Source organism: Streptosporangium sp. NPDC049248 (genome assembly GCF_040678965.1).
Classification (GTDB): domain Bacteria; phylum Actinomycetota; class Actinomycetes; order Streptosporangiales; family Streptosporangiaceae; genus Streptosporangium; species Streptosporangium fukuiense.
Map to the genome: position 1 here is coordinate 1 of NZ_JBFAQY010000007.1, position 56,065 is coordinate 56,065.

Genomic DNA, 56,065 nt, shown 5'->3' on the forward strand with positions numbered 1-56,065 from the left:
AGCGGGTTCCGCGCCCCCGCCCGACCGCGCCTCCGTTCATCCCGGCCTGTCACAGGCCGGGGCTCCTCGCCTTCTCGTCGGGCCCGGTCAGCGCACGATCTTGGTCTTGACCTTCTTCACGAAGTACCAGCCCTTGGTGCCCAGACGCTCCAGCTCGTCCCGGGAGAGGTTCTCTGCGCCGGTCTGGAGGTCGTAGGTGTCCACGCCCAGGATGGCCTCGGCGGTCCGCCCCGACTTCTTGCCGAGCTTCACCGTGATCGTGATGACCTGGAAGTCATCGATATCAAGGGCGTAGGGGGTGAAGCACCAGAAACCGTCTTCGTAGTTGCCGCATTCCGTGCCCTTGGGCGCGGAGACCGCGGTGGCCTTGGAACCCTTGGGCAGCAGGCCGCCCATGTAGAAGGCGTCGGCCTCGTAGGGACCCTTGTTGACGGCCTTGATCCGGTAAGTGATCTTTCCGCCGGCCTTCGCCTTCTTCGGCGCGGAAACCGTGACCGCGAAGGAGGAGAACGGTTCGGCCGCGGACTTGACCGTCGCCGCGGGCGCCTGCGTGGAGGCGGCCGAGGCGGGAGCGGCGAGCAGCATGCCACCGGCCAGCGGGGCGACCAGAGCAAGGGCGACGATCCTGGAGATCGGGTGGCGCATCAAACGTCTCCCAGCTGAAGGGTTGGGGGACGCCTGGAACGTCCCATAAAGTTCCAGCGTTTTATCACACATATAGATGTGAGGAGAAATCAATATTCAATTATGTATTTAGTGGAACGCCTGGCGTGATGTCGGGTTGAGCGGGGCACGAAGCGCGTGGTGACCGCGCCTCCCGGCCCGCCTGGCGGGAGCCGGGCCCGGGTACGACCTGAGCCCGGGAAGGACCGGGACCCCGCGCCGGGTGGAGATCCGGGTTCCGTGCGGAACCCGAATCGCGAAGAAGTCCCTTTTCTGGAAATCCAGAAAAGGGACTTCAGGGTATAAAACGGGTCGAATCCATCCGCGCGTGCCGCGTCCTTGACCTCAGGGGACGGTGACACGCGCGGAACGATCGGCCGGCTAGCGGAGCACCCGGGTCTTCACCCGCACGTACTTGACGTCGCTGCCGACGTCGATGCCGTGGATGTCGAAGGTGCCGAGCCCACCCGCGGGGACGTCGATCGAGGCCGAGCCGAAATTGGCGGTCGCGGTGCCCCTGGCGCTGTTCCTCAACCAGACCCTGACCTTGATGGTGGCCGTCTTCCCGGGGTTCAGGGTGTCGAGCAGGCAGCCCACCTCGCGGCCGGAGATCTCGCAGTACGACCCGGCGGGCTTGCGGATGATGCGGACCTTGGAGACCTGCGAGGGAAGGTAGCCGCCGATGTAGGCGATGTCGGTGTACCACTTGCCCACGTTCTTGGTCGTGAGCGTGTAGACGTACGAGTCACCCGCCCAGGCCCTGCGAGGGTAGGTGACGGTCAGCTTCAGCGGCGCGAGCGGCTTGTCGGCCTGGACCGCCCCCTGCGGGGCGGTGATCCGGGGAGCCGCGGCGTTAGCGGTTCCAGGGGTGAGCAGCATGCCTCCCGCCAGGGCGATGGCGGCGAAGGCGGTCAGGTGCCGGCGCATTTCTTTACTCCACTCGGAATTCGGTGATCCCCCGTTGGGTACTGCGATCAGCATGCGGGAGCCCACTTGTGGATTCCTTGTGACTGACTGGCCGACCGAACGGTGAGCGGTCGGACGACGCCTCGGGGTCTCCGCCGAGGCCCGGTCCTCGCCTCTCTCACCCGGTCCCGCGGCGCCGCGTCCTCGACGGGACGGCCGGTTCGGAACCGTTGAGCAGTTCGGTCAGCGCGGGATTGTCGATGTCCGCGCCGAGCAGCCGAGCGGACGCCGGTTGCAGCGGAGTGCCGCTTCACCTTGATGACCGGCATTGGTCCCCTCCGTTCGTATGGTGTGCCGGCCCGCCCGGCGTGTCCATGCCCTGAACCATCCGGTACGTGGGTGTGAGCGAGCGTGTGACGGATCGAGCCGTGCCCGCTCCCTCGCACGCCGCCGCCGAACGGTGGCTCCGAGCTCTCATCGGGCCGGGTCTAGAGTCGTTCCGTGAGTTCCGAGAGTTCCGAGAGTGAGGACCTGGACGCCGTGCTGCACGCGGTGAGCTCGGCCGTCCTCGCGGTGACCAGGCATCTGTCGGTCCGGGAGGTGCTCGGCGTCATCGTGCGGTCGGCGGGGCGGCTGCTGGACGCCCGCTACGCCGCGCTGGGGGTGCCCGACGACCAGGGGGCGTTCGCCGAGTTCGTCGCCGAGGGCATCTCCGACGAGGAGTGGGACGCGATCGGGCCCACGCCCCGCCAGCACGGCATGCTCGGCGCCATGCTGCGCGAGGGCGTGTCGGTCAGGCTTCCCGACATCCGCAGGGACCCCCGGTTCGAATCCTGGCCCCGTGCCCACCCGGTGCTCAAGGACTTCCTCGGCGTGCCGATCCTCGACGGGGACGAGGTGCTCGGCATCATCTTCCTGTCCAACAAGCGGGCCCCGGGCGGCTTCACCGAGGCCGACCAGCGGCTGCTCACCATGTTCGCCGCGCACGCCGCGCTCGCCCTCACCAACGCCCGCCTGTACGAGCGGAGCCGGGAGCTCACGCTGGTGGAGGAGCGCACCCGGATGGCCAGGGAACTGCACGACGCGGTGACCCAGAAGCTGTTCTCGCTGCGCCTCACCGCGCGGGCCGCGGCGTCGCTGGTCGCCGGCGACCCCGTACGGGCGGTGCGGGAGCTCGACCGGGTGGAACGGCTGGCGGGAGAGGCGCTGGCCGAACTGCGGGCGGTGATCGTCGAGCTCCGGCCGGCCGAACTCGACCGGCACGGCCTGGCCGAGACGCTCCGCAAGCACGTCCGCCTGCTCGACCGGCTCCACCCGGCCTCGTTCTCGTTCGAGGAGGCTCCGGTGTGCGACCTCGAACCCGAGATCGAGGCGGTCGTGCTGCGGGTGGCCCAGGAGGCGCTGCACAACGCCTCCAGGCATTCGAAGGCGCGTGCCGTCGGCGTACGGCTGGGTTGCGAGGGCGGGCGCGTGTTTCTGGAGGTGAGCGACGACGGGACGGGATTCGAGGTGGCCGCCGCCGTGGGACGGGGGCTGGGCATCGCCTCGATGGGCGATCGGGCGGAGGCCGTCGGCGGCAACGTGCAGGTGAGGTCGGAGCCGGGGTGCGGCACGCTCGTCCGGATGGAGGTGCCGGCGTGATCCGCGTCCTGATCGCCGACGACCATCCGGTCGTCCGGCAGGGGCTGCGTACCTTCCTGGACCTCCAGGGGGACCTCGACGTGGTCGGCGAGGCCGCCGACGGCGCCGAGGCGGTCGCCCTGGTGGAGACCCTCGCCCCGGACGTGCTGCTGCTCGACCTGAAGATGCCGGTCCTCGACGGGCTCGGCGCGCTGCTCCTGCTGGGGGAGCGCGGACTGTCGCCGCGGGTGCTCGTGCTGACCTCGGTCAGCGACCGGGAGGACGTGGCCCCGGCGATCCGGGCGGGCGCGGCGGGCTTTCTGTACAAGGACATCGAACCGGCGGCGCTCGTGCACGCGATCCGGGCGGTGCACGGCGGCCAGGTGCTGCTCGCCCCCGAGGCCGCGGAGGCGATGCTCTCCCTCTCCGGGCCCTTTCCGGCCACGCCGGAGGACAGGCGGGTGGCGTCGTTGACCGAACGGGAGCGCGAGGTGCTCGCGCTGATCGCGTCGGGCCGTTCCAACCGGGAGATCGCCAGACGGCTCACCGTGGCGGAGAAGACCGTGAAGACCCACGTCTCCAACGTGCTGATGAAGCTGGGCGTGCAGGACAGGACCCAGGCCGCCCTCTACGCGGTGCGGAACGGCCTGGCCTGACCGGCTGCGAGGTCAGGTGTCCTTCTTCTCCTCACGCCGTCCCGGCGGCGGGGGCGGTGGCGGGGGAGGCGGCGGCGGTGGCGGTGTGTACTTTCCGCCCCCACTGCGCTTGGGTTTGGGCGGTGTGGGGTGGACGATCTTGGTTTTCACCGTCTTGAGGTAGTACCAGTGGGGGAAGGCCAGCCGCTTCCACTCGTCGCGGCTGAGGTCCGCGCCTCCGGTCGGGACGTTCCAGGTGTCGGCGCCGAGCTTGGCGACCGCGGTGCCCCTGGTCCGCTTGTTGAGCTTGACCCAGATGCGCACTGTCTCCGAGTCGCCCTTGCCGAGGATCCACGGCGTCACGCACCAGAAGCCGTCGGTGTAGAAGTCGCAGTCGGTGCCTTTCGGGCCCTTGTAGTAGACGGTCTTGCTGATGCCTTTCGGCAGGAGGGTCCCGCCTACGTAGAAGTAGTCGGCCTTCTGCGGTCCCCGATTGGTGATTTTGATCGTATACATGAACTCTTGGCCGCTTCTGACCCGTTTTGGGGCTTTAATCGAGACCTTGAAAGCGGACCAGGGCCTGTCCAGACTCGCCGCCGACGGGGCCGCGGCCGAGACGTCCGTCCAGGTCGCCGCCAGGGCCCTGGGGGAAGCCGGGAACTGCGTGTTCGCGGTGGCGGCCGAGGCGCTGGGGGCGATCGCGAGCGGAGTGATGAGGCTGAGACCTAGGAGCGTGCCGAAGCTTCGGCGCATGGGCGTCTCCGCACGAGCTAGGGGTGACCGTGGTCACCATTTGTTTCGAAGATTATGACTTAAGAAGGACACGCCGGAAGCGTGAATGATCTACCTGAAAATTAGTTATTTGCGTATCTTTGGTGACTCGGGGGTGGCGGCGGTTCTCAGGCTGGACGGCGGGGAGGCTCAGGTGCCGGATACGAACCCGTTGCGCAGGGAGGACCCGGAGTCACTGGGCGACTACCGGCTGCTCGGCCGCCTCGGCGAGGGGGCGCAGGGGGTGGTCTACGCGGGCCGGGGGCCCGACGGGGGGATGGTGGCGATCAAGCTGCTCCACCCCAGGCTGAGTGACACCGGCATGGACGGCGACCGGTTCCTCCGCGAGGTCTCCGCCGCCCGCCGGGTGGCGCCGTTCTGCACCGCCCAGGTGCTGGGCGCCCACATGGACGGTGACCGCCCCTACATCGTGAGCGAGCTGGTGGAGGGGGTCTCCCTGCAGCGGGTCGTGCAGGCCGAGGGCCCCCGCGGCGGCAACGTGCTCCACCGGCTCGCGGTCGGCACCGTGACCGCGCTGGCCGCCATCCACCGGGCGGGCATCGTGCACCGCGATTTCAAGCCCAGCAACGTGCTGCTCGGTCCCGACGGACCCCGCGTGATCGACTTCGGCATCGCCAGGGCCCTCGACTCGGCGATGACCGTGACGAGCGGAGTGGTCGGCACCCCCGCCTACATGTCGCCGGAACAGGTGTCCGGGCACCGGGTCGAGCCCTCCTCCGACATGTTCAGCTGGGCGTTGACGATGGTGTTCGCCGCGACCGGGCGGCCCGCGTTCGGCCAGGACAGCGTGCCCGCGGTCATCTACAGGGTGATGAACGAGGACCCCGACCTGTCCGAACTCCCCGACACCCTGCGGCCGATCGTCACCTCGTGCCTCAGCAAGCAGGCCGAGGAACGGCCCAGCGCCTCCGAGGTGCTGTTCGCGCTTCTGGACACCCAGTCGGAGGAGGCATCCGCTCCCGAGCCTCCACAACCTCCACCCGCCGCCTCGCCCGCGCCTTCGCCGCCCGCTCCCGAGACGTTGTGGGTGCGGCCGTCAGGGGCGGATCAGGGGGAGTCCGGCGCGGCCCGCGGCCACGCTCCGGGCGGCAGGGCGGGCACCTCCCCGGCCGCTCCTCCGCCCGCGGCCGTCCCCTTCGCCTCCCCGGCGGGACCCGCGCGCTACCCGGGCAACCTGACGCCCGTCGGCCGGCAGGCCGCGTCCCCGCAGGGGGCGTACCCCCCGCCACCGCCGCGGCACCCGGACCTTTTCGGTGAACCGGTACCCGCAGCGCCCGGCGAGCACGGGACGCGGCGCAGACGGGCCGCCCTCGTCGCCGGGGTGCTCGTGGGAGCCCTGGCCCTGGCCACCGCCGTGCTGGTGGCGGTGCCGAGCATGCGGAGCGACACCACGGCGAGCTCCCCGGGTCCCGATGACGGCACGCGGAGGCCGTCGCCCTCGACTCCCGCCACGCCGCCCTCCACGGCCGCCTCGCAGGCCCTGCCCCCGGGCCCCGCGGAGAGCCTCACGACGGCGCCGGCCTCCGAGCCGTCCGAGCCGTCCGAGCCGCTCGCCATGCCGCCCGCCGCGGTGCTCTTCGACGGTCAGGACGGCAAGGCGCTCAAGGGGCACAGCAAGGCCGTACAGTCCCTCGCCAAGGTCGAGGTCAAGGGCAGGCCCACGGTGGTCTCGGGCAGCCAGGACGGTTCGCTCGGGATCTGGGACCCCGCCGAGCACAAGAGGCTCCACCGGCTCCGCGGCCATCGGGGCGAGGTCTACGCGGTCGCCACCGTCACCTTCGGCGGCACGCCGTACGCGGTGACCGGCGGCTACGACCACTCCGTCCGCCTGTGGAACCTGAAGACCCGCAAGAGCAGGGTTCTCGGGCATCACCCCATCGCGGTCTTCTCCGCCGCGGCGGGCGTGGTGAACGGCTCACCGGTCGCCATCACCGGGGACGGTGACGGCACGCTCCGCTTCTGGAACCTGAAGAGCCGCAGATTGCTCAGAGTCGTCTCCGCGCACCGCGACGACGTCAACTGGCTCGCCTTCGGCAAGATCGGAAAGCGCTCCGTCGTCGTGTCCGCCAGTGCCGACAGGACGCTGAGGATCTGGGACCTCGTCACCAGGAAGCGGTACGGCAAGGTCTACCGGGGGCACAGCGGGCGGGTCTTCTCGGTGGCCTTCGGCAAGCTGGGCGACCGCACCGTGATCGCCTCGGGCGGCAAGGACAAGAAGATCAGGATCTGGGACCCGAAGACCTCCAAGACCATCGGCAAGCCGCTCAAGGGTCACGGAGGCAACGTCTACTCCCTGGCGTTCGGCACGGTGGACGGGCGCACCGTGCTGGTGTCGGGCAGCACGGACGGGACCGTCCGGCTCTGGGACCCGGCCGAGGGCAAACCCCTGGGCAAGGCGATCAAGGCACACAAGGGCGGGGTCTACTCGGTCGCCGTCATGACCGTCGACGACCGCATGGTGGCCGTCTCGGCGGGCAAGGATCGCACCGTCAAGCTCTGGAAGCTGACCTCCGGCCGGTGACCCGTCCCGTGACAGGCCCTCGGAGCAGGTCCTCAGACCAGCTCGGTGATGGCGTGGTGGGCGACCACCCGGGCCCGGCGCACCGCGCGATCGAGCTCACGCAGGGCCTCGGCGCGTACGGCGAGCTGGCCCGAGGTGAGCCCCCGCTCGTCGGCTATGCGGAGCACCGCGGAGAGACGGGCGGCCAGGGCGGCGACCCGATGGGCGCGGGCGGGGTAGCCGGGAGCCAGGCCGTCATCGACGACTCTCAGCTGCCGGTGGCCCTGGGCCGGACCCTCCACGCCGAGCAGGGCGTCGGTGGCCACGCGCATCGCGCGGGTCAGCTCGTGCTCCGCCTCGGCGAGAGAGGGCAGATCAGGTGCCACGGCCCGGGCCTCCAGCACGCTCCAGCGAACCCCGGCGTACGATGACCCGCGGTGGTCCTTTACCGGGACCAGGCCAAGGCATCTGTCACCGAGCACGGCTGTCGCCGCCTGTCCGGCCTCGATGGCCGCGGAGTTGAAGGGGGGCGGTCCGGTGAGTCCGAGCGGGTCGCCCGGGACGGGCAGGGCCAGTCGCAGCGACTTCATACCCTCGATCCGCAGGTCGGCGAGGAACCCGCGGAGGGGAAGGTCGCCGCTTTCCGCGGCGACGAGTTGGGGGCCGGCCTGTCGTTCCACGCGGTCGGCGGCCTCGTCGAGGCCGACCTGTCCGGCAAGCCAGGCGTTGCCCCAGCAGACCAGGGTGGCCGAGATCGGTGAATCAGGGTGCACCGATCCACGATATGCGCTCACCCTGCAATAGGTTTTGTTCCAGCGATTCACAAGGAGGCGTAGGGGATGGGCGGTCAGGTGCTTCGGCTACAGGACGTCACCGTCCGCAGGGACGGGGCGGCCCTGCTGCGGGAGATCGACTGGACCGTTCACGAGGACGAGCGGTGGGTCGTCATCGGTCCCAACGGCGCGGGGAAGACGACGTTGCTGCAGGTGGTCGGGGCGATGCTGTTCCCCACCGAGGGCATCGTGGAGATTCTGGGCGAGCGGCTCGGCCAGAGCGACGTCTTCGAACTGCGGCCCCGCATCGGGCTCGCGAGCGCCTCGCTGGCGGAGAAGGTGCCGCCGGAGGAGAAGGTCATCGACCTGGTGCTCACGGCCTCGTACGCCATCCTCGGCCGCTGGACGGAGGAGTACGACTCCCACGACGTCACGCGTGCCGTCGAGCTGATCGACCAGTTCGGATGCGCCCACCTGATCCGGCGCCGGTTCAACACGTTGTCCGAGGGAGAGCGCAAGCGGGTCCAGATCGCCCGCGCGCTCATGCCGAACCCGGAGCTGCTGCTGCTGGACGAGCCCGCCGCCGGCCTGGACCTGGGCGGGCGTGAGGACCTGGTCCGCCGCCTGGCGACGTTCGCGCACGATCCGAAGGCGCCGACCATGGTGCTGGTCACCCACCACGTGGAGGAGGTGCCCAGCGGGTTCACCCACGCGCTGCTGCTCCGGCACGGCTCCGTGGTGGCCCAGGGGCCGATCGAGCAGGTGATGACGGCGGAGAACCTGTCGCACACCTTCAGCGTCCCGCTCAGCCTGGATCAGGGGCGGGACGGCCGGTGGTACGCGCGGGCGCACCAGTTCTGAACCTATTTCGGTTGTCCAAAAACCGGTAAAGCATACCCCTGCTGCGAGACGGCTGCCGGGCTCCTCCTAGCATCCGGTAAGTGCCGTGCACCTCGTCATGGGCGCGAGCCTCACCAGCGAAGGGGAGTTCATGACACCGTGGGAGGCGGCCGCGATCTTCGTGGCCGGTATCGGAGCCGGAGGCATCAACGCCGTTGTCGGCTCCGGATCTCTGATCACGTTTCCGACCATGGTCGCGCTGGGGATGCCGCCGGTCGTCGCCAACGTCTGCAACAGTGTCGGCCTGGTCCCGGGCTCGCTGACCGGCGCGCTCGGCTACCGGGCGGAGTTGAAGGGGCAGCGCCAGCGGCTGATCCGGCTGGGAATTCCGACGATCGTCAGTGCGGTGATCGGCGGGGTGCTCCTGCTCTATCTCCCCGCGGAGACGTTCAACATCGTGGTACCCGTCCTGATCGGCGTGGCGTGCGTGCTGGTGATCGCCCAGCCGAGACTCAACAGGTGGTTGAGCGCCCGGCGGGAGCACGCCCAGCCGCACGGTGGCCCCTGGCTCTGGGTCGGTGTCTTCGCCTGCGGCATCTACGGCGGCTACTTCGGCGCCGCGCAGGGCGTGCTGCTCATCGGGTTGCTCGGCAGTTTCCTCGACGACGGCCTGCAACGGATCAACGCGGCCAAGAACGTGCTCTCGCTGCTGATCAACATGTCCGCCGCGGCGCTGTTCATCCTGATCGCGGAGATCGACTGGCTGGCGGTGCTGATGGTCGCGCTGGGCGCCGCGATCGGCGGTTTCCTCGGGGCGAAGATCGGCAGGAAGCTGCCCGCTCCGGTGTTGCGCTGGTTCATCGTCTGCATCGGTGTGGTGGCGATAGTCAAACTGGTGTACGGGTGAACCTGCCTACTAGTGGGTACCAATTAGGTATGAAAGGTGACAAGGTCGAGGTTGTCATCGACGCAGGAGACAGTTCCCGTACCTACGAGGTCAGCGCCACCAGAGCAGGACGCCGGGTTGAGGTGGCCAACGCACGCGGCGGTGTCGTCGAGGTGAGCGAGGTCACCCGGAGCGGAACGGCCGTGCGCACCGCCCGGTTCATGTCCAGCCGGATCCTCGCCCTGGTGGAACACCCCGCCGACGGCAAGTCCGCTTAATCCGAACAGGCCGGCGTCGCGCCCGGGTGAGGTGGTCCGTCATACCTGGGCGGGACGGACCTGGAGCACGCCGTCGCGGCGGATCCGGGTCTCGAAGGACGGCTGGGGGGCGGTGGCCGGGCCGTGTACGACGGCACCGTCGGAAAGTCTGAAGGTGCTTCCGTGCCACGGGCAGACCACGCAGGCGGTGCCCTCCTCGGAGATCAGGCGCCCCTGGTGGAGCGGCCCGGCCAGGTGGGCGCACTGGTCGGCGAGGACCGTGACGCTGCCCCCGACCCGGAGCACGAACAGGTCGATGTAGCCGAGCCGCCGCGTCACCGGACGTCCGTCGGGCAGATCGCCGATCTCGCACAGGTCGTGCCAGCCCAGCGGGACCAGGTGGGCGACGGACTCGGCGTGGTTGGACCCGGCCGCCTGCCGGTAGGCGAGGTGGCCGCCGAGGTAGCCGCCCATGCTCGCGGCACCCAGCCCGACGAACGACAGCAGCCGACCGGTCCGGTCGCGCCCGGTCATCCGGAACACCAGCGATCCGGCGTAGAGCCCGAGGGAGGCCAGGTTGGCGATCGCGTGCACGAACCCCACCCGCTGCTGCTCGCGGTGGAGCGCGGACCAGTCGACGATGCCCGCGGCCACCGCCGGGGTGGCGGTGGCGAGTCCGCCCGCGACCAGCAGTTGCGACGCGCGTGGATCCGAGCGGGTCACGTCGAGCACCGCGGTCGCCGCCCAGAGGCCCAGGCTGAGGTTGGCGAGCGGTGGATGGAGCGGTTTGCCGAGCGGTACCCCGTGCAGCAGGTCACGGAGCAGGCCGGGGCCGATCCTTCGGCGTACGGCCTTGGCGAGTATGCGGATCGGCCGATCGGCCCTGGGCGACCGCTCGATCCGCTCGGTGAACTCGACCCCGGGCACCAGACGCTTAAAAGTTCGGCGCCCTGTTTTGACGCTTTCCTTCACTATCGCCCCCCTCTCGACCCATAGGGACCTACCCGGGAACGGGGTTATGCACGCGCCAAATGTCCTCGGCTGACAGAGAGAGCGATGATCTCGGTGGCGTAGGCGCCCAGCGTCGCCGACCCCTCCTCGATGATTTTCACCTTCTCCAGCACCTGTTCCGCCGTCACCTTGTAGAGCGACCAGGTACCGCCCTCATTGTGGTGATTGGCCATGATGGGCGCGATCCGGTCGAGGGCCTTGGCGAACTTGGCCTCGGGAGTCCTGCGCTCCTCGAACTCGTCCCAGAGGTCGCGCAACCGCGCGGCCTGGTCGTCCGGGAGCAGCCCGAAGATCCGGTCGGCGGCCTTGCGCTCGATGCCCAACTGGGCCTCGACGGCGGAGGCGTCGTAGATGAAGGTGTCTCCCGCGTCGATCTCGACGATGTCGTGGACGAGCAGCATCGCGACGACCCTGTCGAGGTCGGTGCCCGGTGGCGCGTGTTCGGCCAAGACCATCGCCAGCATGCCCACGTACCAGGAATGCTCGGCGTCGTTCTCCCGCCGCGACCCGTCCATGAGGGTGTTGCGGCGGACGATGCGTCTGAGCTTGTCGATCTCCATGGCGAAGGTGAGCTGAGCGTGTAGACGGTCCTGTGCTAAAGGGGTGGTCACGCGCGCAAGCCTAATGCGCGTCGATCCCCCTTTTCCGAGCGATCATGGGATCATGCCCGACCGAGTGTGACGGGAACCCCGTTGAACACGGCGTTTCCCGAGGGTACGTCCACGATGGAATCGTCTGTCAGCGCGTTCACGTTGACCCCCGCGTGCTTGGCGGCCACCAGCTGCGAGGTGCCCGCGTGTCCCCATCCGTGGGGCAGGCTCACCACCCCCGGCATGATCGTGTCGGTCGGCTCCAGCGGTACGACCAGCTCGCCGGCCGCCGAACGGACCACCGCGTGCTCGCCCAGCCCGAACCTGCTCACGTCGTCCGGATTGATCTGCAGGGTGCACCGGTTGGTCCCGCCGACCAGCGGGCCCACGTTGTGCAGCCAGCTGTTGTTGGAGCGCAGGTGGCGCCGGCCGATCAGCACGATCTCCGCGGGGGGCACGGTCAGCCGCCCGCGCAGCCGCGCGACGTCCTCGACCAGCCGCGGCGGGGCCAGCTCCACCCGCCCGGAGGCGGTACGGACGATCTCCGTCAGCCGAGGTTCCAGCGCGCCCAGGTCGATGCCGTGCGGATTCGCCAGGAGCGTGGCCAGGGAGAGCCCGTAGGGGCCGAGCCTGAGCATGGCGTCCAGCCGCATCTCGGCTCCGCTGCCGCCGTCCAGCGAGGCACGCAGCTCGGCCGGGTCCCCGCCCTCCATCGGTGAGCCGGGCGTCTCGACCGCCTTGCGGAGCATCTGGTCGAGGATCAGCTCGTCGAGCAGGGCCGGGTCGGCGCCCGCCCCCTGCCCAGAGGCGATCATCGTCAGCCGTGCCATGATCTCGGCCTCGGAGGGACGTCCCGGCTCCAGCGGCAGGACCGGCGGGGAGAACCTCGCGTAGTTGCGGACCGCGACGAACAGCAGCGACAGGTCGTAGTGCGGCGACTGCATCACCCGGGGCGGCGGCAGGATGACGTTCGCGTGCCTGGTGGTCTCGTTCAGGTACGGGTCCACGCAGACCATGAACTCCAGGTCGCGGAAGGCCGCGTCCAGCCGGGGACCGCCCGGCGCCGACAGCACCGGGTTGCCGGCCACCATGACCAGCCCCCTGACCTGCCCCTCGCCCGGTGTCTCGATCTCGTCCGCGAGGGTGGCCACCGGGAGCTCACCGTTCGCCTCCGGCAGCCCGCGGACGCGGCTGTGCCAGCGTCCCGTGGTGTACGGCTTGCTCCTGCGGCCGTTCTCCACTGCGGTTTTCGCGAACATGACCCCGCCGGGGCGGTCGAAGTTGCCGGTCAGGATGTTGACGACGTCGACCAGCCACTGCGTGACGGTGCCGAACTCGACGGTGCAGGTGCCGATCCGGGCGTAGACGGCGGCGGTCGGGGCCGCGGCCAGCTCGCGCGCCAGCCGTACGATCTCCGCGGCGGGCACCCCGCAGATCGGGGCCACGGTCTCCGGGGTGAAGTCCTCCGCCAGCCGCCTGACCTCGTCCAGCCCGTTGACCTCGACGCCCACCGAGGTCAGATCCTCGGCGAAGAGGGTGCGGACGATGCCGAACAGCAGGTAGGCGTCGGTGCCCGGCCGCACGAACAGGTGCTCGTCGGCCAGAGCGGCGGTGCGGGTGCGGCGCGGGTCGACGACCACGAGCCTGCCCCCGCGCCCGCGCAGCGCCTTGAGACGGCCGGGGAAGTCGGGGGCGGTGCAGAGCGAGCCGTTGGACTCCAGCGGGTTGGCGCCGAGCATCAGCAGGTAGTCGGTGCGGTCCAGGTCGGGCACCGCGATGGCCAGCGGGTCGCCGAGCATCAGGCCGCAGGAGACGTGCTTGGGCATCTGGTCCGCGGTGCTCGCGGAGAAGACGTTGCGGGTGCCGAGGGCGCGGATCAGAGGGGTGCCGTACAGGGCGCCCGCCATGGAGTGGGCGGACGGGTTGCCGACGTAGACGGCCAGAGACCGGCGGCCGTGTGCGTCGATCACGCCCTTCAGGCCCTCCTCGACCGTGCGGAACGCCTCGTCCCAGGAGGCCTCGCGCCACGCCTCGCCCGTCCGGATCATCGGGACGCCCAGCCGGTCCGGGTCCTCGTCGAGGCGGCCCAGGCTCGCCCCCTTGGGGCAGATGAACCCCCTGGAGAACGGGTCGTCCGGGTCGCCCTTGACCGAGGTGACGTGCCCGGTGTCGTCGAGGGTGAGCCGGAGGCCGCAGACGGCCTCGCAGAGGGGACAGGTCCGGTGCGCTGTTCTCATCGGCACTCCTGAGTTCGGCAAGTGAACTCATCATGGCCGTAGGGCGGGGCGAGGGGAAGCCCCCGAGGGCGAACTCGGGGGCTTCGGTGCCGCCAGGAGGACGGGACGGCCGGTGGAACCCAGGTGGCCCGCTACGGACCGCTACGGCCCGTTGTAGCCCGTTGTGTCCCGCGGTCCGCTTCCGGTGGACCGGAGGATCACGCGGCCCGTTGCCGATGGTCGGCGGGTTCGTGCGGTCCGGGAGGCAGGTCGGCGGCGGAGCGGGTACCGGACTCCTCCAGCACGGCCCGGTGGACCCGTGGGTCGACCCAGTCCGTCCACCCGTACAACCGGTCGAGGCCCGGCGGCGGGCCGGTGAACTCGTCCCTGCGGATGATCTCGACGGTCAGCAGGTGCGCCCATCTGCGGTGCCGAAGGACCACGGTGTCGCGGGCGTAGCACGCCGCCGCGATCTCGGCCGAGAACGCATCGAAGTCCTCGGCACAGATCCCGGCCCTGGCGAGGATCAGCGCCCTCTCCCCGGCGGCGGAAGGAGTGATCCACAGCACCAGCGGGAGCCGTCCCGAGCGGGTGTGTATCCCGATCTCCACGCATGTCCTCTGCAGGCGGTGCCGGGAGATCAGGCACCACGCGTGCGTCCGCACCCACCTGCGCCCGGAGCGGGAGGCGGCGGGGACGCCGGAGGTGCAGGCCAGCAGGGCGGATGGCCACCAGTGGCCCTGCCTGAAGGAGAGAGCCGCCGCGGCCAGGACGGTCGAGACGGCGGCGAGCAGGACGATCTCCGTCCGCCAGCGCCACAGCCGGACGAGGAGGCTCGTCCGGCCTGGGGGCCGGCCGTCGGGACGACCGTAGCGGTTGTCGCGGAGGTTACGCCGCGACATCGCCGTCCGCCCTCTTGTCGGGGACGGGCGCCAGGGCGAGGGCGGGAGCGGCGGTCCGCTCGGCCTTGAGGAGGTCGAACCGGGGCTCGCGGTAGTGCCTGCTCACGAAACCGGTTCTGGTCACGGTCCAGCCGAGCCGGTGGGCCCACTCGTCCTGGTCCATGCAGAGCTCCCGGTCGGTGATGTAGATCAGATCGAGGAGGAGGGTCTTGATTCCGCAGAGTCCCTTGGTACGGTGGAAGGACATAGGAGACTCCCTTCGTGGTTTCAACGTGGAGTTCTTGTGCCAACCGGGTCGGTGGCCGCCGGCCCGGTGCTTTTTTGCGCCCGATCGGGCGCCCTCTGACGCGTGCGACTCTGGGCCGTCGCCGGCCGATCTCCTCCGCTTCCCCTGCTGGCCTCCCCGGTTCAACTCCGTCGTGCTGGAGACGGCGCCGTCGCCGATCAGGTGCGCGCCCGTTTCGCCCCGCGCGCGATTCACGGAGGCCCTCGAAGACACCCCCGGATGATCACCGGTGGATTCCCCGATCTTCCGGGAACCTTCCTGTTCTGATAGTCGCTCAGCAGAGATTTCCCTGCAAGACTTGCCGTAAGGAAAAAAGCAATAAACTTCTCCGAATACACTGCAAACTACAGTGTAATTTGCACTACCATTCGTCTGGTTCCTGTTGAGGCCATGACGTCCACCCGCCCGTCATGGCGAGGAGGTCGTGATGCCGGAACGTGGTAGTCCAGCGCTCCGCCGGCGTCGGCTGGGCATGGAGCTTCGTCGGCTCCGTGAAGGCCTGAACATGACCGGTGACGAGGTGTCCGACCGTCTTGGCTGGTCGACCGCCAAGGTCAGTCGCATCGAGACCGCCAAGACACTGGCCAAGGAGGAGGACGTCGAGGCGCTCTGCGGGCTCTACGGGGTCGACGGGCACCTGCGGGAGGCTCTGGTCGCGTTGCGACACGACGCCGCCCGGAAGGGGTGGTGGGAGCGATATCGAAGTTCCGTCCCCGAGGACTACATCACGCTCATCGGGATGGAGGCGGAGGCCACCATGACGCGAGACTGGGAACCCCAGGTCGTGCCCGGACTTCTCCAGACGAAGGAGTACGCCCGGGAGCTCCTCGCGGCGGGTCAACACGCCAGCCAGCTACCGTCGAGCTGGTTTCAGGATCGCGCGGAGATCCGGATGATGCGCCAGCACACCCTGCTGCACGCGCCGCGACCGCTGACGCACATAAGCGTCTTCCACGAGTCCGTGCTGAAGAACCAGTACGGCGACGCCCGGGTCATGCGAGACCAGCTCCTGCATCTGATCGAGATCTCCCGGTTGCCGCACGTGGAGATACGGATCCTGCCCCAGGACGTTCCGCCGCCGGTGTCCACGGGCACCTTCGTGCACCTGACGTTCTCCGACTTCCCCGATGTCGTCTACCTGGAGTCCTTGTTCGGTGGACGGTTCATAGAGGACGCGGAAATGGTCTACGGGTACGAACGGGCCTTCGGCCACCTGATGGAAAGGGCTCTGGACGAGACGGCGTCACAGGAACTGATGAGAAACACAACGGAGTACTGGAAAAGATAGCGGCAGGCCGCTATGCACATATTGGAAGACAAATGAACAAGAAACATATCGGCGCCGCCGAGTGGAAGAAAAGCTCGCTGAGTTCCGTGAACGGGAACTGTGTCGAGGTGGCGGTGCTGGACGGAGGCCGCACGGGGGTCCGGGACAGCAAGGAACGGTCAGGGCCGGTCCTGGTCTTCACCCGCGAGGAGTGGGGAATCTTCATCGGCGCGATCAAGAAAGACGGATTGCGTCTCTGAGGATCGAAGACGGCTCGCCGGTCGCGGGCCGTCTCCCCGGGCGCCTTTCGCCGCGAGAGCGGAGATGGGCGCCCTTCGTTTCGATCGGCCGCGTCGTCGGCGGAGTCCGCCGTCCCGGCGTGTCGCCGGCCGACACGGACATGAGGGAAGGCTCTCATCGACACGGGTGACGTGTCGGTCGGTCGATCAAGACCGCTGCGAAGCGTGCTCGTGTTCCTGACGGCGGGGAGAACCGTGGGCTCCGCCGTCGCCGGTCCCCCGGTATGGGACCTGACCCGATAAACCCGCCGGTTAGCCGACTATTCCAGATAAGGGTCTTGTCTTTCCCGGTCTTCTCGGTGAAATTCTGGCATTGGTGCTGTCAGGTGAGAGGACGGGCATGGAATCGGGTGATGCGTTGATCTGGAAGAAGAGCAGCCACAGTTCCCTCAACGGTAACTGTGTGGAGGTGGCACGGCTCTCCGGACGCGAAGTGGGTGTGCGCGACAGCAAGGACCGGGAAGGACCGGTGCTCGTTTTCGGCCATGCCGGATGGGCCGCGTTCGTCGGTGGGGTGAAAGGTGGGAAGTTCGACTTCTGAACGGTTCCGCACCTCGGACGGGGGCTTGTCCAACGGCGGTCAGGCCCCTTTCGCGTGTCTCTCCGGGAGGGCCGGGGAAAAGCCGTACGGGGAGAGGGGCGACTGCGACGCCCAGGCCCTGGACGACGCCCCGCGGGGAGACCTGGGCGATCCGGCCGCGCACGCCGTGACAGACGGCGTCCACGTCGAGGTGGTCGCCCTCCCGTACGCTCTGCATGATCGCCGGCCGGGCCGCGGTCACCCGAAGGCCCGCCTGCCGAATCCGGTCCGCATCCTCCATGGACGAGGCGGTACGTTCTAAACTTGAATTATTCAAATAAGCAACTTAGTCAAGTTTTGTGGAATCGAATCCCGTAGGGCGAGTTGTGCCACACATCGCGGGCGAGATGGCATCCTCGGATACCGATGGACACGTACAGCACCGCCCGACGTCTTGCCCTGGCCGCCACGATCACCGCCTCAGCCGTGCTCCTCGCGGCCTGTTCCACGGCCGAGTCGGTCACCCCCGGCGCACTCGCCGACGTCGAGGAGAAGCCGACCCCCCAGACGGAGCCCACCCCTACCCCCGAACGCAAGCCGTACACCATCTCCTTTGGTGGCGACGTGCACTTCGAGGGCGTGTTGCGGACCCGTCTGAACGCCAATCCGAAGACCGCGCTCGGCCCGATCGCCAAGGTGCTCAGTCGCTCCGACCTGGCGATGGTCAACCTGGAGACCGCGATCACCACCGGTGGCACCCCCGCACCGGGCAAGCAGTACACCTTCCGTGCTCCGGCGGCCGCGCTGACCGCGCTGAAGGCGTCAGGGGTGGACGTGGCGTCCCTGGCGAACAACCACGGCATGGACTACATGCAGAGCGGATTGACCGACTCCCTCGCCGCCATAAAACGCGCCAAGTTCCCCGTTGTGGGCGTGGGCAGGAACGAGGCCGAGGCCTATCGGCCGTGGCGGACCACCGTGAACGGCAACCGCGTCGCCATCATCGGCGCCACCCAGGTGCTGGACGCGGAGTTCGTCGGGGCGTGGACCGCCTCCGGCGACAAGGCCGGCCTCGCCTCGGCCAAGAACGAGGCGCGGTTGATCCAGGAGGTGCGCAGGGCCCGCAAGAACTCCGACACCGTGATCGTCCACCTGCACTGGGGCACCGAACTGCAGAAGTGCCCCAACGAGGCGCAGCGGGGCCTGGCGCCCAAGCTGGTCGCGGCCGGGGCGGATGTCATCGTGGGCGGCCACGCGCACATCCTGCTCGGCGGCGGCTACCTGAAGAACAGCTACGTCAACTACGGCATGGGTAACTTCGTCTTCTACAACTGGGGCCCGGAGACCGGCAGGACCGGTGTGCTCACCCTGACGATCAACGGCCGCAGGGTGCTCAAGGACCAGTGGACCCCGGCCAGCATCCAGGGCGGGGTGCCGGTCCCGATCACCGGGCTCGGAAGGCAGCAGGCCATCGCGAACTGGAAGGCGCTGCGCGACTGCACCGGACTGGCCGCCAGACCCGGTCAGTCCGGCTGACCTGGCCGGCCCTGCCCTCCCCGCGCCGCGTCGCCTTCGGCGATCGTCCTTGGTCGCGCGCGGCCGGCCGCGGGAAACGGCCTGGCAGGGTCCCGTTCTGTTCGACTACTGTCTTGGACAATCTGTCCAACCGGAGGTCGTGGTGCGGTGGGTCGAGTCCGGCGACGTGCGGCTGGCACTGTTCGAGCAGGGTGACCCCGCCGCCCCCACGGTCCTGCTGGTCCATGGCTACCCGGACACCCACCGGGTCTGGGACGAGGTCGCCTCGCTGCTGGAGGACCGCTTCCACGTGGTCCGCTACGACGTCCGCGGTGCCGGGCTCTCCGGCGCCCCGCGTGCCACCGAGGGCTACGACTACGACCACCTGGCCGCCGACATGACCGCGGTCCTGGACACGGTGGGCAAGCCGGGAGTGCACCTCGTCGGGCACGACTGGGGTTCCATCCAGGGCTGGAGGCTGATCGGCAGGCCGGGAATCGAGGAGCGGATCCTCTCCTTCACCTCCGTCGGCGGCCCACACCTGGACCAGGCGGCCCACTTCGTACGGCACGGCCGTCCGCGCGAGGTCGCCGGGCAGCTCCTGCGCTCCTGGTACATCGGCGCCTTCCAGATTCCCGTCATCCCCGAACTCGTCCTGCGCGCCGTGCTGCCGCGCGTGATGAGAAGGTCCGTGCGGGCGGCCGGACGCCCGGGACACCCCGCGGACACGCTCGTCAGGGACGGACTGAACGGCCTCGGCCTCTACCGGGCCAACATGCTGACCCGCCGGGGGACGCCCGCCGAGCCCGTCTCCCGGACACCCGTCCAGCTCATCGAGACCACGAGGGATCCGTTCGTCTCCTCCGCGCTGCTCGCCTCGACGCGCCTGTGGGTGCCAAAACTGTGGCACCGCCGCATACCCGCGGGTCACTGGGCGCAGCGCAGCCATCCCCGGGTGCTCGCCCGCATGATCGCCGAGTTCGCCGAGCACGTCGAGGGGGCACCGCCCTCCAGGGAACTGCGCGGGGACCGGCCCGGCAGACGTGGGCCCTACGACGACCGGCTGGTGGTCGTCACCGGTGCGGGCAGCGGGATCGGGCGGGCCACGGCCCGCGCCTTCGCCGCGCACGGCGCCGAGGTGATCTGCGCGGACATCGATCTCGGCGCGGCCGACCGCACCGTGCGGGGCATCGTCGCGGGTGGGGGCACGGCGCACGCCCAGCAGGTGGACGTCGCGGACGCCACCGGGATGGAGGAGTTCGCGCGGACGGTCAGAGACCGGTACGGCGTGCCCGACATCGTGGTCAACAACGCGGGAATCGCGGTGGCCGGCCCGTTCCTCGCCCACTCGGTCGACGACTGGCGGCGGACCCTGGACGTGAACCTGTGGGGCGTCATCCACGGCTGCCGCCTGTTCGCCGCCCAGATGGCCGAGCGCGGCCAGGGCGGTCACATCGTGAACGTGGCCTCGCTCGCCGCCTTCCTGCCCAGCCGGCTGCTGCCCGCGTACTCGACGTCGAAGGCGGCGGTGAAGATGCTCAGCGACTGCCTGCGCGCGGAGCTCGCCGGGCAGGGGATCGGGGTCACCGCGATCTGTCCCGGGTTCGTCTCCACCGCGATCGCGCGGAACGCCACGTACGTCGGCGAGCTCGCCGAGGGCACCGGCAAGCCCGCGGGGAGGGCGCTGGCCGCGCGCGGGTACCCGCCCGAGCGGGTGGCCGCGCACATCCTGCGCGCGGTCCACCGTGACCTGCCCGTCGTCGCCGTGAACGCGGAGGGCAAAATCGGTTACGCGCTCTCGCGGATCTCCCCGGCGGCCGTGCGCCGGCTGGCACGGCTGGCCGGCGGCGAAATCTCGCGATTGGCGAATAAGCACTGACCTGACGGCGTTCGGCGGGCAAGATGGTGGGGTGTCCATCGTGCCTGCCGAGGATCCCTGCGAAGCCCAGCTGCGGCGTCAGCCCACCCAGCGACGGAGCGCACGGCGCGTGGAGCGAATGCTCGACGCGTGCGCCGACCTGCTGGACGAGATCGGCTACGACGCGCTTTCCACCACGCGGATCGCCGAGCGCGCGGGGGTCGCGATCGGCTCGGTCTACCAGTTCTTTCCCGACAAGCGGGCCATCGCCCAGGCGGTGACCCGGCGCCACATCGAAGGGTTCGTCTCCCGGATCGGGAGACGCTTCCTGTCGGAGGACTACGCGGGCTGGTGGGACGCGGTCGACGCGATCATCGATGAGTACGTGGAGATGCACAGGACCGTGCCGGGTTTCCGGTCCCTGCACTTCGGCGACGTGGTCGACCTCAACCTGCTCGACGCCGGTTCTGAGAACAACACGGTGATCGCCGGACGGCTGCGCGGCCTCCTCCTGCAGGAGTACGGCCTGGCCGACAGCGAGGAGTTCGACCTGGCCATCCTGGTCGCGGTGGAGGCCGGAGACGCGGTGCTCAAGCTGGCGTTCCGTCGTGATCCGAACGGCGCCCCGGAGATCGTGGCCGAGGCCAAGCGCCTGATCCGTGGCTATCTGAACCGTCAGTTCGCCCGGGTCTCGGTCTGAGAGGGCTGGGGGAGAAGGTTCTCTTCGAAAGGCTCGCCGGTGCCCTCACGCGGATTCCCGCCGCCGATCGAGTCCGGCGTGGCGGACACGGGCCCCGCGTCGGTGAGTCGTTCCCGATACTGCCGGGCCCTCCCCCGGCGTTCGAGCTGGGACCACCGCTCCTGCGCGAAGGTCCCGCCGGCCATGCCTGCCGCCCCGGCCGTCCCGGTCTCAACGCGTCTCTGTGCCGTCGGTCTCCGCGCTTCCGGCCCCTGTGGGTTCTGCCAGGCTGTTCCCGGTCTCTGGGGGCTCTGCCGCTGCACATCCTGCCGTTGCGCGCGCGGCCGGCTCTCGCGTGACCACTCCGCGCCCGGCTCGATCGGCACCGCTACGACCGTGCCGGGTCCGGGCGGCAGCGTCCCGGACTCGACGCGGGAACTCCGGACGGGCTCGGGGGGCTCGCGGCCAGAGGGGGTGACCGGTTGGAGACGCCGTGCCCGATGGACCCGCTCCATCCTCTTGATCCGGGCGGCGAGCTTCTCATGACGGAGCCTGCTCTCGAGGGTGAGCAGCTCCTGGTGGGCCTGGTCGATCGCCTCCATCTTGACCGACAGATATCCGGCGGATCCCGGAACGATCACAGAGAAGGCCAGGAGAAGCATCAGGGTGAAGGCCGTCTGCCTGGACATGCCCATCGCAGCTCCTCCCGATGATGTGCTCCCCTAGCAGGAGTCGTCGCTCATATGCCCGTTTTACTGGAGAAACACGCGCACCGTAGTCGTTCGTTTACTCAAGGTCATATGGCCAATACCTGCCGTTGGCCGTACGCGGTCGAGCGTCGCTCGGTACTCTCGCGATGTGGCGCATGTGACACGTGAGCAACTTGATCGATTGCTTGAGCAGGCACTTCTGGCCGACGATCACGAAGCCCTGGCCCGGCGACTCGAAGCCCTGGTCGAGGCGTACGCGTCCGGCGACATGTCGCGGGCGGCGATCCTCGTGCTCGCCGCCGAGGAGTGGCGGCAGGCCGGACAGCCCGCTCGGGCCCTCGACTGCTTCCAGCGAGCGGTGGACGACGGTGGCGAGGTGAGCGTCGATCCCCGGGCCGGGATCGCCGACACTCTTTTCGAGCTCGAACAGCCGGACGAGGCGAGAGAGGTGATCGCGGCGATCCACGCGGTCGGTGGGGTCACCGCGGCCACCGCTCTCACGGTCGCCGAGACGCTCGTCGCCTACGGAGACCTCGGGGAGGCCCATCGGTGGGCCACCGAGGGGGCGCACCAGGCGGTGGAGGGCGGTGGCGAACACATCGCCCTGCTCAGAACCCGCTACCGGATCCGCGTCGACCTCGGGCTCCCCGAAGACGAGCTCGACGCCCTCCTCGACGCTTCCTGCTGACGGCGGGCCGCCCTGAAACCAGGAAAGGGCCGTGCCCGTTGGGACACGACCCTTCCTCCGTGGTGGTTCGCGATCCGGTGGTTACCCCACATTGAGGCCCGGGATCGCCCTCTCCAAGGCGGGGAGGACGGAAGGCTCCGCGCCGCCCTCCGCCGTGGCGGCCTCGCCCGCGGAGGTGTCCGGCGCCGCGGAAGTCTCCGGCGCCGCGGGGGCCTCCGGGCGTGCGGCGGCCGGAGGCTCCACCACCGGCGTTTCGGCCGACGGCAGGCCCTCGGTGACGGCGTCCGCCTGGGCCGGCTGGGGTAGCGGCGCGTCGTCCGGCGTGACCGCCGCTTCGGCGGGTCGCTCGGGCGCCGGCGGCACCGGGGCTCGCAGCCAGCTGATGCCGTCGCTGGGAGCACCCGGCGCCCCCGGCAGGCCGGGCAGGTCCGGTGCGTCGGCCACGATGCTCACCCAGGAGTTCGTCCACTCGTGACCGGGAAGGCTCGACTGCCCGAAGGGCAGCGCGTGGAAGCCGGTGCCCGCGGCGACGCCTCCGGCATCGGCGAAGCTGACCAGCGCTGAGGCCTGGGAGAGATCCGGCAGGTCGGTGACGTGTGCGAGCCGCTCCGCGGTCACCGGCACCTCGCCGGTGCCGGCGGTCACCGATGCCTCGGCGCCGTCCGTCGCGACCGGCGTCCCGCCGATGTTCGCGGTCACCGGCGTCTCGCCGGTGTTCGCGGTCATCGACGCCCCGGAACCGTCTGCGATCGCCGGTGTTCCGGCGTCGCCGGCCTCCTCGCAGCCGGCCGCCATGGCCCCGGGCGCCTGCTGCGCCCCCGCGGCCTCGCGCTCCTGGCAGGGCGCGACCTCCGCCGAGGCCGGAGAGACCATGGTCCAGCCGGCGCCTGCGGTGAGCAGCGCCACCGCGAGGATTCCCCTGATGTTCCGTGATGAGTTCGACATGCACATCCCCCTGTTGCGTTCGGTAATCCGATGACTGCCGAACGTAACAGGGGGGTCTTGCCCAGGGGCGCGCTTAGCCCAATGGTGGTCGAGCCATTACCGGGGCCCATCCGGTGATGGTCAAGCCCTTACCGGGCCGATGTTCAAGGAGTCGCTCGCCTCGTCGAGGTCGACCAGCACCTCGTCGCCGTCCTGGACCTCGCCGGAGAGCACCTCCTTGGCCAGCTTGTCGCCGATCGCGGACTGGACGAGGCGGCGGAGCGGACGCGCGCCGTACAGCGGGTCGTAGCCGGTCAGCGCCAGCCAGTCGCGTGCCGCCGGGGTCACCGTCAGCGTGAGCCGCCGGTCCGCCAGGCGCCTGCCCAGGTGGGTCACCTGCAGGTCCACGATCCGGGAGAGCTCCTCGGTGCCGAGCGCGTCGAACTGGATCACGTCGTCGAGCCGGTTGAGGAACTCGGGTTTGAACGAGCCCCTGACCGCGGCCATCACGGCGGTCCGCTGAGCCTCCTTCGTCATGCTCGGGTCCACGAGGAACTGCGAGCCGATGTTCGAGGTGAGAATCAGGATCACGTTGCGGAAGTCGACGGTCCGGCCCTGGCCGTCGGTGAGCCGCCCGTCGTCGAGCACCTGGAGCAGGATGTCGAAGACCTCGGGGTGCGCCTTCTCGACCTCGTCCAGCAGCACCACGGTGTACGGCCTGCGCCGCACGGCCTCGGTGAGCTGGCCGCCCTCCTCGTAGCCCACGTAACCGGGCGGGGCGCCCACCAGCCGCGAGACGCTGTGCTTCTCGCCGTACTCGCTCATGTCGATGCGGACCATCGCCCGCTCGTCGTCGAACAGGAAGTCCGCCAGCGCCTTGGCCAGCTCCGTCTTGCCGACGCCCGTCGGGCCGAGGAACAGGAAACTGCCGGTCGGCCGGTCCGGGTCGGAGATGCCGGCCCGCGCTCGCCGTACGGCGTCGGAGACCGCTTCGACCGCCTGCCGCTGGCCGATCAGCCGCCTGCCGAGCTCCTCCTCCATGCGGAGCAGCTTGCCGGTCTCGCCTTCGAGCAGCCGGCCCGCGGGGATGCCGGTCCACGAGGAGATGACCTGGGCGATGTCGTCGGCGCCGACCTCCTCCTTGACCATCGGGTTCTCGGGCTGGGCGGCCTTGCTGGCCTCGGCGAGCTTGGCCTCCAGGCTGGGCACCTCGGCGTACATCAGCCGCGAGGCGGCCTCGAAGTCGCCGTCGCGCTGCGCGCGCTCGGCGGCGCTTCGCACCTCGTCGATCTGCTTCTTCAGGTCACCGACCCGGTTGAGCCCGGCCTTCTCCTGCTCCCACCGGCCGACCAGGGCGTTGAGCTCCTCCTGGCGGTCGGCGAGTTCCCCGCGGAGCCGCTCCAGCCGCTGCAGGCTGCTCTCGTCGGTCTCCTTGGCGAGCGCCAGCTCCTCCATCTTCATCCGGTCCACGTTCCGCTGGAGCTGGTCGATCTCGACGGGACGGGAGTCGATCTCCATGCGGAGCCGGGAGGCGGCCTCGTCGACGAGGTCGATCGCCTTGTCGGGCAGGAAGCGGGAGGTGATGTAGCGGTCGGAGAGTGCGGCGGCGGCCACCAGCGCGCCGTCGGCGATCTGGACCTGGTGGTGTGCCTCGTAGCGCCCCTTGAGGCCGCGCAGGATGGCGATCGTGTCCTCGACGGTGGGCTCGCCCACGTAGACCTGCTGGAACCGCCGCTCCAGCGCGGGGTCCTTCTCGATGCGCTCGCGGTATTCGTCCAGCGTGGTGGCGCCGATCATCCTCAGCTCGCCGCGGGCCAGCATGGGCTTGAGCATGTTGCCCGCGTCCATCGCGCCCTCGCCGGCGCCCGCGCCGACCATGGTGTGCAGCTCGTCGATGAAGGTGACAACCTGGCCGTCACTCTCCTTGATCTCCCCGAGCACCGCCTTGAGGCGCTCCTCGAACTCGCCGCGGTACTTGGCGCCGGCGACCATCGCGCCCAGGTCGAGCGCGATCAGACGCTTGTCGCGCAGGCTGGAGGGCACGTCACCCGCGACGATCCGCTGGGCCAGCCCCTCCACCACGGCGGTCTTTCCGACGCCGGGCTCGCCGATGAGCACCGGGTTGTTCTTGGTGCGGCGGCTGAGCACCTGGACGACGCGCCGGATCTCCGAGTCGCGGCCGATCACCGGGTCGAGCTTGCCCGCCCGGGCCCGCTCGGTCAGGTCGATCCCGTACTTCTCCAGCGCCTGGTAGGTGTCCTCGGGCGTCTCGCTGGTCACCCTGGCGTGCCCGCGTACCTTCTCGAAGGCGTCGAGCAGCGTGTTCGGGCTCGCGCCGCGCGATTTGAGCAGTTCGGCGATGGGGCCGCCGTCCGTGGCGAGACCGACCAGCAGGTGCTCGGTCGAGACGTAGTCGTCCTCAAGGCCACGGGCCCGCTGGGCCGCCGTGTTCATCACGGTGAGCAGCTGCCGGGAGCTCGACGGGGCGCTGACCGTGGCGCCCTGTGCCTTCGGCAGGGCCGCGAGCTGCTTCTCGGCCTCGATCCGCAGTTGCTTCCAGTCGGCGCCCACCGCTTCGAGCAGGGGCACCGCGGTGCCGCCGGTCTGGGCGAGCAGTGAGGTGAACAGATGAGCGGGGGCGACCTCGGGGTTGCCCTCCGCGGCTGCCCGCCGGATGGCGGAGGAGACCGCCGCCTGACTCTTCTGGGTGAGCTTGTAGTCCATTGACTTCCCTCGTGTGGTTCAGGAGGTGCTGCCGGCGACGCCGGCGCGTCGCGGTTCGGCCACTGGGTCCGGTGACTTCCCCCGTCACCGGCGCGGTCTCACGGGCCATTGGCGACGTCGGCGCGTCGCGGTTCGGTCGCTGGGGCCCGGTTCCTTCCCTCGTCGGTCCAGTCACCGGCGCGACCTCACGAGTCACCGGCGACGCTGGCGCGTCGCGGTTCGGTCGCTGGGGTCCGGTTCCTTCCCTTGTCGGTCGGGGTCGTTCGTTCCTCACGGCCCCGACTTCCTCGGTCCAGTCACCGGCGCGACCTCACGGGCGGGAGTTCTCAGGCGGGGGGCAGCTGGTACTGGATGAGGGCGCGGATCATGTTCATCTCCGAGCGGAGACGGTGGTTCTCGTCACGCAGGCGCAGGGCCTCCGTCTCGAGGACCAGGATTCGCTTGATGCCCGCGAGGTTGATGCCCTCCTCCTGGGAGAGCCGCTGGACCTCGCGGAGCATCATGATGTCGCGGGTGGAGTACAGGCGTCCGCGTCCCGCCGTACGGCCTGGGCTTACCAGGCCGAGACGGTCGTACTGGCGAAGGGTCTGCGGGTGCAGACCTGACAGCTGGGCGGCCACCGAGATCACATAGACGGGTGTGTCATCCGACAGATCGAAGTAGTTGGCTTCCATGGCTACTCGCTTCTGGCCTGTTCGATGAGGTCCGCCCGTGGGTCACCACCCGAGGTGGCGTCGCGGAACTCCTCAAGGGCCCCTCTCGCCTTGTCCTCCAGCTGCTGTGGCACCAGAACCTCGATCGTGGCGAGCAGATCGCCCTTGGTGCCGTCCTTGCGTGCCACACCCCTGCCGCGCACCCGGAAGGTGCGGCCGTTCGGGGTGCCCTCGGGGATGCGCAGCGTGACCGGCATTCCCTTGAGAATCGGCACCTTGATCTCGGCCCCCAGCGCCGCCTCGGTGAAGGTGACCGGGACGGTGACCGTCAGGTTCTCACCCGTCCTGCCGAACACGGAGTGCGGCTTGACGTGGATCTGGACGTAGAGGTCACCGGCGGGGCCGCCGTTCTCCCCGGGGGCGCCCTTCGCCTTGATCTTGATGCGCTGGCCGTCGCCGACCCCCGCCGGGATGCGGGCCTGGATCGTGCGGGTGCTCTTGCCCCGCCCGCTCCCCTCACACACCTGGCACGGGTCGTCCACCAGCAGGCCGCGGCCCTTGCAGTCGCGGCACGGCTCGGAGAAGGCGAAGTTTCCGAGGTTGCGGCTGGCCGCCCCGGTGCCCTCGCAGGTCGGGCAGACCCGCGGGGTGGTGCCGGCCTTGGCGCCGGTTCCCCCGCACGCGGTGCACGCGGAGGAACTGGTCAGGCGGAGCGAGACCGTGGTGCCCTCCACCGCCTCGGAGAAGGAGAGCGAGACCTCGGACTCGATGTCCTGGCCGCGCCGTGCCCTGGTCGACGTTCCGCCGGGGCGGCTCGCGCCACCCCGGTTGAAGAGGCCGCCGAAGATGTCGCCGATGCGCTCCCCGGCACCGCTCTGCTGGTTGGTGCCCCCGAAGAGGTCTCCCAGGTCGAACGGGAACCCACCCGCGCCGGTACGCGGAGCCCCCCCGGCCCCGGCGTAGCCGCCCAGACCCGATCCGAACAGCGTCCGCGCCTCGTCGTACTCCTTGCGGCGCTTGGTGTCGGACAGGATGTCGTAGGCCTCGGAGACCTCCTTGAACTTGGCGGTGCTCTCGGAGGTCTCCGAGCTTCCGGGGTTGGCGTCAGGGTGATACTTCCTGGCCAACTTCCGGTACGCCTTCTTGATCTCATCGGCCGTGGCGGTCTTGGGCACACCAAGGACGGCGTAGTAGTCCTTCTCCAAGTAGTCCTTGGTGCTCATCCACGTTCCTTCTCAGAGATTGGATCTTGGGGGGTCAGTTGTCGTCCGCGGCGGGCTCTTCGGGCTCGGCCACCGCGACTCGCGCGGGGCGGAGCACTCGCTCGCCGATCCGGTAACCGGGCTGCAGGATCTCCACGCAGGTCGGCTCTGTGACGTCGGGGGAGTAACTGTGCATCAGGGCCTCGTGCACCGTCGGGTCGAACGGTTCGCCCTTGGTGCCGAAGGCGCTCAGCCCCAGCTTCCCCGTGGCCGCCTCCAGCGACTCGCTCACCTTGGCGAAACCGCCGGTCAGCTCGCCGTGGTCGCGGGCCCGGCCGATGTCGTCGAGGACAGGAAGCAGTTCGGTCAGCGCGCCGGCCACCGCCTGCTCCTTGACCACGGCCCGGTCCCGCTCGACCCGCTTGCGATAGTTGGAATACTCGGCCTGAAGACGCTGTAGGTCCGCGGTGCGCTCGGCGAGTTGGGTGGCCAGCTCGATCGAGGCGAGGTCCGATGCCAGGGAGGACGAGGACGACCTGTCGGCCTGTTCCTTGTCGTCCTGACCCGTGGCCTCCGCCGGGGCCGTCTCGCGAACCTGTCCCGTCTCCGGGTCTATCTTCCGGTTGTCGCGGATCACCGGCTCCTCCTCGGAACCGTTCTCGCGCGTGCTCACGCTGCTGCTCCCCTCGACTTTCCGGCCGTCACTTGGTGCCGCTGTCGCGCTTCGGCTCGTCGTCCACGATCTCGGCCTCGACCACGTCGTCGTCCGCCTTCTGCCCGGCGGTGGCGTCCGCCCCGGGGGCGCCGGTCGGGGCCTCGGAGGCCTGCGACTGAGCGTAGATGGCGGAGCCCATCTTCTGGCTGACCGTGGCGAGCTTCTCCGCGGAGGCGCGGATCTCGGACGAGTCGGTGCCCTCCAGAGCCTTCTTGAGCTCGGAGACGGCCTCGTTGACCTCGTTCTTGATGTCGTCCGGGACCTTCTCGGCGTTCTCGCCGAGGAACTTCTCGGTCTGGTAGACGAGCGAGTCGGCGTTGTTGCGCGTCTCGGCCTCTTCGCGGCGCTTCTTGTCCTCGTCGGCGTAGGACTCGGCCTCGCGCATCATGCGCTCGATGTCGTCCTTCGGCAGCGCGGAGCCGCCGGTGATCGTCATCGTCTGCTCCTTGCCGGTGCCGAGGTCCTTGGCGGAGACGTTGACGATGCCGTTGGCGTCGATGTCGAAGGTGACCTCGATCTGCGGGATCCCGCGCGGCGCCGGGGCGATGCCGGTCAGCTCGAAGGTGGCCAGCTTCTTGTTGTACGCCGCGATCTCGCGCTCGCCCTGGTAGACCTGGATCTGCACCGACGGCTGGTTGTCCTCGGCCGTGGTGAAGACCTCGGAGCGCTTGGTCGGGATCGTGGTGTTACGCTCGATGATCTTGGTGAAGATCCCGCCCTTGGTCTCGATGCCCAGGCTCAGCGGGGTCACGTCGAGCAGCAGGACGTCCTTGACCTCGCCCTTGAGCACACCGGCCTGGAGGGCGGCGCCGATGGCCACGACCTCGTCCGGGTTGACGCCCTTGTTGGGCTCCTTGCCGCCGGTCAGCTCCTTGACGAGGTCGGCGACGGCGGGCATGCGGGTCGAGCCGCCGACGAGCACCACGTGGGCGATGTCGGAGACCTTGATGCCGGCGTCCTTGACGACCTGGTTGAACGGGCCCTTGCACCGCTCGAGCAGGTCGGCGGTGAGCCGCTGGAACTCGGCGCGGGTGAGCTTCTCCTCCAGGTGGAGGGGGCCCTCGGCCGAGGCGGTGATGTAGGGCAGGTTGATGGAGGTCTCCGACTGGCTGGAGAGCTCGATCTTGGCCTTCTCCGCGGCCTCACGCAGGCGCTGGAGGGCCATCTTGTCCTTGGTCAGGTCGACGCCGTGGGCGTTCTTGAACCGGGTGGCGAGCTCGTCGACGACGCGCTGGTCCCAGTCGTCACCACCGAGGTGGTTGTCGCCGCTGGTGGCCTTGACCTCGACGAAGCCGTGGCCGTCCTCCTGGCCGACGTCGAGCAGGGACACGTCGAAGGTGCCGCCGCCGAGGTCGAAGACGAGGATGGTCTCGTCCTTGTCCTTGTCCAGGCCGTAGGCGAGCGCCGCGGCGGTGGGCTCGTTGATGATGCGCAGCACATTGAGGCCGGCGATGGTGCCGGCTTCCTGGGTGGCCTGACGCTGAGCGTCGTTGAAGTAGGCGGGAACGGTGATCACCGCGTCGGTGATCTTCTCGCCCAGGTAGGCTTCGGCGTCCTGCTTGAGCTTCTGCAGGACGAAGGCGCTGATCTGCTGCGGGGAGAACTTCTTGCCGTCGATCTCGACGGTCCAGTTGGTGCCCATCTCGCGCTTGACCGAGCGAATCGTCCGGTCGACGTTGGTGACGGCCTGCCGCTTGGCGACCTCCCCGACGAGGACCTCGCCGTTCTTCGCGAAGGCGACCACGGACGGCGTGGTCCGCGAACCCTGGGCGTTGGCGATGACGGTGGGCTCACCGCCCTCAAGAATCGAGACGACGGAGTTGGTCGTCCCCAGGTCGATACCTACCGCACGTGCCATGAGTACGTCCTTGTAGTCAAAGTTGAGTCGATGCCACTCATAGTGGAACCTCGCGTGAGGTTTGTCAAACGACTTGAGCCTATTGGACTCAACCTTCGACCGCGCGGAAGCATTCCCGATTTCCGGGCAACGGGCGGGATCCTTCATCCCCTCCGACGAGGGAACGCGCGTGGTCGTTCCCGGCGATGACCGGAGGTCCCCCGGTCACCGCCCGCGGGGGTCCGCTCAGGACGCGCGAACCCCGGAGAGTGCCACGTCAGCGGGCGCCGTCGACCACCTTGCGGGCGCCGAGCGGCTTCTTGAGCTTGACCGTCGTCACCTTCTGGATGGCGATCTCGATGCAGGCGACGTTCTGGGCCTTGCTGCTCGGGCCCTCCCAGAGGGTGACGGTCACCCGCTTGGCGGTCTCTCGTACGGTGACCCGGTCGAGCACGTTGCACGGCTCCACCCCGGACCACCAGGTGATCCGCAGGCTCCGGCCGTCCTTCGACGGAGTCGCCTTCAGCCACCTGACCTTGCGGGGATTCTCGGTGTGGCCCTCTGGTCTCGTCGGTCTGGGGCCGCCGCCGGTGGGCTCGTCCCGGGGGGCCACGGTGTGGCTCGCCGGCTCCGAGGGGCCGCCGGGAAGGGCGGTGCTCCGGCTCACCGGCTGCGAGGGTGCGGTGGCGCTGGGTTCGGTGCCGCAGCCCAGGGCCAACAGGAGGCTTCCGGCCAGGATGGGGGTCACGATCATACGCATACCCCTAAGACGGATCCGGGCCCTGGGAGGTTCAGGACACCCTGATGTCGCGCCGTACCTCGGCCGTGACCGCCGAAAACGTGACGAGGTCATTGTGGGCGGGCGGTGCGGTCGGCCCGTGGTGCACGGCGGTTCATGTCGATGGCGTACGTCCACATACATCGCCACTACCCGGCGCCGCTGGATGATTTCCCGGGAAGGGGGGCCGATAGGCTGCGGGGAGTTTCGATCCCCGATTTCGAGGTGCTCACATGATCGCGATTCTTGGAACCGGCAAGATGGGGGAGGCCCTGCTGTCCGGGCTGCTCAGAGCCGGGTTCAAGCCGGGCGACGTGATGGCGACGGCACGACGTGCCGAGCGGGGCGAGGCCCTCACGAAGCAGTACGGCATACGGGTGGTGTCCAACGCCGAGGCCGCCAAGAGCGCCGACACGATCATCCTCGCGGTCAAGCCGCAGGACATGGGGTCCCTGCTCGCCGAGATCGCGGCGCACCTGCCGGCCGACCGGCTGGTCATCTCGGCGGCGGCGGGGATCACGACCTCGTTCGTCGAGTCGCGGCTCGGCGCCGAGATCCCGGTGGTCCGGGTCATGTCCAACACGCCGGTGCTGGTCGACGAGGCGATGAGCGTGATCTCGGCGGGAGCGCACGCCTCCGAGGAGCACCTCAGGCGCGCCGAGGACCTGTTCAGCCCGGTCGGCAAGGTGCTGCGCATCCCCGAGGCGCAGCAGGACGCGGCCACGGCCCTGTCGGGCAGCGGTCCCGCCTACTTCTTCTATCTCGTCGAGGCCATGGTCGACGCCGGAATCCTGCTCGGCATGCCCCGTGCTGCCGCCCTCGACATGGTCACCCAGTCGATCGTCGGCGCGGCGATCATGCTCCGTGACTCGGGCGAGCACCCGGTGATACTGCGCGAGGCGGTCACCTCGCCGGGGGGCACCACCATCGCCGCCATCGCCGAACTGGAGCGGCACAGCGTCCGAGCCGCCTTCCTGGCCGCCATCGAGGCCGCCAGGGACAGGGGACGCCAACTCGCCGAGGGCTGACCTAGCCCCTTTGTTAGGAAATTTTCCTATATAAGGCATCATTTCCTGCGGAACTCCGGGGAAGTGAGGCGATCGTGGGGCAGGCCGTATCGGCTGATGATCGGCGGGAGCCTGGCGGGGCCTCCGTCTGGACGCGGAGCTTCCTGCTCTTCTTCACCGCCAGATCGATCTCCATGCTCGGCGCGTCGATGGTCCCGTTCGCGACGGCGGTGGGGGTGGGCGGGCTCGGTTACGGTCCCACCGGGGTGGGGCTGGCGCTGGCCGCCTGGATGGCGCCCTTCGCGGTGCTGATCCTGTTCGGCGGGGTGTTCGCCGACAGGTTCACGCCGCGCCGCATGATGATCGGCGCCGACACGGTCCGGATGGTGACCCAGGGGATCAGCGCGGCGCTCTTCATCTCCGGCAGGCCGGACCTCTGGCAGATCCTCGTCATCTCCGCGATCAACGGTGTCGCCGCCGCGATGTACCAGCCGGGGGTCTCCAGTACGGTCCCGCGGGTGGCGAGGGACGTGCAGAGGGCCAACGCCACCCTGCGCGTCTCCGAGTCGATCATGATGTTGGCCGGACCGGGGGTCGCCGGTGCCATCGTCGGCTTCCGGGGGGTCGGCGTCGTCTTCGCGATCGAGGCCGTGGGGTTCGCCGTCAGCGCGGTCTGCCTGCTCCTCCTGCGCCTGCCCGCGGTCGCCCTCCCGACCGTGGCGCGGTCGATCTGGCGCGACCTGCGCGGCGGCTGGCGGGAGTTCCGGTCCAGGACCTGGATGTGGTCGGTGATCCTGGTCTGGGCGGTCTTCGGCGTCACCCTGTTCGGCCCGATGCTCCCGCTCGGTTCGGTGCTGATCACCGAGCGGTTCGGCGAGACCGCCTACGGCCTGGTCATGTCCGCCTCGGGCGCGGGCACGGTCGTCGGTGGCCTGATCGCCATGCGGGTCCGCCCGGGGCGGCCGTTGATGGCGGGTGCGATCGGTCTGTTCGGCTTCGCCCTGGAGCCGCTCTCCATCGCTCTGGCGTCGCCGCCGGGGATCCTCATGGCCGCGCATGTGATCGGCGGCGCGGGATGGGCGTTCTGGTCGGTCATGTGGGCCACCAGCGTCCAGACCCAGGTGCCCGCGGAGGCGCTCAACCGGGTCACCGCCTACGAGGTCGCCGGCTCGACCCTCTTCATTCCGATCGGACAGGTGCTCGCCGGTCCGGTGGCCGGGGTGACGGGTGCGCCGCAGTTGCTGACCGTGTCCTCGATCGTGGCGGTCGCCGGGTGCGTCTCGCTTCTCCTGGTTCCCGCTGTCCGGGGACTGCGCCGGGTGCATCCCACCTGACCACGCCGTCCCCGCCTCCGGCCAGGTGGGAGGGTGCTCGGGGCGGTGTTCCGGGCAGCGGTGTCGTGTCCCGGCCTCCGGGACTGTTAATAGCAATAAATTAGGATATTTCGCTCAGATGAAAACCGTCCCGTCCTCCAAGACGCGTGCGTAAACCGCATTCCGTACACGTGCGGTAACGTCGAGCCGGGAGTAGGAAGATCGGGCCGTGGCGCGCGGCGTCGCGACCAGACAGGGAGTGCGCATGAGCCGGTCCGTGCGGGTTGTCTGGGACGATGCGCTCATCTCCTACGATTTCGGCCCGGAGCACCCGCTCGCGCCCGTGCGGGTCGAGCTGACCATGGCGCTGGCCAGGGAACTGGGCGTGCTGGACCTGGTGGAGATGAGCGGATGCGCGCCCGCCACCGACGACGAGCTGGCACTCGTTCACAAGCGTGACTACATCGAGGCCGTCAAACGGGTCTCGGCCACCGGGCGACGCGACCTGGCCTGCGGGCTCGGCACCGTGGACAATCCCGCCTTCGTCGGGGTCCACGAGGCGTCCGCGCTGATCACCGGGGCCAGCCTGGCCGCGGCCCGCGCGGTGTGGACCGGCGAGGTCGAGCACGCGGTCAACGTCGCGGGTGGCCTGCACCACGCGATGCCCGCCCTGGCGAGTGGGTTCTGCGTCTACAACGACCCGGGTGTGGCGATCGCGTGGCTGCTGGCCCAGGGCGCGTCCAGGGTCGCCTACGTGGACGTGGACGTGCACCACGGCGACGGCGTGCAGGCGATGTTCTACGACGATCCCAGGGTTCTCACCATCAGCCTGCACGAGAGCCCTCGCACGCTCTTCCCAGGCACGGGCTTCCCCAATGAGAGCGGCGCGGAGGGCACCGCGGTCAACGTGGCGCTACCCGCCGGATGCGGCGACGGCGACTGGCTTCGGGCCTTCCACGCGGTGGTCCCGCCGCTGCTGCGGGAGTTCGCCCCCGAGATCCTGGTCACCCAGCACGGCTGCGACAGTCACGCCCTCGACCCGCTGGCCAACCTGATGCTCAGCCTGGACGGCCAGCGCGCGGCGTACGCGGCGCTGCACGAACTGGCCCACGAGACCGCGGGCGGGCGATGGGTCGTGACCGGTGGCGGAGGGTACGAGCTGGTGCAGGTCGTACCCCGGGCGTGGACCCATCTGATCGCGGAGGTGGCGGGCCACCCGCTCGACCCGAGGACCGCCACTCCCGAGGCATGGCGCACGTTCGTCAAGGAACGGACCAACCAGTCGGCACCCCTGACGCTGACCGATGGTCGGAATCCGGAATTTCGTGATTTCTCCGCAGGTTATGACCCAGCAGATCCGGTCGATCGGGCCATCATGGCGACAAGGAAAGCCGTCTTCCCCTTCCACGGCCTGGACCCCCTCCCGTAAGCACGAGGCCGTTGGCGACCCCCCGAGGGTGCGCCGACGAATGGATCCGAAGGCCACAAGGGACGAGACAAGTGATCCGCCTTGAGGGACTACCCGTGAGGCCGCGCCGGGGACTGGACTGAGGAACGAAGGAGCGAAGCGGATGAGTGACGAGGGAAGGAGCCGGGTAAGAGCGGCCGAGCCGCGACGCGAAGCGTCGCCGATGACCCGTGCCGAGCTTCGTGAGCACCTGGTCCGGACTCGGATCGCCGGTGATGTGGCGACCAGCCGGGAGAACAACCTGGACCACTACCGGTCGCTGGCCAACCGTGACCCGCACTACATGTTCGGGCTGACCGTGGACGGCGCCTGGTCCTATCGGGACGTGCTGGAGTTGATGGCCAAGTCCGCCGGGGTGGTGGCCGATCCGCTGCACCGGGAGGGCCAGGACACCATCGACCCCGACCGTACGATCGAGGCGGTCGAGAAGATGGGCGACGCGATCGCGGGAGTGCTCGGCAGGGAGAATCCGAGGATCCTGATCGCCACCGGGCACCCCACCGGCCTGCTCACCGTTCACCTGGCCCTGGCCCGGATGCTCAGGGCGCGCGGGGCGACCCTGATGAGCCCGGCCGAGGGTTGGTCGTACTGGGGCAGCGGGTTCGGCCGCAGGCGCAAGGTCCGTTATCTGGACGACGTCGCGATGCTCGACGACAAGGGCGCCTTCGTGCACACCCACGACCCCGCCCCGATGCGGGCCATGATCGCCGAGCTTGGCGCGGACCGTCCCGATCTGGTGATCGCCGACCACGGCTGGGCCGGAGCGGCGGGCGAGGCGGGCATCCTCACCGTCGGATTCGCCGACAGCAACGACCCCGCGCTCTTCGTCGGGGAGGCCGAGGGCAAGATCGCGGTGACCGTCCCGCTCGATGACAACGTGCTACCGAGGTATTACGAGCCGCTGACACACCACCTGGTCGAGAGGGTCGCGCGAGCCCTCTGAGACGGGGGATGCGCAAATCGGGCCGTCCCTATACAGGTATTTCGCGCCTGCATTCCATGGAGCTCGCCGACCGTTTGCCAACTTTTTGATGATTGTGGGCGACTCTAATAGGAGACAGTTGGTCCGTTCCAAGATCGAAGATAGGGGCACGGTCCGGCTGCTGGCCAGCGATTTTGTCGGTTTCACTGACGTGAGGCTCAGAGGGCTGAGAAAATAGGGGGTTTGCGTGCCCGGCCTCTCGACTTACGCTGACGGCAGTACACGTGCGTGAGCAATGGCACCAGTGGGGATAACCCGGATACACGTGCGGAAGAGGCGTCCGATGGGTGCAGGCGAAAGACCTCTCAGCGAGGTGAAGTTCCTGACGGTGGCAGAAGTGGCCACTGTCATGAGGGTGTCCAAGATGACTGTGTACCGACTCGTGCATTCGGGCGAGCTGCCGGCCATCCGGGTCGGTCGATCCTTCCGGGTGCCTGAGCAGGCGGTGCACGATTATCTCAGGGATGCCTACATCGAGGCAGGTTGAGACAGGGGGCTCGGCGCGCCGAGCCGAACGGCCGGTGGAGGCATCCGGCCGTGAGGTGGGCGAGGCGCGCTGACGGCTCGTGACTCTGTCCCTTCCGGTCGTGTCGGAGCACGATTTCCGGTGCGACCTGTGTGTGACAGGTCTCCGTCTCGTCGGGGTAGCGACGTGTGCGCCACGTCGTGAGTTGATGTGCCCGGGGTCCCCCCAGGGGCGATCCACCGTGGATCGCCGGTAGTCTGTTGTGCCGGTGTGCTATCGCACGCCGGTTTGACATTCTCGGCTACCAGCTACCTGGGGGTCCCGTGGGCTCTGTGATCAAGAAGCGCCGTAAGCGCATGGCGAAGAAGAAGCACCGCAAGCTTCTGAAGAAGACCCGCATCCAGCGGCGTAACAAGAAGTAACAGCGCGGATCTGCGAGGCGCCGATGACCCACACCGTGCTTGTCACCGGGGTCTCGCGCCACATCGGCGCCCGAGTGGCGAGCGTTCTCGCGGATGACCCGGACATCGACCGGGTCATCGGAGTGGATACGGTGCCGCCGCCCTCGCTCTCACGTGATGGCGGCGTACCTCTCGGCCGGACGGAGTTCGTCCGCGTCGATCTGCGCAGCCCCGACATCGCGCAGGTGATCGCGGCCGCCGACATCGACACCGTCGTTCACATGAGCCTGGTGAGCGCTCCTCCCCGGAGCGGTGGCCGGGCACTCATGAAGGAGCACAACGTCATCGGCACCATGCAGTTGCTCGGTGCCTGTCAGCGGTCCGCGACGGTCCGCCGTGTCGTCGTGCGCTCCACCACCGCCGTCTACGGTTCCTCCCCGCACGACCCCGCCGTCTTCACCGAGAACGCCGATCCGGCCGAGCCGCCGAGCCACGGCTATGCCAAGGACGCCTCCGAGGTGGAGGGCTACGTCCGGGGCTTCGCCAGGCGGCGCCGCGACGTGGTCGTGTCGACGCTCAGGTTCGCCAACTTCATGGGTCCCGGCGTCGACTCCCCGCTGACGCGCTACTTCACCCAGCCCGTCCTGCCGACCGTGCTCGGGTTCGACCCCCGGTTACAGTTCGTTCACGAGGACGACGCGGTCGAGGTGCTGCGGCGGATGGCGATGGACGACCACCCCGGCACGTTCAACGTGGCCGGGGACGGTGTGCTGCTCCTGTCGCAGTGCGCGCGCCGGGTGGGCCTGCTCTCGCTCCCGATGCCCTCTCCCGTCTTCGGTCTCATCGGCGACCTCGCCCGAGGCGCGGGGCTGGTCGACTTCTCTCCCGAGCAACTCCGTCTGATGTGTCACGGCCGTGTGGTCGACACCACCCTGCTGTCCGAGGCTCTCGGCTGGAAGCCGAAGTTCTCCACCGCCACCGCCTTCGCGGATTTCGTCCGCGCGCGCGAGCCGGCCGGTGGCCTTCCGGCCGCCATGATGGACATGCTGTCCCGGGCGGTGACGGAGTGACCGAGACGGCGGGGGAGGGCGGGGAGGCCGAGGTGATCCCCATCACCCGCGCCCGCACCTTTGGCGAGCCCGTCTCCTCAGAGACGCCGGACGAGTCTTTCCCCGGGCCGCCGGCGGGCGGAGGCGACGATCAGAGGCTGGCCGAACTGCTCGCCTTCCTGCGGCGCCGGGTGACCGGAGAGTACGAGGTCGACGAGTTCGGCTTCGATCCCGAGCTCACCGACAGGGTGCTGCTGGAGCTGGTCCGTCCGCTGTACCGCCACTGGTTCCGCACCGAGACCGTCGGTCTGCGCAATGTGCCCGACGACTCCGGCGCCCTGGTCGTGGCCAATCATTCGGGCACCCTCCCGCTTGACGGGCTCATGTTGCAGGTGGCCCTGCACGACGAACATCCCGCGCGCCGCGCGCTCCGCCTGCTGGGGGCCGACCTGGTCTACCGGCTCCCGGTGCTCGGCCACCTGTCCCGCAAGACCGGCCACACCCTCGCCTGCCGCGAGGACGCCGACCGGCTGCTCCGCAAGGGTGAACTCGTCGGTGTCTTTCCCGAGGGGTTCAAGGGGGTCGGCAAGCCGTTCTCCGATCGCTACCGGTTGCAGCGCTTCGGGCGGGGCGGTTTCGTCGCCTCCGCCATCCGCGCGGGCGTGCCGATCGTTCCCTGCGCCATCGTGGGCGCCGAGGAGATCTATCCCAAGATCGGTGACCTGCGTTTCCTGGCCAGGGCGTTCGGTCTTCCCTACCTGCCGGTCACGCCGCTGTTCCCCTGGTTCGGGCTCCTCGGGCTGGTCCCGCTCCCCTCCAAGTGGATGATCAGCTTCGGTGAGCCGATTCGTACCGACGAGTTCGACCCGGCCGACGCCGATGATCCGATGCTGGTCTTCAACCTCACGGACCAGGTCAGGGAGACCATCCAGCAGCAGCTGGACGAGCTCCGGCTCCACCGCGGACACGCGTTCCCGCCCTTCTTCTGAGGCTCTCCGGCATCTCGCCGATCCGTATGGAGACCTGTCGTGCCAGCGCGCGCCCAGCGGACAGACGGGGGCGGTTTTTATTAGTCACGACGTCTAACAACGGGTGCTTTCTGTCGGTATGGTGTGCTCAACATCGGTCTTCCGGATCAAGGGAGTGATCATGGGCGCAGGCCGGAGCGCGACAGGGGCCGCCATCGCCGGACTGGCCGTGGGGGCGGCGCTGGGAGTCGCCGCGCGGCGGCGCAGGGCGTACGCGGGCACGGCGCTCGGCGGGCACCGCGGTCGGCCGGTCACCGTCACCACCGGCGACGGCGTGCGGCTCGCGGTCGACATCGAGGAGGCCGGGGCGCCCGAGCCGGCCGTGATCTTCATACACGGCTGGGTGATGAACAGGCACTGCTGGCACTTCCAGCGCGAGGCGCTCGCCGGCAGGGCCACCCTGGTCTTCTACGACCAGCGCGGGCACGGCGCCTCCTCGGCAGGTGCCCTCGACGCCTGCACCGTCGACCAGCTCGGTGACGACCTCGCCGCGGTGATCGAGGCCACCGTGCCCGAGGGGTCGCCGGTGGTCCTCGTAGGCCACTCCATGGGCGGTATGACGGTCATGGCGTTCGCCGGGCGGCATCCGGAGACGTTCGCCGCCAGGGTGGCGGGAGTGGCTCTGCTGAGCACGTCGTCCGGGCAGCTGAACGGCAGCACGTTCGGGCTCCCCGGGCCGATCGGGCGGCTCGCCCCGCGCGTCACGCCCCTCATGTTCGAACACATGCTGGCCAGAGGGGCGCTCATCGACCGCAGCGTGGCCCTCAAATCTCGCACCAACCTGCCGGTGACCCGGTACGTCGCCTTCGGGCCCCGCGCCCCGCGCGAGCATGTGCGCTTCGTCAGCGACATGGCCTCGGCCACCCCGACGGAGATCATGGTCGGTTTCTTCCGTGACTTCCTCATCCACGACAAACTGGCCGCGCTGGCCGCGTTCGGCGGGGTTGAGACGCTTGTCATGGTCGGGGACCGTGACCGTCTCACTCCACCGGCGCACAGCAGGCGCATCGCCGAGGCTCTGCCGGGCGCCAGACTGGTCGTGTTCCCCGAGGCCGGCCACATGATCGGCCTGGAACGCCCGGAGGCCGTCAACCGGGAACTGTCCGCACTGCTGGACCGGGTCACGGCCGCCGGTACGACAGGCTGACCGGAGCCGCACCAGGCCGTCCGGCGGGCGCCGGAGCGGTGGGGTGGGTCAGCCGCCGGAACGGTAGTGGCGGCGCAGGGCGATGGCGGCGGCGATGCTCCCCGCGAGGGCCCCGGCGCCCGCCGCGATGGGCAGGCCGATCAAGGTCGCCTTACGCCCCGTGCGGAAGTCCTTTATCTCCCAGCCGTTCTCCCTGGCGAAGTCGCGCAACTCGGCGTCGGGGTTGATCGCGGTGGCGTGGCCGACCAGGGAGAGCAGCGGCAGATCGTTCGCCGAGTCGCTGTAGGCGGAGCAGCGGGTCAGGTCGAGCCCCTCCCTGCGGGCCAGAGCCCTGACGGCCTCCGCCTTGGCCGGGCCGTGGAGCAGGTCGCCGACCAGGCGGCCGGTGTAGACGCCGTTCTCGGTCTCGGCGACCGTGCCGAGGGCACCGGTCAGGCCGAGGCGCTGGGCGATCACGCGGGCCAGCTCCACCGGGGTCGCGGTGACCAGCCAGACTCGCTGGCCGGCGTCGAGGTGTGCCTGCGCGATGGCGCGGGTGCCCGCCCAGATGCGGTCGGCCATCACCTCGTCGTAGATCTCCTCACCGAGCCGGATGATCTCCTCGACCTTGCTGCCCGCCACGAACGCCAGCGCGGTCTCCCTGGCCTCTGCGATGTGGACCGGGTTCTCGTCGCCGCGGACCCGGAAGACCGCCTGGCCGAGCGCGAACCTGATCAGGTCCTTGCTGGTGAACAGGCCCCGGGAGGCGAGGCCCCGGGCGAAGTGGTAGATGGACGCGCCGCGCATCATGGTGTTGTCGACGTCGAAGAAGGCGGCGGCCACCGGGTCGGGTTCGGCCATCGGCATCGCCACGGCGGCCGCGGCCGCGACCTCCCCGGCCGCCTGCTCCCCGACCGTCGCCGTTTCGCCCCGTCGTCGTAGTAGCCGCCTCATAGCACCTCAGCTTAACCGGGACACGGGGGGAGATCGGTGTTAGTCAAATGCGACGTCTCGGTGTCATACGACATGGCGCGACCCGGACGGAACAGGCTAATCGGGTGGAGCCAGGCCGTCGATGTAGTTGAGGTAGACGTGGGCCTTGAGCTGATCCTCGGCGTCCATCTTGGGGATCATTCCGCTGATCTGGGTGCGCTGTTTCTGGACGAAGCGCCTGAGCTCCCTGGCGTTCGCGGCGTCACGGCGCCGGACCTGCCGCAGAGAGGTCACCGCGGAGCGGGTGGTGTCCTCCATCGCCTGGAGGGTCTCCCCGATCATGTCCTCGTGCTCGCCGGAGCCCAGGAGTTCCTCGACCTCGCGGGCGCGGGTCTCCGCGTAGCCGAAGGAGCGGTCGGCCCGCTCGGCCTCGTCGGTGCTCAGGTGGAACAGCGTCCTCTCGGCGGCGCGCTTGAGCGGGTAGAAGGTGTCACCGGGCATCGACCGGTAGGTCCATATACCGGAGGCGACCATCGCGGCCACCAGGGCGACGCTCAGCAGTTGCGTGAACAGCCCGGTACGAGGTCTGCGCCGGGAGTGGCGCGGGCCGGTCGGCGGCCGCTCCGACAGGTCCTCTCCGGGAGGGGTCTGGGTGAGCTGCTCGCGGAGCCTGGCGTGGAACTCGGGACGGGGGGTGGCCGCCATGCGGTTACCGAGGCGCGACACACGGTTTTGGATGTGAGCCTGCGATCTCCGTGAGATTCCGGGCAGCCACTTCCCCATGAACGCTCCCTGCCGCCCCCAGCTCATGATCCATCGGTGTCACTTGCCTAACGACGACTCCGCACGCCAGGTTACGCGCCGCACCGGCATCGGCATGGTGAACAATCCTCCGCTGCCCGGCCGGACGCGTGATTCTCCCCGCGGGCTCCTCCTGGTGGGGCCTCCCGGGGCGGGGTAAGGGGGGCGGAGGCGGCGTCAGCCCAGGTCCGAGGGGAGCGCGCGGGCCAGGGAGCGGATCGCGCGGAACTGCAGCGCCTTGATCGCGCCGCTCTTCTTGCCCATGATGAGCGCGGTCTCCGCCAGCGACATGCCGTGCAGGAAGCGCAGCACCACGCACTCCTGCTGCTCGGGGCCCAGGTCGCGAACGGCGCTGAGCACCCGGTCGCTGATCATCGAGATGACGACGGCGTTCTCCGGGATGTGCGGGCCGTCGAGCGGGATGTCGATCACCTCGGCCGTTGTGACCTCAAGACGGTACCTGCCGGACTTGAAGTGATCGGTGATCAGGTTCCTCGCGATGGTCACGAGCCAGGCCCCGAAATCACGCCCTTGCCACGTGAAGTCAGTGATCCGGCGGAGTGCGCGGAGAAAGGTCTCGCTCGTGAGATCCTCGGCCAGCGGGTGTGAGCCGACCCGGAAATAGACATAGCGGTAGACCAGGGTGAGGTAGCGATCATAGAGCGTGCCAAAAGCATCCGTGTCTCCGGTTTTGGCACGCAAAACGAGCCTCCGGAGTTCGTCGGAGGCGTCCTCACGCAGAGTGAGGTCATTGCTGCGGACGGGCTGGGCCATCCCGACGGTCGTGGGGAGGTGCCCGGCGAGCGGCCACGTTTCAGGCATCCGGTATCCCTGAGGGGAAGGGGGTACGGCGTGCCTGATCACTCTAGGAAACCAAGCGGTAATTCCACAATCCACTTCGAAGCGCCGTGACTGGGGGTAATCGCCAGATACGGTGTGGGGTCGGTTGTTTCGTGCCGACTCCGGTAGCCGACCGAGGGTTCGGCTACCGGTTAGGGGGTAATGTCCGGCAGCATTGGAGACACCATGGAAGTCCTCGTCGCTGTCATCGCCTTCGCCGGTGCATTGCTCGCCGTCATCGCCACCGGTGCTCTCATCAGCCGCCTTCGCAGTGAACCCAAGGGCTGGCTGATCGCCTGGAGCATCACGACGGCGTCTCTCTCCGTTTCACTCGGAGTAATCGCCATCGGCTACTTAACCGGGTTCGGGGCAGGAACATTTCGTGTTTATCAACTGACCGGATCCATGCTGGCGCCCCTGTGGCTGGCCGTCGGAGCCATCCAGTTGCTGGCCCGTAAGGGCACTGCCAGGTTCGCCTCATGGCTCCTGGGGATCGCACTCACCGTCATCGCGACGGTGATCCTGGCGGTCGACCCGGTCCTGCAGGACAAGGACTTCGCCAAGGTCCTCCCGCTGGGTGGTCACCACTGGGACCTGCCGTCGAAATACCTGCTGCTCATCGTCCACGTGATCGTCGCGATCGTGCTGCTGGCCGGGCTGCTGCTCGCGGTCGTGCGCTGGCGCGGCGGCGACGACTACGACGCCGACAACATGCACGCGCTCCTGGTGCTCGGCCCCACCGGTCTCGCCCTGGTGGGAGCCGTCAGTTTCGCGGTGCCCGGAATGTTCACCGCGCTGCTGCTCTTCGTCACCGCCGCCGCCGTCTGGTACGCCATGCTCCGCCCGCTCGCGCCCTACGAGGACGACGACGAGGAGGCCGCGGACGACGACTGGGAGAACCGCCTCCCGACACTCCGGCCCCCCGAGTACCAGCCCCGCGACGTGCAGGTCGCCGGACGCAGGATGTCCCAGGAGGCCCCTGGCGGCCGGGCCCTGGCCGAGGAGCCCCCCCGCCGTTCCGGACTCGGCGACCTCGTCGCCGAGTACCGTGCGGGCGACCGGGACGTCGACTACGCGGCGCGCATGGGGCAGCAGCCTCCGCCGAGCGACGACAGGTTCGGCGGACCCGCCACCGGGATGTTCATGGCGGGTGAGTACGGCATGCCCTCCCCCGACCAGCCGTTCGGCGGCGACCCCGGCAGACGGGGTGGCGCCCCCGGGGGGCAGCCGCCGGTCACCGGTCAATTCGGCATGCCGTCCGGGGGGCCGGCCGGCATGCCGTCCGGGGGGCCGGCGACCGGCGAGTACGACATCCCGGCCCACGAGTTCGGCAGGCACGGGGCCTCCGGTCCCGGCAGGCAGTCCGGTCCGGGCACCGGTGAGTTCGGCCGGCCCGGGGGGCCAGGGGGGGCTGCCGGGCCCGCCACCGGTGAGTTCGGCAGGCCGGGCAGTCTCCAGCCCATGCCCGCCGACCAGGCGTTCGGCGGCGCGCCCTCCCCGGGCATGGACCAGGGGAGAGGCGGTTTTCACGGCTATGACCAGGCGTTCGGCGCCGCCCTCCCGAGCGGTGCCAGGTACCCGGACAGCCCGGGTGGCCCGGGTGGCCCGGGCGACCTGCCGGGCGGCTCAGGCCGTCCCTCGCCGAACATCTTCGGCATGCTGACCGTCTTCACCCTCCTCGACGGCACCGGCGAGAGGTTCGACCGGCTCGCCGAGGAGACCGTCGAGGCGGTACGCCGATCCGAGCCGGACACGCTCATCTACGCCTGTCACTCGGTGAAGTCGGCGCCGCTCCAGCGCATCGTCTACGAGATCTACCGTGACGAGGTCGCCTACAGCGACCATCAACGCCAGCCGCACACGGAGCGCTTCGTCACCGAACGCCAGCCGATGGTGCTCGCCACCAACGTCATCGAACTCACCATGAACGCCGCGAAGGTGATGCCGCTCCCGACGGCCTTCAGGCCGTGAACGCGGCGCGCGGACGGTGATCGTCCGCGCGCCGGGTCGGGTGGGACGTGTCAGGCGCCGAGGGCGGCGCGGAGGCGGTTCTCGTCGACGCGCCAGAAGTCGTGCTGCACGCCGTCGACGAGGGTGACCGGGATCATCTCCCAGTACCGTTCCTGATCCTCCGCTGAGGCCGTGATGTCGCGTTCCTCCCATGGGACGCCGAGTTCGGCGGCGACCCGTTCGATCACCGCCCGCGCGTCGTCGCACAGGTGGCAACCGGGCTTGCCGAGCAGGGTGATGCGATGGTCTCGGGGTGACATGACCGCCACGGTAGCCGAGTCAGGGCGCACGCCGGACTGCCCGCCGGACTGCGCGGCGGGCGGTGGGCAGGCCGGTGACGGCCGCCGGGGGAGCTGCCGGAGGCGCAGGTCAGGGCCCTGATGAGGGGGTCGGACCACGAACCGGCGGAGGGGGTGGCCAAGATTGTGAACACTCACTTTGTGCACCGGTTCACAAAAGGACTAACCTGAATGACAGTGGCCTCACCTCGTCATCCGTCGCGTCCGGGCCGCGCCGGTCGCCTGTCCCCCTGGAGCTCCGGCACGTGATCCGCCGTCTGTCCCAAGCCCGCGAACGCGGCATACCCGAGGCGACCGTCGCCCGGCTGCCGCTCTATCTGCGAGCGCTGAACGGCATGGCCGAGCGTGGCCTGGCGACCGTGAGCTCGGAGGACCTGGCCGTCGCGGCCGGCGTCAACTCCGCCAAGCTTCGCAAGGACCTCTCCCACCTCGGGTCGTACGGCACCCGAGGGGTCGGCTACGACGTCGAATATCTGATCTACCAGATCTCCCGTGAGCTGGGCCTCACCCAGGACTGGGCCGTTGCCATCGTCGGAGTGGGTAACCTCGGTCGTGCGCTCGCCAACTACGGCGGGTTCGTCTCCCGAGGATTCAGGGTCGCGGCGCTGCTCGACGCGGACCCCGAAGTGGTGGGCGACCACATCGCGGGATTGAATGTGGAGCACATCGACGAGCTGGAAGCCGTGATACGACGGCGAGGAGTGTCGATCGTGGTGCTTGCGACACCGGCCCTGGCGGCTCAGCAGGTGGCCGACCGGGTCGTTGCCGCGGGGGTCACCAGCATTCTGAACTTTGCCCCCGTTGTACTTTCTGTTCCAGAAGGTGTTGACATCCGTAAGGTCGACCTATCGATTGAACTACAGATCCTTGCGTTCCACGAGCAACGTAAGACGGATCGGATGACTGGAGGGCCCGCGATGGCCGAGGAGTGGCCCGAGGCGGTGGACTTGTGAGGAAGCACCACGCACGAACTGACGGGCACCCACTCTTCAGGCCCTCCCGGGCGACCACGATGAGCACGATCACTACGACGGGGGCGGACCGCGCCCTCCCGGGGAAGGCGGTGGAGGGTCGATGAGTGTTCTCGTCGTCGGCCTGAGCCACCGTACGGCCCCGGTGGCCCTGCTGGAACGGGTCTCCGTCTCCGGCGACTCGCTGGTGAAGCTGCTCCAGGACGTCCACCGGGATGCCCACGTCGTCGAGGCCATGATCGTCTCGACCTGCAACCGGGTCGAGGTCTACGTCGAGGTCGACCGGTTCCACGCCGCGGTGACGTCGATCTCCTGGCTGCTCAGCACCCATTCCGGCGTCTCCATGGACGAGCTGGCCGCCCACCTCTACGTGCACTACGAGGATCGCGCGATCGAGCACCTGTTCTCGGTCGGCTCGGGTCTTGACTCGATGGTCCTGGGTGAGGGGCAGATCCTCGGCCAGGTGCGTTCGGCGCTCAGGCTGGCCCAGCAGCAGGGCACGCTCGGCCCGACGCTCAACGAGCTCGTCCAGCAGGCACTCCGGGTGGGCAAGCGCTCGCACACCGAGACCGGCATCGACCGGGCCGGTGCCTCCCTCGTCGGGGTCGGGCTCACGCTCGCCGAGCGGGCCCTCGGCCCTCTTGAGGGGATGCGGGCCCTGGTGGTCGGCGCGGGATCGATGAGCGCCCTGTCGGCCGCGACCCTGCAGCGGGCGGGCCTCACCGACATCGTGGTGGTCAACCGGACCCACGAGCGCGCGGTACGGCTGGCGCAGACGGTCGGCGGCCGGGCCGCCGAGTTCGACGACCTGGAGAGGGAGCTGGCGAGGGCCGACCTGGTCATCTCCTGCACCGGCGCCACCGACGTGGTCATCACCGCCGACATGGTGACTCCCCACCGGATGTTCATACTGGACCTGGCCCTGCCGCACGACGTCGACCTCGCCGTACGGCGGCTGCCCGGCGTGACGCTGGTCGACCTGGAGTCCATGCAGGAGAGCGGGGCCGACGCGAGCACCGACGACGGCGGCCGGGCCGAGGCCGTCAGCTCCGTGCGCGGCATCGTCGCCGAGGAGGTCGCCGCCTACCTGTCGGCCGAGCGCGCCGCGCGCGTCACGCCGACCGTGGTGGCGCTGCGGAGCAAGGCGGCGCAGGTGGTCGAGACGGAGCTGGAGCGGTTCGCCGCGCGGCTTCCCGAACTCGACGGGCGCGTCAGGGCCGAGGTCACCCAGACCGTCAGGCGGGTGGTCGACAAGCTACTTCACGAGCCCACAGTGCGTGTCAAGCAGCTGGCGGAGTCTCCGGCGGGCGATCATTATGCGGAAGCACTCCGCGAGCTGTTCAATCTTGACCCGAAGGTGCCCGAAGCGGTGCGGCGTATCGAGACGATCGATGTCGAGCAGGGTAGGAACACCGAGCCGAGCAAGAAGGAGGCAGGCTTGTGAGCAGCATTTCTCCTCCGCTCCGGCTGGGAACGAGGCGGAGCGTCATGGCGACCACGCAGTCGGGCCTGGTCGCCGACCGCCTCACCGAGCTGACCGGAAGGGCCGTCGAGCTCGTCGGCGTCGTCACCTTCGGTGACGTGACCAAGGGCGACCTCACGCAGCTCGGCGGTACGGGCGTCTTCGTCAGCGCGCTCCGTGACGAGCTGATCGAGGGCTCGATCGACTTCGCGGTGCACTCGCTGAAGGACCTGCCCACCACGCCCGACCCGCGCGTGGTCATCGCGGCGATCCCGCCGCGCGACGACCCCAGGGACGCCCTGGTGGGCGTCGCCAAGCTGGCCGACCTGCCGTCCGGAGCGAAGATCGGCACGGGCTCCCCGCGCAGGATCGCCCAGCTCCGGATGATCCGTCCTGATCTCGACTACGTTCCCATCCGGGGCAACGCCGACACTCGGATCGGCAAGGTGACCTCGGGCGAGCTGCAGGGGGTCGTGCTCGCCGCCGCCGGGCTCGGCAGGCTGGGGCGCGAGGCCGAGATCTCCCAGATCTTCGAGGTCGAGGAGATACTCCCCGCCCCCGGTCAGGGAGCGCTGGCCGTGGAGTGCCGCTCCGACAGAGCCGACATGATCGAGCTGCTGAGCGTGCTCGACGACGCGCGCACCCGCGCCGAGGTCACCGCCGAGCGCGCGGTGCTCAACGCGCTGGAGGCGGGGTGTGCCGCCCCGCTGGGCACGTACGCGGCCGAGCACGGGCACGATCTGGTTTTGACCGCCGCTGCCGTCGCCGTCGACGGCAGGCGGGCGGTGCGCAAGTCCGCCGCCGGGAGCTCTTCTGCGCCCATGGATCTCGGTCGCGACCTCGCGGCCGAGATGATCGCCGAAGGGGCCGGCACGTTGATAGGGGAGCAAGCACATTGAGCTCCGGAAGTACCACCTTCGAGCATCCGTCCGGGTTCGTCGCCTTTGTCGGTGCAGGGCCCGGCGATGAGGGGTTGCTCACGCTACGCGGTGCCGATCTGCTCTCCAGAGCGGACATCGTCATCCTCGATCAGGAGGCGTACGGCTCGTTGCTACGTCACTGCCGCGAGGGCGTTGAGATCATCGGCGCGGCAGAGGAGGGCGCCGTCTCGCTGAAGGCCGTCAAGGCAGCCAAGGGCGGCAGCTGCGTCGTGCGGCTGTGCGCGGGCGACCCGATGTTCTTCTCCTCGATCACCGAGGAGGTCGCGGCCTGCGCCAAGGCGGAGGTGGACTTCGAGATCGTGCCCGGTGTACCCCCGGCCACGGCGGTGCTCACCTATGCCGGGATCCCGGCCGCGGTGTCGGTGCCCGAGTTCCGGGTGGTGGACGCGACCCAGATCAAGGACTGGGCCGCCTACGCCGCGGGAGCGGGCACTCTGGTGATCTACAACGGCGTCGCCGAGGCCGTTCCGATCGGCAAGGCGCTGATCGCGGCGGGCCGTCCCGACTCGACGCCGGTGGCGATCAGCAGCGCCGGAACCACGACCGAGCAGCACACCGTGGTGACCACGCTGGGCCGGATCGGGCCCGATCTCAAGCACGCCGGGATGGTCGAGCCCGCGCTGATCGTGATCGGGGAGGCCGTCGGCATGCGCGACCGGCTGTCCTGGTTCGAGACCAAGCCGCTGTTCGGCTGGCGGGTGCTGGTGCCCAGGACCAAGGAGCAGTCGGCCGGCCTGGTCGACCAGCTGCGTTCGTACGGCGCGGTGCCCGAGGAGGTCCCCACGATCTCCGTCGAGCCGCCGCGCACCCCGCAGCAGATGGATCGGGCGATCAAGGGCCTGGTCACGGGACGCTACGAATGGGTGGCCTTCACCAGCGCGAACGCGGTCAAGGCGGTGCGCGAGAAGTTCGAGGAGTACGGCCTGGACGCCCGCGCGTTCGCCGGGCTCAAGGTCGCGGCCGTGGGTGAGAGCACCGCGCGGGCCCTGGTGGAGTTCGGCGTCAGGCCCGATCTGATGCCGTCCGGCGAGCAGTCTTCGGAGGGCCTGCTGGTCGAGTGGCCGCCGTACGACTCGATGCTCGACCCGATCAACCGGGTGCTGCTGCCGCGTGCCGACATCGCGACCGAGACGCTGGTGGCCGGGCTGATCGAGCTCGGCTGGGAGTGCGACGACGTGACGGCCTACCGGACCGTCCGCGCGGCGCCGCCGCCCGCCCCCACCCGCGAGGCGATCAAGGGCGGTGGGTTCGACGCGGTGCTGTTCACCTCGTCGAGCACCGTCCGCAACCTGGTCGGCATCGCGGGCAAACCGCACAACGTCACGGTCATCGCCGTGATCGGTCCGCAGACCGCCAAGACCGCGGAGGAATTCGGGCTCAGGGTCGACGTCATGGCCGACAAACCTTCGACTTCCGCTCTCGCGGCGGCGCTGGCGGAGTACGGTGCCAAGCAGCGGCAGGCCGCGGTCATGGCGGGGGACGTCCCCCGCAGGCCCTCGCAGACCCGGAGAGGGGCCCGGCGCCGCGCCAAGTAACCTTGAACAAGGCGGCTGCGCACGCGAAAAGGGCGGGTAGGCCGTGCTCGACGGTCCCGCGCGAGCGCGCCGGGCCGTGATCGGCGGCGCCCCGGCAGGCGGTGCGTCGCCACAGGTGGTGGGCGTGGCGACCGGAGTGCCGCGGCACGCGGTGCGTGATGTGCGGTGCCGGGCGGCGCGCCATGAGACAGCGGCGCGTCGCGGTGAGCGGTGGGCCGGCACACACATCGAGCTTTTCCGGCCCGCAGTCCCTCACCGGCCGGGAGGAGGGGGAGACACCATGACGGCCCAGTTCCCTGTCGCACGCCCGCGAAGGCTCCGCCGCACGGCACCGATGCGCCGGATGGTGTCCGGCACCCGGCTGCACCCGGCGGAACTGGTGCTGCCGATGTTCGTGAAGGAGGACATCGACCGGCCGAACCCGATCGGCTCGATGCCCGGGGTGTTCCAGCACACTCGCGACTCGCTGCGCAAGGCCGCCCACGAGGCGGCCGAGGCAGGGGTGGGCGGGCTGATCCTGTTCGGTATCCCCGCGGTGAAGGACGGCAGGGGGTCGGCGGCCGACGATCCGGAGGGGATCGTCCAGCGGGCCGTCGCCGATCTGGTCTCCGACGTGGGTGACACGATGGTCGTGATGACCGACACCTGCCTGGACGAGTTCACCGACCACGGCCACTGCGGCATCCTGACCGCTGAGGGGGAGGTCGACAACGACGCCACCCTGGAGCGCTACGCGGCCGCGGCGGTGGCCCAGGCGCGGGCCGGATCGCAGGTGATCGCACCGAGCGGCATGATGGACGGCCAGGTGGCGGCGATCAGGGCGGCCCTGGACGGCGACGGCTTCGAGCAGGTCCCGATCCTCGCGTACTCGGCCAAGTACGCCTCGGCGTTCTACGGCCCGTTCCGCGAGGCGGCCGAGTGCGCTCCGCAGTTCGGCGACCGCAACGCCTACCAGCAGGACGCGGCGGGACCGGTCGGGGAGGCGCTGCGCGAGGTGCGGCTGGACCTCGACGAGGGCGCCGACGCCGTCATGGTCAAGCCGGCCCTGGCCTACCTCGACATCCTGCGTCAGGTGCGCGACACCGTGGACGTGCCGGTGGCGGCGTACCAGGTCAGCGGCGAGTACGCCATGGTCGAGGCCGCCGCCGCGAACGGCTGGATCGACCGGGATCGAGTGATCATGGAGTCGCTGGTCGCGATCCGCAGGGCGGGGGCCGACATGGTCCTCACCTACTGGGCGACCGAGGTCGCCGCGAAGCTGAGATGAGATCGGCGGCACGTACCGAGAACTGGAGGTTCGTCGCTTGCTGGAGATACGTGTGCGTTAGAGTGCGATAACCGGTGCGGATGTGTCCCAGGTGGCGTAGACCCTGGGGGGTTTGACGTTCCCACTGACCAGAGTGTGGACAGGTCGTCGCATCCGGGTGGCACGCGGGATGCGCGGACGACGGAGGACACAATGGTCGGGGTACCGATGGTTCGTCGAAACAGACGACATGGCCATCCGAAGCAGATGATCAGTTCTGTGCTGGAGTACGCCGCGCTGGGCTGGGCGAGCTGTCTGGGCGCGCGGCCGCTGAGAGGCGGTTCGCGCTCCTGCTCCTGTGACCGCGTCGGTTGTCCCGACCCGGGAAGCCACCCTCTCTCGGTGGCCTGGCAGATGCAGGCCACCACCGACCCCACCCTGCTGACCAACTGGTGGCGGTACGAACCCGAGGCGAATGTGATTCTCCCCACGGGGCGGGTGTTCGACGTGTTCGACGTACCGCTCGCCGCGGGGCGCACCGCCCTCGCGAACATGGACTCCGCCGGAGCAGCCCAGGGCCCGGTCGCCGTCAACGGCGACCGGGCCCTGTTCTATGTGGCCACTCGTAACGTCTCCGACGACGAGGACGAGTGGTGGTCCTGCGCCCTCGACTTCGGCCCGTCCACCATCGACGAGATGCCCGGCCTGCGCTGGCACTGCCGCGACAGCTACGTCCTCGCCCCGCCCTCGCTCCTGCCCAGTGGCGGGCACTGCTCGTGGCTGCGTCCGCCGGACGGCCGCCCGTTGCCCGATCCGCTCCGCGTCCTGGAGTTCCTCGCCGACGTCTGCGAGTGACTCCGGTACGGAGAGGCCGACCGGTCAGGGAGAGCCCCCCAGGCCGGCCTCGCGGGCGCGGACGATCGCCTGGGCGCGGTCGGCCACCTGGAGCTTCATGAAGATGTTGGAGACGTGGTTGCGCACGGTCTTGCCGGACAGGGAGAGGATCCCGGCGATCTCGCCGTTGCCCCTGCCCTGGGCGACCAGCCCGAGCACCTCCCGTTCCCGCTCGGTGAGCTCGGGGAAGGCGGTGCGTGACGGATCGGGCATGCCGGTGAAGTAGGCCAGGACGCGGCGGGCGATCTCGGGCCCGTAGATGGCCTCGCCGGCGGCGACGGCGTTCACGGCGCGGGCGATCTCCTCGGCGCCGGCCTCCTTGAGCAGGTAGCCGCGGGCCCCGGCGCGCATCGCGGCGAACACCGAGTCGTCGTCGCGGAACATGGTCAGCACCAGCACCCCGATCCGCGGGCTGGTCCTGATGATCGTCCTGGTCGCCTCGATGCCGTTGCCGCCGGGCATCTGCAGGTCCATCACGACCACGTCGGGCTGGAGCTCGGCGGCCAGCGCCACGGCCTCCTGGCCGTCGGCGGCCTCCCCGACGACCTCGATGTCCATGACCCCCAGCAGGCCGCGAAGACCCTGCCGGAAGACCGGGTGGTCGTCCACGATCAGTACTGTGATCACTTGGCCTCCTCCACCGGCAATCTGGCGATCACCTCCGTGCCGCCGTCCGGCCTGCGACCGATCACACATGAGCCTCCCACCTCCGCCGCCCGCTCGCGCATCGAGGTCAATCCCACGCCCGCGACCGGGTTCTCGGGCAGGCCGATCCCGTCGTCGGCGATCTCCACGCGCAGCTCGCCCGGCAGGCGGCGCAGCCGGATGAGGACGGTGGTCGCGCCGGCGTGGCGGCGGGCGTTGGTGAGCGCCTCCTGGGCGATGCGGTAGGCGGCGACCTCGACGGCGGCGGGCAGGTCGTCCAGCGGGCCGTCCACGGTCACCGCGGTCTCTCCGGCCGCTGCCCGCAGCGCGCCCTCCAGGCCCAGGTCGTCCAGCGCGGGCGGGCGCAGGCCGTACACCAGCTCGCGGACCGACGCGATCGTCGCGATCATCTCCTCGCGGATCCGGACCAGCAGCTTCTCGACGGCCCGGGGGTCGGTGTCGAGCCTTCTCCGTGCCTCGTCGAGGGCGAACGTGACGCTGGTCAGCGCCGGGCCGAGCCCGTCGTGCAGCTCCCTGCCCAGCCTGCGGCGCTCCTCGTCGCGGGTGGACCGGATGCGTTCCCGGGAGCGGTGCAGGTCGGCGGTGAGCCGTACGGCGTGCGCCAGCTCGGCGAGGTGCCTGGCGAGCACCTCCATCGGCTCGCGGCCCGGCCGGACCCCCGACACCATCAGGGTTCCGACCCAGTCCGCGTGCCAGAACAGCGGCGTCTCCGTCGCTCCCGGCCGAAGCTCCCCGTCGGTGAACACACGCGTCGCGCCCCGCCCCGTGCGGACCTCGACGCCGACCCCGCCGGCTCCCACCGCCCCGCGGATCAGGGCCACAGCCTCGCCGAGGGCCGCCGCCGGGTCCTGCGCTCCCTGCCCGGTACGACCGAGCAGGCCGACGACCCGGTAGGGGTCGCGCTCGACGGCGAAGACCCGGTCCACCAACCGCTGCAGGCGTAGCCGCGCAGGGTGGAAGAGAGCGCCCACGGCCAGCGCGGAGATCAGCCCGATGCCCTGGCCCAGGTCGCTGGCCAGGGCGCCGGCCAGCCAGATCAGCCCGAAGTAGACGCCTCCGGTGACCGCGACGAGGGAGCCGTAGACCAGCGCCCGGTTGAGCACGACGTCGATGCCGTAGAGGCGGTAGCGCAGCACCGACGCGATGATCGACAGGGGCACTCCGGCCATGAAGAGGGTCTCCATGGCCATCAGCAACCAGGAGCCGGTCGCCACCCGGAGGATCCAGAAGAGCAGGAGCACCGCCAGCGCGCCGACGTACCAGGCGATCTGGCGCCGGAGCTCGGTGTCGCCCGCCCGGTAGCGGAAGATCAGCGAGAGCACGCCGAGCGCGGTGAGCGCCATCATCGGGGCGCCGATGTACGACTCCACGATCGGAGAGATCTCACGCAGCGCCTCGACGCCGAAGGGGTTCGCGATCGGGACCTGGAGCTCGAATTCCGGATCCGGGGCCAGTCCCAGGAACAGCGAGTGCCCGACCATGAGGACCAGGTTGGCGTACAGGACCGGCCGCCAGCGCCGGGAGGGCAGCCGGCCGTCGGGAAAGAGCAGCGGCAGCAGCGAGATGAACACCGGAACGTGCCACAGCCACAGCCACAGCGCCAGCCACCCGAGGTAGGGGGTGATCCCTCCGGGGTCGGTGAGGTAGAACCAGTGGGTGGCGCTGTAGACCAGGTAGTAGACGCCGCCGACCACCCCGCTGGTCCAGAGCAGCCAGGGGACGAGCAGCCGGGGCCGACGCGTGATGAGGAACGCGCCGGCGGCAGGGAACAGGAAGACCGTCGGATCCAGGGTGATGAAGTCCTCGCGCCAGGTCGAGGCGCTCAGCTCGACCAACCGGACCGCCAGGAGGTTGCAGACCGGTGCCAGCACCGCGCCGGTCCAGACGAGAACGGCCAACGCCGCCCGCCGCCGGTTCCCCGTGGCGGCTTCGTCCGCCGGTGAGGTCATGGGGTCTTCGTTCCTGGGGAAGATCGTTCTGGCTCTGTTCCCGGGGGCGGTCACGGGGGCTGCGGTTACGGGGTCTGCGGTCGCGGGGGAGGTCATGCCGACTCCGTTGTCCGTGAATGAGGTCGTGAGGTCTTCGCCGGTGAAGGAGATCACGGTGCTTCCGTTCCGATGGGTAGCCGGGCGACGACCTCGGTGCCGCCGCCCGGACGCGGCCCGATCGTGCACGAGCCGCCCGTCTCCGCCGCCCGCTCGCGCATGGAGAGCAGGCCCACGCCACCGCGGACCTTTTCCGGCAGGCCGATCCCGTCGTCGGCGATCGAGAGTCGCAACTCGCCGCCCGCCGCCGCGGCGTTCGCCCGTACCACTTCGGCCCGTACCAGGGTGGTGGTGGCCTGGGCGTGTCGGCGGACGTTGGTGAGCGCCTCCTGGGCGATCCGGTAGGCGGCCACCTCCACCGCCGGGGGTACGTTGTTCAGCGGACCGGCCAGTGCGATGTCCACCCGCGGTCCCGGCGCGTCGGCCAGCGAGCGTAGCGAGCCGGCCAGGCCGAGGTCCTTCAGCGCGGGTGGGCGCAGACCGTACACCAGGTCCCTGACGTCGATGATCGCGGTGCCCATCTGGTCGCGCACGCGGATCAGCAGCCCCTCCACGGCCTCGGGGTCCCGTTCCAGCCGGATCCTGGCCTCGTCCACGGTCATCGCCAGGCTGGCCAGCGTCGGTCCCAGCCCGTCGTGCAGGTCGCGGCGGAGCCTGCGTCGTTCCTCCTCCCGGGTGGTGAGGATGTGCTCCCTGGACCGCCGGAGGTCCGCGGTGAGCCGTACCGCGTGTGCCAGCTCGGCCAGCTGCTGGGTCAGCGCGTTCAGCAGGTCCGGGGAGGGGGCGGGACCGCTGCTGAGCAGTCGTCCGACCGGTTCCCCGTGCCAGACCAGCGGAGTCTCGACCGGCCGTTCTCCCAGTTCGCCGTCGGTGACGGTGCTCCCGTGGACCTCGACGGCCACGCCGTCGGCGCGCAGCGCCTGGCGGACCAGCACCACGGCGGTGGCCAGCCCCTCGGCTGGGTCGACGGCCTCCTGCAGGGTGCGGCTCAGCCGGTCGGCCACCCGGTAGGGGTCGTGTTCGACGCGGAGCAGCCGGTCCACGGCACGCTGCAGGCGCAGCCGTACCGGGCGGAAGATCGCGCCCACGGTCAGTGCCGCGACGAGCCCGGCCACCGGGTCCTCGCCGCCGGACAGCGTGCCGGTCAGCCAGGTCAGGCCGGAGTAGATCCCGCCGGTGACCAGCGCCAGCGCGCCGTAGACCAGGACGCCGTTGAGCACGGCGTGGACGCCGGATGGTCGGGCAGCGGGGGGCTGTGCGGGGGGCGTCGTGACTGCCATGTGGGCAGGATCTCCCACATGATGTCCCGTTGTCCCGGGGCGAATGTCCCGTTCTG

53 protein-coding genes are annotated in these 56,065 nt (G+C 69.7%); 29 read left to right on the forward strand and 24 right to left on the reverse strand.

Going from position 1 to position 56,065, the window contains the following annotated elements:
* Nucleotides 1-87: 87 nt before the first annotated feature.
* Together AB0K21_RS15355 and AB0K21_RS15360 are read right to left on the reverse strand one after the other, a co-directional pair.
* Nucleotides 88-645: a hypothetical protein gene (locus AB0K21_RS15355; protein ID WP_343961843.1), complete on the reverse strand. Its 558-nt coding sequence runs from the start codon at nt 643-645 to the stop codon at nt 88-90.
* Nucleotides 646-1,044: 399 nt separating this feature from the next.
* Entirely contained in the window at nt 1,045-1,590 is a 546-nt protein-coding gene (locus AB0K21_RS15360; RefSeq protein ID WP_343961845.1) for a hypothetical protein, read from the reverse strand.
* Between the two features lie 480 nt (nt 1,591-2,070).
* On the opposite strand from AB0K21_RS15360, the gene AB0K21_RS15365 reads away from it, so the two are divergent.
* Nucleotides 2,071-3,210 carry a GAF domain-containing sensor histidine kinase gene (locus AB0K21_RS15365; protein WP_343961847.1) on the forward strand — a complete coding sequence of 380 codons (1,140 nt, stop codon included), beginning with the start codon at nt 2,071-2,073 and terminating at the stop codon, nt 3,208-3,210.
* Complete coding sequence (locus AB0K21_RS15370) at nt 3,207-3,845, forward strand: response regulator transcription factor (RefSeq protein ID WP_343961849.1); 639 nt, start codon at nt 3,207-3,209, stop codon at nt 3,843-3,845. Before AB0K21_RS15365 ends, AB0K21_RS15370 begins: the two co-directional genes overlap by 4 nt.
* A gap of 12 nt (nt 3,846-3,857) precedes the next feature.
* Here AB0K21_RS15370 and AB0K21_RS15375 read toward each other — a convergent pair whose 3' ends face one another.
* Nucleotides 3,858-4,577: a hypothetical protein gene (locus AB0K21_RS15375; protein ID WP_364150347.1), complete on the reverse strand. Its 720-nt coding sequence runs from the start codon at nt 4,575-4,577 to the stop codon at nt 3,858-3,860.
* Between the two features lie 109 nt (nt 4,578-4,686).
* Here AB0K21_RS15375 and AB0K21_RS15380 point away from each other — a divergent pair, with 109 nt between their 5' ends.
* Nucleotides 4,687-7,137: a serine/threonine-protein kinase gene (locus AB0K21_RS15380; protein WP_364150350.1), complete on the forward strand. Its 2,451-nt coding sequence runs from the start codon at nt 4,687-4,689 to the stop codon at nt 7,135-7,137.
* Nucleotides 7,138-7,169: 32 nt separating this feature from the next.
* On the opposite strand, the gene AB0K21_RS15385 is transcribed toward AB0K21_RS15380, so the two are convergent.
* Nucleotides 7,170-7,889 (reverse strand): hypothetical protein, encoded by a 720-nt coding sequence (locus AB0K21_RS15385; protein ID WP_343961856.1) that lies wholly within the window; start codon nt 7,887-7,889, stop codon nt 7,170-7,172.
* A gap of 66 nt (nt 7,890-7,955) precedes the next feature.
* Here AB0K21_RS15385 and AB0K21_RS15390 point away from each other — a divergent pair, with 66 nt between their 5' ends.
* From AB0K21_RS15390 to AB0K21_RS15400, 3 genes are all read left to right on the forward strand, one after another.
* On the forward strand, nt 7,956-8,750 hold the full coding sequence (locus AB0K21_RS15390; protein WP_343961859.1) for an ABC transporter ATP-binding protein: 795 nt from the start codon (nt 7,956-7,958) through the stop codon (nt 8,748-8,750).
* A gap of 130 nt (nt 8,751-8,880) precedes the next feature.
* Nucleotides 8,881-9,636: a sulfite exporter TauE/SafE family protein gene (locus AB0K21_RS15395; RefSeq protein WP_343961876.1), complete on the forward strand. Its 756-nt coding sequence runs from the start codon at nt 8,881-8,883 to the stop codon at nt 9,634-9,636.
* A gap of 29 nt (nt 9,637-9,665) precedes the next feature.
* Nucleotides 9,666-9,893: a hypothetical protein gene (locus AB0K21_RS15400; RefSeq protein WP_030916880.1), complete on the forward strand. Its 228-nt coding sequence runs from the start codon at nt 9,666-9,668 to the stop codon at nt 9,891-9,893.
* A 39-nt stretch (nt 9,894-9,932) separates the two neighbouring features.
* Here the strand turns inward: AB0K21_RS15400 and AB0K21_RS15405 are convergent, their stop codons facing one another.
* The 5 genes from AB0K21_RS15405 to AB0K21_RS15425 form a co-directional block, all read right to left on the reverse strand.
* Complete coding sequence (locus AB0K21_RS15405) at nt 9,933-10,799, reverse strand: Rieske 2Fe-2S domain-containing protein (RefSeq protein ID WP_343980868.1); 867 nt, start codon at nt 10,797-10,799, stop codon at nt 9,933-9,935.
* An 89-nt stretch (nt 10,800-10,888) separates the two neighbouring features.
* Complete coding sequence (locus AB0K21_RS15410; RefSeq protein ID WP_245651701.1) at nt 10,889-11,443, reverse strand: HD domain-containing protein; 555 nt, start codon at nt 11,441-11,443, stop codon at nt 10,889-10,891.
* Nucleotides 11,444-11,544: 101 nt separating this feature from the next.
* Nucleotides 11,545-13,710, reverse strand: coding sequence for a molybdopterin-dependent oxidoreductase (locus AB0K21_RS15415; RefSeq protein ID WP_343980872.1), 2,166 nt, complete (start codon nt 13,708-13,710; stop codon nt 11,545-11,547).
* A 197-nt stretch (nt 13,711-13,907) separates the two neighbouring features.
* The gene (locus tag AB0K21_RS15420; RefSeq protein ID WP_364150357.1) at nt 13,908-14,591 is read right to left on the reverse strand and encodes a hypothetical protein; all 684 of its coding nucleotides are present in this window, start codon (nt 14,589-14,591) and stop codon (nt 13,908-13,910) included.
* The gene (locus AB0K21_RS15425; protein ID WP_343980878.1) at nt 14,578-14,838 is read right to left on the reverse strand and encodes a hypothetical protein; all 261 of its coding nucleotides are present in this window, start codon (nt 14,836-14,838) and stop codon (nt 14,578-14,580) included. The genes AB0K21_RS15420 and AB0K21_RS15425 overlap by 14 nt, the downstream gene beginning before the upstream one ends.
* 511 nt (nt 14,839-15,349) lie before the next feature.
* On the opposite strand from AB0K21_RS15425, the gene AB0K21_RS15430 reads away from it, so the two are divergent.
* The 6 genes from AB0K21_RS15430 (at nt 15,350) to AB0K21_RS15455 (ending at nt 21,036) form a co-directional block, all read left to right on the forward strand.
* The gene (locus AB0K21_RS15430; RefSeq protein WP_343981171.1) at nt 15,350-16,165 is read left to right on the forward strand and encodes a helix-turn-helix transcriptional regulator; all 816 of its coding nucleotides are present in this window, start codon (nt 15,350-15,352) and stop codon (nt 16,163-16,165) included.
* Between the two features lie 32 nt (nt 16,166-16,197).
* The gene (locus AB0K21_RS15435) at nt 16,198-16,404 is read left to right on the forward strand and encodes a DUF397 domain-containing protein (protein WP_343980881.1); all 207 of its coding nucleotides are present in this window, start codon (nt 16,198-16,200) and stop codon (nt 16,402-16,404) included.
* 379 nt (nt 16,405-16,783) lie between these two features.
* Nucleotides 16,784-16,984 (forward strand): DUF397 domain-containing protein, encoded by a 201-nt coding sequence (locus tag AB0K21_RS15440; RefSeq protein WP_343980884.1) that lies wholly within the window; start codon nt 16,784-16,786, stop codon nt 16,982-16,984.
* A 405-nt stretch (nt 16,985-17,389) separates the two neighbouring features.
* Nucleotides 17,390-18,499, forward strand: coding sequence for a CapA family protein (locus AB0K21_RS15445; RefSeq protein WP_364150362.1), 1,110 nt, complete (start codon nt 17,390-17,392; stop codon nt 18,497-18,499).
* Between the two features lie 142 nt (nt 18,500-18,641).
* A complete protein-coding gene (locus AB0K21_RS15450) occupies nt 18,642-20,357 on the forward strand; it encodes an SDR family oxidoreductase (protein WP_364150365.1) in 1,716 nt (571 codons plus the stop codon).
* A gap of 118 nt (nt 20,358-20,475) precedes the next feature.
* Nucleotides 20,476-21,036, forward strand: coding sequence for a TetR family transcriptional regulator (locus AB0K21_RS15455; protein ID WP_343981176.1), 561 nt, complete (start codon nt 20,476-20,478; stop codon nt 21,034-21,036).
* Here AB0K21_RS15455 and AB0K21_RS15460 read toward each other — a convergent pair.
* Entirely contained in the window at nt 21,012-21,704 is a 693-nt protein-coding gene (locus AB0K21_RS15460) for a hypothetical protein (RefSeq protein WP_343980894.1), read from the reverse strand. The two genes, AB0K21_RS15455 and AB0K21_RS15460, sit on opposite strands and share 25 nt — an antisense overlap.
* A gap of 178 nt (nt 21,705-21,882) precedes the next feature.
* Between AB0K21_RS15460 and AB0K21_RS15465 the strand changes: the two genes are divergently transcribed.
* Nucleotides 21,883-22,413, forward strand: coding sequence for a hypothetical protein (locus tag AB0K21_RS15465; protein WP_343980897.1), 531 nt, complete (start codon nt 21,883-21,885; stop codon nt 22,411-22,413).
* 81 nt (nt 22,414-22,494) lie between these two features.
* On the opposite strand, the gene AB0K21_RS15470 is transcribed toward AB0K21_RS15465, so the two are convergent.
* From AB0K21_RS15470 to AB0K21_RS15500, 7 genes are all read right to left on the reverse strand, one after another.
* Nucleotides 22,495-23,358 carry a hypothetical protein gene (locus AB0K21_RS15470; protein WP_364150370.1) on the reverse strand — a complete coding sequence of 288 codons (864 nt, stop codon included), beginning with the start codon at nt 23,356-23,358 and terminating at the stop codon, nt 22,495-22,497.
* A 120-nt stretch (nt 23,359-23,478) separates the two neighbouring features.
* Nucleotides 23,479-26,061: an ATP-dependent chaperone ClpB gene (gene clpB / locus AB0K21_RS15475; protein WP_343980905.1), complete on the reverse strand. Its 2,583-nt coding sequence runs from the start codon at nt 26,059-26,061 to the stop codon at nt 23,479-23,481.
* 326 nt (nt 26,062-26,387) lie between these two features.
* Entirely contained in the window at nt 26,388-26,735 is a 348-nt protein-coding gene (locus AB0K21_RS15480; RefSeq protein ID WP_343980908.1) for a helix-turn-helix transcriptional regulator, read from the reverse strand.
* Nucleotides 26,736-26,737: 2 nt separating this feature from the next.
* Nucleotides 26,738-27,937 carry a molecular chaperone DnaJ gene (dnaJ, locus tag AB0K21_RS15485; RefSeq protein WP_343980911.1) on the reverse strand — a complete coding sequence of 400 codons (1,200 nt, stop codon included), beginning with the start codon at nt 27,935-27,937 and terminating at the stop codon, nt 26,738-26,740.
* A 34-nt stretch (nt 27,938-27,971) separates the two neighbouring features.
* Nucleotides 27,972-28,589 carry a nucleotide exchange factor GrpE gene (gene grpE / locus AB0K21_RS15490; protein WP_343980915.1) on the reverse strand — a complete coding sequence of 206 codons (618 nt, stop codon included), beginning with the start codon at nt 28,587-28,589 and terminating at the stop codon, nt 27,972-27,974.
* A 28-nt stretch (nt 28,590-28,617) separates the two neighbouring features.
* Nucleotides 28,618-30,489, reverse strand: a complete 1,872-nt coding sequence (dnaK, locus tag AB0K21_RS15495; protein WP_343980919.1) for a molecular chaperone DnaK — start codon at nt 30,487-30,489, stop codon at nt 28,618-28,620.
* Nucleotides 30,490-30,745: 256 nt separating this feature from the next.
* A complete protein-coding gene (locus tag AB0K21_RS15500; protein ID WP_343980922.1) occupies nt 30,746-31,222 on the reverse strand; it encodes a hypothetical protein in 477 nt (158 codons plus the stop codon).
* Nucleotides 31,223-31,479: 257 nt separating this feature from the next.
* On the opposite strand from AB0K21_RS15500, the gene proC reads away from it, so the two are divergent.
* The 9 genes from proC (at nt 31,480) to AB0K21_RS15545 (ending at nt 40,107) form a co-directional block, all read left to right on the forward strand.
* Nucleotides 31,480-32,274: a pyrroline-5-carboxylate reductase gene (gene proC, locus AB0K21_RS15505; protein ID WP_343980926.1), complete on the forward strand. Its 795-nt coding sequence runs from the start codon at nt 31,480-31,482 to the stop codon at nt 32,272-32,274.
* Between the two features lie 74 nt (nt 32,275-32,348).
* Nucleotides 32,349-33,587 carry an MFS transporter gene (locus tag AB0K21_RS15510; protein ID WP_343980929.1) on the forward strand — a complete coding sequence of 413 codons (1,239 nt, stop codon included), beginning with the start codon at nt 32,349-32,351 and terminating at the stop codon, nt 33,585-33,587.
* Between the two features lie 244 nt (nt 33,588-33,831).
* Nucleotides 33,832-34,995, forward strand: a complete 1,164-nt coding sequence (locus tag AB0K21_RS15515; protein ID WP_343980932.1) for an acetoin utilization protein AcuC — start codon at nt 33,832-33,834, stop codon at nt 34,993-34,995.
* Between the two features lie 142 nt (nt 34,996-35,137).
* The gene (locus AB0K21_RS15520; RefSeq protein ID WP_343980934.1) at nt 35,138-35,977 is read left to right on the forward strand and encodes a phosphatase; all 840 of its coding nucleotides are present in this window, start codon (nt 35,138-35,140) and stop codon (nt 35,975-35,977) included.
* Between the two features lie 322 nt (nt 35,978-36,299).
* Complete coding sequence (locus tag AB0K21_RS15525; RefSeq protein WP_012887307.1) at nt 36,300-36,503, forward strand: helix-turn-helix domain-containing protein; 204 nt, start codon at nt 36,300-36,302, stop codon at nt 36,501-36,503.
* Nucleotides 36,504-36,805: 302 nt separating this feature from the next.
* Entirely contained in the window at nt 36,806-36,904 is a 99-nt protein-coding gene (locus tag AB0K21_RS15530) for an AURKAIP1/COX24 domain-containing protein (protein WP_018654693.1), read from the forward strand.
* A 23-nt stretch (nt 36,905-36,927) separates the two neighbouring features.
* Complete coding sequence (locus AB0K21_RS15535) at nt 36,928-37,953, forward strand: NAD-dependent epimerase/dehydratase family protein (protein WP_343980956.1); 1,026 nt, start codon at nt 36,928-36,930, stop codon at nt 37,951-37,953.
* On the forward strand, nt 37,950-38,921 hold the full coding sequence (locus AB0K21_RS15540) for a lysophospholipid acyltransferase family protein (RefSeq protein WP_343980959.1): 972 nt from the start codon (nt 37,950-37,952) through the stop codon (nt 38,919-38,921). The genes AB0K21_RS15535 and AB0K21_RS15540 overlap by 4 nt, the downstream gene beginning before the upstream one ends.
* 160 nt (nt 38,922-39,081) lie before the next feature.
* Entirely contained in the window at nt 39,082-40,107 is a 1,026-nt protein-coding gene (locus AB0K21_RS15545; RefSeq protein ID WP_364150381.1) for an alpha/beta hydrolase, read from the forward strand.
* Between the two features lie 48 nt (nt 40,108-40,155).
* On the opposite strand, the gene AB0K21_RS15550 is transcribed toward AB0K21_RS15545, so the two are convergent.
* The 3 genes from AB0K21_RS15550 to AB0K21_RS15560 form a co-directional block, all read right to left on the reverse strand.
* On the reverse strand, nt 40,156-41,040 hold the full coding sequence (locus AB0K21_RS15550; RefSeq protein WP_343980964.1) for an HAD-IB family hydrolase: 885 nt from the start codon (nt 41,038-41,040) through the stop codon (nt 40,156-40,158).
* A gap of 96 nt (nt 41,041-41,136) precedes the next feature.
* Nucleotides 41,137-41,745 carry a DUF5667 domain-containing protein gene (locus AB0K21_RS15555; RefSeq protein WP_364150384.1) on the reverse strand — a complete coding sequence of 203 codons (609 nt, stop codon included), beginning with the start codon at nt 41,743-41,745 and terminating at the stop codon, nt 41,137-41,139.
* Between the two features lie 252 nt (nt 41,746-41,997).
* Nucleotides 41,998-42,642, reverse strand: a complete 645-nt coding sequence (locus AB0K21_RS15560) for a sigma-70 family RNA polymerase sigma factor (RefSeq protein ID WP_343980970.1) — start codon at nt 42,640-42,642, stop codon at nt 41,998-42,000.
* A 204-nt stretch (nt 42,643-42,846) separates the two neighbouring features.
* Between AB0K21_RS15560 and AB0K21_RS15565 the strand changes: the two genes are divergently transcribed.
* The gene (locus tag AB0K21_RS15565) at nt 42,847-44,631 is read left to right on the forward strand and encodes an antibiotic biosynthesis monooxygenase (protein ID WP_364150388.1); all 1,785 of its coding nucleotides are present in this window, start codon (nt 42,847-42,849) and stop codon (nt 44,629-44,631) included.
* 50 nt (nt 44,632-44,681) lie between these two features.
* On the opposite strand, the gene AB0K21_RS15570 is transcribed toward AB0K21_RS15565, so the two are convergent.
* Nucleotides 44,682-44,930 (reverse strand): glutaredoxin family protein, encoded by a 249-nt coding sequence (locus AB0K21_RS15570; RefSeq protein ID WP_343980976.1) that lies wholly within the window; start codon nt 44,928-44,930, stop codon nt 44,682-44,684.
* 284 nt (nt 44,931-45,214) lie between these two features.
* On the opposite strand from AB0K21_RS15570, the gene AB0K21_RS15575 reads away from it, so the two are divergent.
* From AB0K21_RS15575 to AB0K21_RS15600, 6 genes are all read left to right on the forward strand, one after another.
* Complete coding sequence (locus AB0K21_RS15575) at nt 45,215-45,922, forward strand: redox-sensing transcriptional repressor Rex (protein WP_343980979.1); 708 nt, start codon at nt 45,215-45,217, stop codon at nt 45,920-45,922.
* Between the two features lie 121 nt (nt 45,923-46,043).
* Nucleotides 46,044-47,384 carry a glutamyl-tRNA reductase gene (locus AB0K21_RS15580; protein WP_343980983.1) on the forward strand — a complete coding sequence of 447 codons (1,341 nt, stop codon included), beginning with the start codon at nt 46,044-46,046 and terminating at the stop codon, nt 47,382-47,384.
* Nucleotides 47,381-48,301, forward strand: coding sequence for a hydroxymethylbilane synthase (hemC, locus tag AB0K21_RS15585; RefSeq protein WP_343980986.1), 921 nt, complete (start codon nt 47,381-47,383; stop codon nt 48,299-48,301). Before AB0K21_RS15580 ends, hemC begins: the two co-directional genes overlap by 4 nt.
* Nucleotides 48,298-49,878: a bifunctional uroporphyrinogen-III C-methyltransferase/uroporphyrinogen-III synthase gene (locus AB0K21_RS15590; protein ID WP_343980989.1), complete on the forward strand. Its 1,581-nt coding sequence runs from the start codon at nt 48,298-48,300 to the stop codon at nt 49,876-49,878. Before hemC ends, AB0K21_RS15590 begins: the two co-directional genes overlap by 4 nt.
* 280 nt (nt 49,879-50,158) lie before the next feature.
* Complete coding sequence (gene hemB, locus AB0K21_RS15595; RefSeq protein ID WP_343980993.1) at nt 50,159-51,145, forward strand: porphobilinogen synthase; 987 nt, start codon at nt 50,159-50,161, stop codon at nt 51,143-51,145.
* Nucleotides 51,146-51,337: 192 nt separating this feature from the next.
* Entirely contained in the window at nt 51,338-51,979 is a 642-nt protein-coding gene (locus AB0K21_RS15600) for a bifunctional DNA primase/polymerase (RefSeq protein ID WP_343980997.1), read from the forward strand.
* Nucleotides 51,980-52,003: 24 nt separating this feature from the next.
* Here AB0K21_RS15600 and AB0K21_RS15605 read toward each other — a convergent pair whose 3' ends face one another.
* The 3 genes from AB0K21_RS15605 to AB0K21_RS15615 form a co-directional block, all read right to left on the reverse strand.
* Nucleotides 52,004-52,645 carry a response regulator transcription factor gene (locus tag AB0K21_RS15605; RefSeq protein ID WP_343981000.1) on the reverse strand — a complete coding sequence of 214 codons (642 nt, stop codon included), beginning with the start codon at nt 52,643-52,645 and terminating at the stop codon, nt 52,004-52,006.
* Nucleotides 52,642-54,633, reverse strand: a complete 1,992-nt coding sequence (locus AB0K21_RS15610) for a sensor histidine kinase (RefSeq protein WP_343981003.1) — start codon at nt 54,631-54,633, stop codon at nt 52,642-52,644. Before AB0K21_RS15610 ends, AB0K21_RS15605 begins: the two co-directional genes overlap by 4 nt.
* A 149-nt stretch (nt 54,634-54,782) precedes the next feature.
* Entirely contained in the window at nt 54,783-56,009 is a 1,227-nt protein-coding gene (locus tag AB0K21_RS15615; protein WP_343981006.1) for a sensor histidine kinase, read from the reverse strand.
* Nucleotides 56,010-56,065: the final 56 nt, after the last annotated feature.

What these genes read in the sequence shown, in the direction of transcription:
- AB0K21_RS15355 (WP_343961843.1), bottom strand. Translation starts at nt 645, where the DNA reads ATGCGCCACCCGATCTCCAGGATCGTCGCCCTTGCTCTGGTCGCCCCG.
- AB0K21_RS15360 (WP_343961845.1), bottom strand. Translation starts at nt 1,590, where the DNA reads ATGCGCCGGCACCTGACCGCCTTCGCCGCCATCGCCCTGGCGGGAGGC.
- AB0K21_RS15375 (WP_364150347.1), bottom strand. Translation starts at nt 4,577, where the DNA reads ATGCGCCGAAGCTTCGGCACGCTCCTAGGTCTCAGCCTCATCACTCCG.
- AB0K21_RS15390 (WP_343961859.1), top strand. Translation starts at nt 7,956, where the DNA reads ATGGGCGGTCAGGTGCTTCGGCTACAGGACGTCACCGTCCGCAGGGAC.
- AB0K21_RS15395 (WP_343961876.1), top strand. Translation starts at nt 8,881, where the DNA reads ATGACACCGTGGGAGGCGGCCGCGATCTTCGTGGCCGGTATCGGAGCC.
- AB0K21_RS15400 (WP_030916880.1), top strand. Translation starts at nt 9,666, where the DNA reads ATGAAAGGTGACAAGGTCGAGGTTGTCATCGACGCAGGAGACAGTTCC.
- AB0K21_RS15410 (WP_245651701.1), bottom strand. Translation starts at nt 11,443, where the DNA reads ATGGAGATCGACAAGCTCAGACGCATCGTCCGCCGCAACACCCTCATG.
- AB0K21_RS15415 (WP_343980872.1), bottom strand. Translation starts at nt 13,710, where the DNA reads ATGAGAACAGCGCACCGGACCTGTCCCCTCTGCGAGGCCGTCTGCGGC.
- AB0K21_RS15420 (WP_364150357.1), bottom strand. Translation starts at nt 14,591, where the DNA reads ATGTCGCGGCGTAACCTCCGCGACAACCGCTACGGTCGTCCCGACGGC.
- AB0K21_RS15425 (WP_343980878.1), bottom strand. Translation starts at nt 14,838, where the DNA reads ATGTCCTTCCACCGTACCAAGGGACTCTGCGGAATCAAGACCCTCCTC.
- AB0K21_RS15430 (WP_343981171.1), top strand. Translation starts at nt 15,350, where the DNA reads ATGGAGCTTCGTCGGCTCCGTGAAGGCCTGAACATGACCGGTGACGAG.
- AB0K21_RS15435 (WP_343980881.1), top strand. Translation starts at nt 16,198, where the DNA reads ATGAACAAGAAACATATCGGCGCCGCCGAGTGGAAGAAAAGCTCGCTG.
- AB0K21_RS15440 (WP_343980884.1), top strand. Translation starts at nt 16,784, where the DNA reads ATGGAATCGGGTGATGCGTTGATCTGGAAGAAGAGCAGCCACAGTTCC.
- AB0K21_RS15445 (WP_364150362.1), top strand. Translation starts at nt 17,390, where the DNA reads ATGGACACGTACAGCACCGCCCGACGTCTTGCCCTGGCCGCCACGATC.
- AB0K21_RS15455 (WP_343981176.1), top strand. Translation starts at nt 20,476, where the DNA reads ATGCTCGACGCGTGCGCCGACCTGCTGGACGAGATCGGCTACGACGCG.
- AB0K21_RS15460 (WP_343980894.1), bottom strand. Translation starts at nt 21,704, where the DNA reads ATGTCCAGGCAGACGGCCTTCACCCTGATGCTTCTCCTGGCCTTCTCT.
- AB0K21_RS15470 (WP_364150370.1), bottom strand. Translation starts at nt 23,358, where the DNA reads ATGTCGAACTCATCACGGAACATCAGGGGAATCCTCGCGGTGGCGCTG.
- clpB (WP_343980905.1), bottom strand. Translation starts at nt 26,061, where the DNA reads ATGGACTACAAGCTCACCCAGAAGAGTCAGGCGGCGGTCTCCTCCGCC.
- AB0K21_RS15480 (WP_343980908.1), bottom strand. Translation starts at nt 26,735, where the DNA reads ATGGAAGCCAACTACTTCGATCTGTCGGATGACACACCCGTCTATGTG.
- dnaJ (WP_343980911.1), bottom strand. Translation starts at nt 27,937, where the DNA reads ATGAGCACCAAGGACTACTTGGAGAAGGACTACTACGCCGTCCTTGGT.
- dnaK (WP_343980919.1), bottom strand. Translation starts at nt 30,489, where the DNA reads ATGGCACGTGCGGTAGGTATCGACCTGGGGACGACCAACTCCGTCGTC.
- AB0K21_RS15500 (WP_343980922.1), bottom strand. Translation starts at nt 31,222, where the DNA reads ATGATCGTGACCCCCATCCTGGCCGGAAGCCTCCTGTTGGCCCTGGGC.
- proC (WP_343980926.1), top strand. Translation starts at nt 31,480, where the DNA reads ATGATCGCGATTCTTGGAACCGGCAAGATGGGGGAGGCCCTGCTGTCC.
- AB0K21_RS15515 (WP_343980932.1), top strand. Translation starts at nt 33,832, where the DNA reads ATGAGCCGGTCCGTGCGGGTTGTCTGGGACGATGCGCTCATCTCCTAC.
- AB0K21_RS15520 (WP_343980934.1), top strand. Translation starts at nt 35,138, where the DNA reads ATGAGTGACGAGGGAAGGAGCCGGGTAAGAGCGGCCGAGCCGCGACGC.
- AB0K21_RS15525 (WP_012887307.1), top strand. Translation starts at nt 36,300, where the DNA reads ATGGGTGCAGGCGAAAGACCTCTCAGCGAGGTGAAGTTCCTGACGGTG.
- AB0K21_RS15535 (WP_343980956.1), top strand. Translation starts at nt 36,928, where the DNA reads ATGACCCACACCGTGCTTGTCACCGGGGTCTCGCGCCACATCGGCGCC.
- AB0K21_RS15545 (WP_364150381.1), top strand. Translation starts at nt 39,082, where the DNA reads ATGGGCGCAGGCCGGAGCGCGACAGGGGCCGCCATCGCCGGACTGGCC.
- AB0K21_RS15550 (WP_343980964.1), bottom strand. Translation starts at nt 41,040, where the DNA reads ATGAGGCGGCTACTACGACGACGGGGCGAAACGGCGACGGTCGGGGAG.
- AB0K21_RS15560 (WP_343980970.1), bottom strand. Translation starts at nt 42,642, where the DNA reads ATGCCTGAAACGTGGCCGCTCGCCGGGCACCTCCCCACGACCGTCGGG.
- AB0K21_RS15565 (WP_364150388.1), top strand. Translation starts at nt 42,847, where the DNA reads ATGGAAGTCCTCGTCGCTGTCATCGCCTTCGCCGGTGCATTGCTCGCC.
- AB0K21_RS15570 (WP_343980976.1), bottom strand. Translation starts at nt 44,930, where the DNA reads ATGTCACCCCGAGACCATCGCATCACCCTGCTCGGCAAGCCCGGTTGC.
- AB0K21_RS15580 (WP_343980983.1), top strand. Translation starts at nt 46,044, where the DNA reads ATGAGTGTTCTCGTCGTCGGCCTGAGCCACCGTACGGCCCCGGTGGCC.
- hemB (WP_343980993.1), top strand. Translation starts at nt 50,159, where the DNA reads ATGACGGCCCAGTTCCCTGTCGCACGCCCGCGAAGGCTCCGCCGCACG.
- AB0K21_RS15600 (WP_343980997.1), top strand. Translation starts at nt 51,338, where the DNA reads ATGGTCGGGGTACCGATGGTTCGTCGAAACAGACGACATGGCCATCCG.
- AB0K21_RS15610 (WP_343981003.1), bottom strand. Translation starts at nt 54,633, where the DNA reads ATGACCTCACCGGCGGACGAAGCCGCCACGGGGAACCGGCGGCGGGCG.
- AB0K21_RS15615 (WP_343981006.1), bottom strand. Translation starts at nt 56,009, where the DNA reads ATGGCAGTCACGACGCCCCCCGCACAGCCCCCCGCTGCCCGACCATCC.